Annotated in this window: 62 protein-coding genes (1 of these 62 running past the window's edge); 23 read left to right on the top strand and 39 right to left on the bottom strand. The window is 69.6% G+C overall.

Going from position 1 to position 54183, the window contains the following annotated elements:
• Positions 1-20: 20 nt before the first annotated feature.
• The 10 genes from ASE35_RS01395 to ASE35_RS20910 all read left to right on the top strand — a co-directional run bounded on the left by ASE35_RS01395 (position 21) and on the right by ASE35_RS20910 (position 8939).
• Complete coding sequence (locus tag ASE35_RS01395) at positions 21-1529, top strand: XVIPCD domain-containing protein (RefSeq protein WP_057162739.1); 1509 nt, start codon at positions 21-23, stop codon at positions 1527-1529.
• Between the two features lie 215 nt (positions 1530-1744).
• Positions 1745-3250 carry an XVIPCD domain-containing protein gene (locus tag ASE35_RS01390; protein WP_056173002.1) on the top strand — a complete coding sequence of 502 codons (1506 nt, stop codon included), beginning with the start codon at positions 1745-1747 and terminating at the stop codon, positions 3248-3250.
• Positions 3251-3268: 18 nt separating this feature from the next.
• The gene (locus ASE35_RS01385) at positions 3269-4138 is read left to right on the top strand and encodes a hypothetical protein (RefSeq protein WP_057162738.1); all 870 of its coding nucleotides are present in this window, start codon (positions 3269-3271) and stop codon (positions 4136-4138) included.
• A 163-nt stretch (positions 4139-4301) separates the two neighbouring features.
• On the top strand, positions 4302-5570 hold the full coding sequence (locus ASE35_RS01380; protein ID WP_057162737.1) for a histidine kinase: 1269 nt from the start codon (positions 4302-4304) through the stop codon (positions 5568-5570).
• Complete coding sequence (locus ASE35_RS01375) at positions 5563-6330, top strand: LytTR family DNA-binding domain-containing protein (protein ID WP_056172995.1); 768 nt, start codon at positions 5563-5565, stop codon at positions 6328-6330. Before ASE35_RS01380 ends, ASE35_RS01375 begins: the two co-directional genes overlap by 8 nt.
• A gap of 87 nt (positions 6331-6417) precedes the next feature.
• Positions 6418-6822 (top strand): hypothetical protein, encoded by a 405-nt coding sequence (locus tag ASE35_RS01370; protein ID WP_057162736.1) that lies wholly within the window; start codon positions 6418-6420, stop codon positions 6820-6822.
• Positions 6819-7454, top strand: a complete 636-nt coding sequence (locus ASE35_RS01365) for a DUF998 domain-containing protein (RefSeq protein ID WP_057162735.1) — start codon at positions 6819-6821, stop codon at positions 7452-7454. The genes ASE35_RS01370 and ASE35_RS01365 overlap by 4 nt, the downstream gene beginning before the upstream one ends.
• 118 nt (positions 7455-7572) lie before the next feature.
• Positions 7573-7932 (top strand): metalloregulator ArsR/SmtB family transcription factor, encoded by a 360-nt coding sequence (locus ASE35_RS01360; protein WP_056172984.1) that lies wholly within the window; start codon positions 7573-7575, stop codon positions 7930-7932.
• Between the two features lie 12 nt (positions 7933-7944).
• Entirely contained in the window at positions 7945-8442 is a 498-nt protein-coding gene (locus ASE35_RS01355; RefSeq protein ID WP_056172981.1) for an SRPBCC family protein, read from the top strand.
• A gap of 71 nt (positions 8443-8513) precedes the next feature.
• Entirely contained in the window at positions 8514-8939 is a 426-nt protein-coding gene (locus tag ASE35_RS20910; RefSeq protein ID WP_057162734.1) for a hypothetical protein, read from the top strand.
• Positions 8940-9108: 169 nt separating this feature from the next.
• On the opposite strand, the gene ASE35_RS01345 is transcribed toward ASE35_RS20910, so the two are convergent.
• The 5 genes from ASE35_RS01345 to ASE35_RS01325 all read right to left on the bottom strand — a co-directional run bounded on the left by ASE35_RS01345 (position 9109) and on the right by ASE35_RS01325 (position 14617).
• The gene (locus ASE35_RS01345) at positions 9109-10206 is read right to left on the bottom strand and encodes a serine hydrolase domain-containing protein (RefSeq protein WP_057162733.1); all 1098 of its coding nucleotides are present in this window, start codon (positions 10204-10206) and stop codon (positions 9109-9111) included.
• A 126-nt stretch (positions 10207-10332) separates the two neighbouring features.
• On the bottom strand, positions 10333-11115 hold the full coding sequence (locus tag ASE35_RS01340) for a LytTR family DNA-binding domain-containing protein (protein ID WP_056172972.1): 783 nt from the start codon (positions 11113-11115) through the stop codon (positions 10333-10335).
• The gene (locus ASE35_RS01335; protein ID WP_057162732.1) at positions 11112-12263 is read right to left on the bottom strand and encodes a histidine kinase; all 1152 of its coding nucleotides are present in this window, start codon (positions 12261-12263) and stop codon (positions 11112-11114) included. Before ASE35_RS01335 ends, ASE35_RS01340 begins: the two co-directional genes overlap by 4 nt.
• A 360-nt stretch (positions 12264-12623) precedes the next feature.
• Complete coding sequence (locus ASE35_RS01330; protein ID WP_057162731.1) at positions 12624-13769, bottom strand: histidine kinase; 1146 nt, start codon at positions 13767-13769, stop codon at positions 12624-12626.
• A gap of 11 nt (positions 13770-13780) precedes the next feature.
• Positions 13781-14617 carry a helix-turn-helix transcriptional regulator gene (locus ASE35_RS01325; protein ID WP_200943923.1) on the bottom strand — a complete coding sequence of 279 codons (837 nt, stop codon included), beginning with the start codon at positions 14615-14617 and terminating at the stop codon, positions 13781-13783.
• Positions 14618-14758: 141 nt separating this feature from the next.
• Here ASE35_RS01325 and ASE35_RS01320 point away from each other — a divergent pair, with 141 nt between their 5' ends.
• Positions 14759-15733 (top strand): alpha/beta hydrolase, encoded by a 975-nt coding sequence (locus ASE35_RS01320; RefSeq protein ID WP_057162730.1) that lies wholly within the window; start codon positions 14759-14761, stop codon positions 15731-15733.
• 40 nt (positions 15734-15773) lie between these two features.
• Here the strand turns inward: ASE35_RS01320 and ASE35_RS01315 are convergent, their stop codons facing one another.
• Both ASE35_RS01315 and ASE35_RS01310 read right to left on the bottom strand, forming a co-directional pair.
• On the bottom strand, positions 15774-16367 hold the full coding sequence (locus tag ASE35_RS01315) for an HAD family hydrolase (protein WP_056172955.1): 594 nt from the start codon (positions 16365-16367) through the stop codon (positions 15774-15776).
• Positions 16368-16444: 77 nt separating this feature from the next.
• Positions 16445-16708, bottom strand: coding sequence for a hypothetical protein (locus tag ASE35_RS01310; RefSeq protein WP_056172952.1), 264 nt, complete (start codon positions 16706-16708; stop codon positions 16445-16447).
• 261 nt (positions 16709-16969) lie between these two features.
• Between ASE35_RS01310 and ASE35_RS01305 the strand changes: the two genes are divergently transcribed.
• Together ASE35_RS01305 and ASE35_RS01300 are read left to right on the top strand one after the other, a co-directional pair.
• Positions 16970-17374: a YciI family protein gene (locus ASE35_RS01305; protein ID WP_057161379.1), complete on the top strand. Its 405-nt coding sequence runs from the start codon at positions 16970-16972 to the stop codon at positions 17372-17374.
• Between the two features lie 5 nt (positions 17375-17379).
• Positions 17380-18624 carry a sigma-70 family RNA polymerase sigma factor gene (locus ASE35_RS01300; RefSeq protein WP_057162729.1) on the top strand — a complete coding sequence of 415 codons (1245 nt, stop codon included), beginning with the start codon at positions 17380-17382 and terminating at the stop codon, positions 18622-18624.
• Between the two features lie 8 nt (positions 18625-18632).
• Here ASE35_RS01300 and ASE35_RS01295 read toward each other — a convergent pair whose 3' ends face one another.
• Positions 18633-19253, bottom strand: a complete 621-nt coding sequence (locus ASE35_RS01295; protein WP_057162728.1) for a GIY-YIG nuclease family protein — start codon at positions 19251-19253, stop codon at positions 18633-18635.
• Positions 19254-19382: 129 nt separating this feature from the next.
• Here ASE35_RS01295 and ASE35_RS01290 point away from each other — a divergent pair, with 129 nt between their 5' ends.
• Positions 19383-19721 (top strand): hypothetical protein, encoded by a 339-nt coding sequence (locus ASE35_RS01290; RefSeq protein WP_057162727.1) that lies wholly within the window; start codon positions 19383-19385, stop codon positions 19719-19721.
• A gap of 8 nt (positions 19722-19729) precedes the next feature.
• Here ASE35_RS01290 and ASE35_RS01285 read toward each other — a convergent pair whose 3' ends face one another.
• Positions 19730-20302, bottom strand: coding sequence for a TetR family transcriptional regulator (locus tag ASE35_RS01285; RefSeq protein WP_057162726.1), 573 nt, complete (start codon positions 20300-20302; stop codon positions 19730-19732).
• 72 nt (positions 20303-20374) lie between these two features.
• On the opposite strand from ASE35_RS01285, the gene ASE35_RS01280 reads away from it, so the two are divergent.
• Entirely contained in the window at positions 20375-20800 is a 426-nt protein-coding gene (locus tag ASE35_RS01280; RefSeq protein WP_057162725.1) for a VOC family protein, read from the top strand.
• A 10-nt stretch (positions 20801-20810) separates the two neighbouring features.
• Here the strand turns inward: ASE35_RS01280 and ASE35_RS01275 are convergent, their stop codons facing one another.
• From ASE35_RS01275 to ASE35_RS01260, 4 genes are all read right to left on the bottom strand, one after another.
• Complete coding sequence (locus tag ASE35_RS01275) at positions 20811-22625, bottom strand: SLC13 family permease (protein ID WP_056172930.1); 1815 nt, start codon at positions 22623-22625, stop codon at positions 20811-20813.
• Positions 22626-22754: 129 nt separating this feature from the next.
• Complete coding sequence (locus ASE35_RS01270) at positions 22755-23129, bottom strand: hypothetical protein (protein WP_157489210.1); 375 nt, start codon at positions 23127-23129, stop codon at positions 22755-22757.
• A 28-nt stretch (positions 23130-23157) separates the two neighbouring features.
• Positions 23158-23631, bottom strand: a complete 474-nt coding sequence (locus tag ASE35_RS01265; RefSeq protein ID WP_157489209.1) for a hypothetical protein — start codon at positions 23629-23631, stop codon at positions 23158-23160.
• A gap of 155 nt (positions 23632-23786) precedes the next feature.
• The gene (locus tag ASE35_RS01260; RefSeq protein ID WP_057161389.1) at positions 23787-25079 is read right to left on the bottom strand and encodes an adenylosuccinate synthase; all 1293 of its coding nucleotides are present in this window, start codon (positions 25077-25079) and stop codon (positions 23787-23789) included.
• Positions 25080-25458: 379 nt separating this feature from the next.
• Between ASE35_RS01260 and ASE35_RS01255 the strand changes: the two genes are divergently transcribed.
• The 4 genes from ASE35_RS01255 to ASE35_RS01240 are packed head-to-tail and all read left to right on the top strand — an operon-like array spanning position 25459 to position 28546.
• Positions 25459-25770, top strand: a complete 312-nt coding sequence (locus ASE35_RS01255) for a hypothetical protein (protein WP_056172916.1) — start codon at positions 25459-25461, stop codon at positions 25768-25770.
• Entirely contained in the window at positions 25767-26642 is an 876-nt protein-coding gene (locus tag ASE35_RS01250) for a DUF2306 domain-containing protein (RefSeq protein ID WP_057162721.1), read from the top strand. The genes ASE35_RS01255 and ASE35_RS01250 overlap by 4 nt, the downstream gene beginning before the upstream one ends.
• 39 nt (positions 26643-26681) lie before the next feature.
• On the top strand, positions 26682-27764 hold the full coding sequence (locus ASE35_RS01245; protein ID WP_057162720.1) for a histidine kinase: 1083 nt from the start codon (positions 26682-26684) through the stop codon (positions 27762-27764).
• Positions 27761-28546 carry a LytTR family DNA-binding domain-containing protein gene (locus ASE35_RS01240; RefSeq protein ID WP_057162719.1) on the top strand — a complete coding sequence of 262 codons (786 nt, stop codon included), beginning with the start codon at positions 27761-27763 and terminating at the stop codon, positions 28544-28546. The genes ASE35_RS01245 and ASE35_RS01240 overlap by 4 nt, the downstream gene beginning before the upstream one ends.
• A 28-nt stretch (positions 28547-28574) precedes the next feature.
• Here the strand turns inward: ASE35_RS01240 and ASE35_RS01235 are convergent, their stop codons facing one another.
• From ASE35_RS01235 to rlmE, 9 genes are all read right to left on the bottom strand, one after another.
• Positions 28575-28763, bottom strand: a complete 189-nt coding sequence (locus ASE35_RS01235; protein WP_056172904.1) for a DUF2065 family protein — start codon at positions 28761-28763, stop codon at positions 28575-28577.
• Complete coding sequence (hflC, locus tag ASE35_RS01230; RefSeq protein WP_056172901.1) at positions 28764-29627, bottom strand: protease modulator HflC; 864 nt, start codon at positions 29625-29627, stop codon at positions 28764-28766. It abuts the gene before it with no gap.
• The gene (gene hflK / locus ASE35_RS01225; protein WP_056172899.1) at positions 29624-30757 is read right to left on the bottom strand and encodes an FtsH protease activity modulator HflK; all 1134 of its coding nucleotides are present in this window, start codon (positions 30755-30757) and stop codon (positions 29624-29626) included. The genes hflC and hflK overlap by 4 nt, the downstream gene beginning before the upstream one ends.
• A gap of 75 nt (positions 30758-30832) precedes the next feature.
• Positions 30833-32140 (bottom strand): ribosome rescue GTPase HflX, encoded by a 1308-nt coding sequence (gene hflX, locus ASE35_RS01220; protein ID WP_056172896.1) that lies wholly within the window; start codon positions 32138-32140, stop codon positions 30833-30835.
• A gap of 96 nt (positions 32141-32236) precedes the next feature.
• Positions 32237-32515: an RNA chaperone Hfq gene (gene hfq, locus ASE35_RS01215; RefSeq protein ID WP_056172892.1), complete on the bottom strand. Its 279-nt coding sequence runs from the start codon at positions 32513-32515 to the stop codon at positions 32237-32239.
• 144 nt (positions 32516-32659) lie between these two features.
• Positions 32660-33649, bottom strand: coding sequence for a tRNA (adenosine(37)-N6)-dimethylallyltransferase MiaA (gene miaA / locus ASE35_RS01210; protein ID WP_057162718.1), 990 nt, complete (start codon positions 33647-33649; stop codon positions 32660-32662).
• A 1154-nt stretch (positions 33650-34803) separates the two neighbouring features.
• Positions 34804-35703: a dihydropteroate synthase gene (folP, locus tag ASE35_RS01205; protein ID WP_056172882.1), complete on the bottom strand. Its 900-nt coding sequence runs from the start codon at positions 35701-35703 to the stop codon at positions 34804-34806.
• Between the two features lie 482 nt (positions 35704-36185).
• On the bottom strand, positions 36186-38081 hold the full coding sequence (gene ftsH / locus ASE35_RS01200; RefSeq protein WP_056172880.1) for an ATP-dependent zinc metalloprotease FtsH: 1896 nt from the start codon (positions 38079-38081) through the stop codon (positions 36186-36188).
• 97 nt (positions 38082-38178) lie between these two features.
• Positions 38179-38811 (bottom strand): 23S rRNA (uridine(2552)-2'-O)-methyltransferase RlmE, encoded by a 633-nt coding sequence (gene rlmE, locus ASE35_RS01195; RefSeq protein ID WP_056172877.1) that lies wholly within the window; start codon positions 38809-38811, stop codon positions 38179-38181.
• A gap of 69 nt (positions 38812-38880) precedes the next feature.
• Between rlmE and yhbY the strand changes: the two genes are divergently transcribed.
• From yhbY to ASE35_RS01180, 3 genes are all read left to right on the top strand, one after another.
• On the top strand, positions 38881-39186 hold the full coding sequence (gene yhbY, locus ASE35_RS01190) for a ribosome assembly RNA-binding protein YhbY (RefSeq protein ID WP_056172873.1): 306 nt from the start codon (positions 38881-38883) through the stop codon (positions 39184-39186).
• Positions 39187-39337: 151 nt separating this feature from the next.
• Positions 39338-39712: an MTH938/NDUFAF3 family protein gene (locus ASE35_RS01185; protein WP_057162717.1), complete on the top strand. Its 375-nt coding sequence runs from the start codon at positions 39338-39340 to the stop codon at positions 39710-39712.
• Positions 39709-40347 carry a D-Ala-D-Ala carboxypeptidase family metallohydrolase gene (locus tag ASE35_RS01180; RefSeq protein ID WP_057162716.1) on the top strand — a complete coding sequence of 213 codons (639 nt, stop codon included), beginning with the start codon at positions 39709-39711 and terminating at the stop codon, positions 40345-40347. The genes ASE35_RS01185 and ASE35_RS01180 overlap by 4 nt, the downstream gene beginning before the upstream one ends.
• 239 nt (positions 40348-40586) lie before the next feature.
• Here the strand turns inward: ASE35_RS01180 and ASE35_RS01175 are convergent, their stop codons facing one another.
• Genes ASE35_RS01175 through surE form a run of 4 tightly spaced genes read right to left on the bottom strand, consistent with a single transcriptional unit; the run spans position 40587 to position 43552 of the window.
• Entirely contained in the window at positions 40587-41444 is an 858-nt protein-coding gene (locus tag ASE35_RS01175) for a peptidoglycan DD-metalloendopeptidase family protein (RefSeq protein ID WP_057163385.1), read from the bottom strand.
• An 8-nt stretch (positions 41445-41452) separates the two neighbouring features.
• Entirely contained in the window at positions 41453-42070 is a 618-nt protein-coding gene (locus tag ASE35_RS01170) for a YqaA family protein (RefSeq protein ID WP_056172864.1), read from the bottom strand.
• A gap of 25 nt (positions 42071-42095) precedes the next feature.
• Positions 42096-42776 carry a protein-L-isoaspartate(D-aspartate) O-methyltransferase gene (locus ASE35_RS01165; protein WP_056172861.1) on the bottom strand — a complete coding sequence of 227 codons (681 nt, stop codon included), beginning with the start codon at positions 42774-42776 and terminating at the stop codon, positions 42096-42098.
• Positions 42773-43552: a 5'/3'-nucleotidase SurE gene (gene surE / locus ASE35_RS01160; RefSeq protein WP_056172858.1), complete on the bottom strand. Its 780-nt coding sequence runs from the start codon at positions 43550-43552 to the stop codon at positions 42773-42775. The genes ASE35_RS01165 and surE overlap by 4 nt, the downstream gene beginning before the upstream one ends.
• A 341-nt stretch (positions 43553-43893) precedes the next feature.
• On the opposite strand from surE, the gene ASE35_RS01155 reads away from it, so the two are divergent.
• Entirely contained in the window at positions 43894-44478 is a 585-nt protein-coding gene (locus ASE35_RS01155; RefSeq protein ID WP_057162715.1) for a Smr/MutS family protein, read from the top strand.
• 6 nt (positions 44479-44484) lie between these two features.
• Here ASE35_RS01155 and ASE35_RS01150 read toward each other — a convergent pair whose 3' ends face one another.
• From ASE35_RS01150 to ASE35_RS01095, 13 genes are all read right to left on the bottom strand, one after another.
• Positions 44485-44712, bottom strand: coding sequence for a hypothetical protein (locus ASE35_RS01150; RefSeq protein ID WP_056172853.1), 228 nt, complete (start codon positions 44710-44712; stop codon positions 44485-44487).
• Positions 44713-44827: 115 nt separating this feature from the next.
• A complete protein-coding gene (gene truD / locus ASE35_RS01145) occupies positions 44828-45892 on the bottom strand; it encodes a tRNA pseudouridine(13) synthase TruD (RefSeq protein ID WP_057162713.1) in 1065 nt (354 codons plus the stop codon).
• On the bottom strand, positions 45889-46362 hold the full coding sequence (ispF, locus tag ASE35_RS01140; RefSeq protein WP_056172848.1) for a 2-C-methyl-D-erythritol 2,4-cyclodiphosphate synthase: 474 nt from the start codon (positions 46360-46362) through the stop codon (positions 45889-45891). The genes truD and ispF overlap by 4 nt, the downstream gene beginning before the upstream one ends.
• A 246-nt stretch (positions 46363-46608) precedes the next feature.
• Positions 46609-46770, bottom strand: a complete 162-nt coding sequence (locus ASE35_RS20905) for a hypothetical protein (RefSeq protein WP_157489208.1) — start codon at positions 46768-46770, stop codon at positions 46609-46611.
• An 80-nt stretch (positions 46771-46850) separates the two neighbouring features.
• Complete coding sequence (gene ispD / locus ASE35_RS01135; protein WP_057161399.1) at positions 46851-47540, bottom strand: 2-C-methyl-D-erythritol 4-phosphate cytidylyltransferase; 690 nt, start codon at positions 47538-47540, stop codon at positions 46851-46853.
• A gap of 43 nt (positions 47541-47583) precedes the next feature.
• Positions 47584-47919, bottom strand: a complete 336-nt coding sequence (gene ftsB / locus ASE35_RS01130) for a cell division protein FtsB (RefSeq protein WP_056172842.1) — start codon at positions 47917-47919, stop codon at positions 47584-47586.
• Positions 47920-47938: 19 nt separating this feature from the next.
• On the bottom strand, positions 47939-49225 hold the full coding sequence (gene eno, locus ASE35_RS01125; RefSeq protein WP_057161400.1) for a phosphopyruvate hydratase: 1287 nt from the start codon (positions 49223-49225) through the stop codon (positions 47939-47941).
• A 67-nt stretch (positions 49226-49292) separates the two neighbouring features.
• Positions 49293-49826, bottom strand: coding sequence for a hypothetical protein (locus ASE35_RS01120; RefSeq protein ID WP_057162712.1), 534 nt, complete (start codon positions 49824-49826; stop codon positions 49293-49295).
• Positions 49826-50659, bottom strand: a complete 834-nt coding sequence (gene kdsA, locus ASE35_RS01115) for a 3-deoxy-8-phosphooctulonate synthase (RefSeq protein WP_056172832.1) — start codon at positions 50657-50659, stop codon at positions 49826-49828. Before kdsA ends, ASE35_RS01120 begins: the two co-directional genes overlap by 1 nt.
• 40 nt (positions 50660-50699) lie before the next feature.
• Complete coding sequence (locus ASE35_RS01110; protein WP_056172829.1) at positions 50700-52358, bottom strand: CTP synthase; 1659 nt, start codon at positions 52356-52358, stop codon at positions 50700-50702.
• Between the two features lie 184 nt (positions 52359-52542).
• Positions 52543-52929 (bottom strand): DUF488 family protein, encoded by a 387-nt coding sequence (locus tag ASE35_RS01105; protein ID WP_057162711.1) that lies wholly within the window; start codon positions 52927-52929, stop codon positions 52543-52545.
• A 9-nt stretch (positions 52930-52938) separates the two neighbouring features.
• Positions 52939-53364 carry a hypothetical protein gene (locus ASE35_RS01100; protein ID WP_056172825.1) on the bottom strand — a complete coding sequence of 142 codons (426 nt, stop codon included), beginning with the start codon at positions 53362-53364 and terminating at the stop codon, positions 52939-52941.
• 192 nt (positions 53365-53556) lie between these two features.
• Positions 53557-54183 carry the 3' portion of a phosphodiester glycosidase family protein gene (locus tag ASE35_RS01095; RefSeq protein ID WP_057162710.1) on the bottom strand. The gene runs 69 nt beyond the window's last position, so the window shows 627 of its 696 coding nt (coding positions 70-696); the start codon falls outside the window, past its right edge; its stop codon occupies positions 53557-53559.

Raw genomic sequence — 54183 nt, 5'->3', positions numbered from 1 at the left:
GTAGGACAAGGAGTTCCGCCATGCCCGAGTTCGATATCAACGCCTCGGCCGAGCAGGTCGCCATTTTGTTCAATCAGGGTCGCGGGGTGGACGCCGTCGCCCGTCTCGACGCCCTGCGCCGCGATCAGCCGCCGGTGGTGCAGGAAGCCCTGGACCGCTACGTCGCCACCCGCGCGGCCGGTCCGATCACCGCCCTCTACGGCATGACCCTGCTGCCGATGCCGGGCATGAGCGCGGTCACGCCACCGCGCGAGGATCTGGGGCGTTTGCTGGCGGCCGGCCACACCGCGCCGCGCTTCCCCGAAGATCGCGAGACCGCGCGCCTGTCGCAGGCGCAGCAGTACGACGTCTACGCCAGCGTGATCGGCGTGCGCGGCGATCAGGCCGCGCGCGACGCGCTGGGCACGCAGGACCGCGTGATCCTGGGCATGCGCAACGACACCCGCAGCACCGCCAACCGCGGCGCCGGCGAATACGACGACCGCATCGTGGTGGTGTGGAAGGACGCCAAGGGCGGCCGCCACGCGCGCGAGTTCAACCACTCCAACACCGAACCCAGCGCGCAATACGACCACCACGCCGGCAGCGACGGCACGCGCCTGATCGCCGAAAGCGGCGGCCAGGTGGCGCCGCGCCTGGCGCGCTCGCCCGGCTACGAGAACGTCGACCGCCGCAAGATCGAAGGCGAGGACGTCAACAACGACCGCGTGCGCGACCTCGGCCGGCTGGCCGAAGGCACCACCGAGATGAAGGCCGACACCCATCCGACCTACGGCGCCAACCCGGGCGAGGAATTCGCCCTACGCCCGACCGCCGCCGCGGTCGCCGCCGGACAGAACCGGGTGCAGCGCGACACCAATGCCGACGGCTGGTTCAACGCCCGCGACGTCAACGGCCGGCAGGACTTGAACGACACCTTCAAGATCCACCGCGGCGGCAGCGCCAATACCGATTCGGCCGGCTGCCAGACCATCGGCGGCGGCGAGTACGACGCCTTCATCACCGCCGCTGGCGGCAACCCGCGCCAGACCCGCTGGCAGTACGTGCTGACCTCGGTGGCGCCGCCACCGCCACCGCCGCAACGCGCGCAGCCCCAGGGCGGGCGACGCGCCGACGCGCACGACGATGCGCCGTCGCTGCACCCGTCCGACCCGCGCCATGCCGACCATCGCCTGCACGGCCAGATCGACGGCCATCTGCGCGCGCTCGGCGGCGACTACGCGCGCAACGCCGAGGCGATCGGATTGAGCGTGCTCGCCGCGGCCAAGACCCACCACATCACCCAGGCCGACAGCCTGGTACCCAACCGGGCCAACGGCGAGGTGCCTGCCGACCAGACCCTGTTCCTGCTCCAGGGCCGCCCCGGCGACCCGGGCGCGCAGCGCGTGGCGATCTCGGTCGAGGCCGCGGCCAATACGCCCGTGCAGGCCAGCCTGGCGCGTCTGGACGAACTCAATCGGGCCGCGCCGCAGCCCCCCGGGCTGGAGCAGGCGCACAGCCAGGACGCCTCGCCGCGGCGTATGGGCTGACGCCGGCGGCGCCGGGTCTGGCCCCCTGCATCCGGCCTGGCCGGCGCGACGTACTTGGGTAGGCGATCGACGCGAGCAGGCGGGCCACGCCCGCACTGCCTCGCGACACGCACCAGTGCTAACCTCGCCCCGAAATGCCCCCGAACGGCACGGGGCGTCTTCACGCGAACCCGTCACGACCTGCTACGCCCGCTCAATCGGAAAAGGAATTCCCCATGCCCGAACTCGATATCAACGCCTCGGCCGACGAAGTTGTCGGCATGCTCAACCGCGGTCAGAACCGCGAAGCCGCCGCCCGTCTGGACGCGCTGCGTCTGAACCAGGACGCGGTGGTGCAGGAGGCATTGGACCGTTACGTCGCCGTGCGCGGCCAGGAGCACCTGACCGCGTTGCGTGCGCCGAACGCGCTCTCAGCCGAGGACGCGACCGCGCTCAATCCGACCCTGGACCGCCTGCGCGGCGCGACCGCGGCGCCGCGCTTCCCGACCGACGCCGAAACCCAGAACCTGTCGCAGGCGCAGCAGTACGACGTCTACGCCAGCGTGATCGGCGCGCGCGGCACCCAGGCCGCGCGCGACGCCCTGGGCACGCAGGACCGCGTGATCCTGGGCATGCGCAACGAAAACTCCACCCTCGACAATAACGGACGCGGCGAATTCAACGACCGTCTCGTCGTGGTCTGGAAAGACGCCGACGGCGGCCGCCACGCGCGCGAATTCAACCACGCCACCACCGAACCCACCGCGCAGTACGACCACCACGCCGGCAGCGACGGCAACCGCATCTACGCCGATACCCAGCGCCAGGCGCCGCGGCTGGCGGCCTCGCCCGGCTACGAGGATGTACGCACGCGCAAGATCGAGGGCGACGACGTCAACGGCGACCGCGTGCGCGACATCGGCCGTCTGGCCGAAGGCACGGTCGAGATGGTGCGCACCGAGCATGCCAGCAACGGCCACACCCGCAGCGGCCGCGAGTTCTCGCTGCGCCCCTCCGACGAGGCGGTGCGCAACGGCGCCAACATGGTCGAACGCGACACCAACGCCGACGGCTGGTTCGACTCGCGCGACGTGAACGGCGTCCAGGATCTCAACAACTCGTTCAAGATCCATCGCGGCAGCAACACCAACACCGACTCCGCCGGTTGCCAGACCATCGGCGGCGGCGAGCACACCGCCTTCATCGACACGGTGCGCGCCAATCCGGACCAGACCCGCTGGCAGTACGTGCTGACCTCGGTCGCGCCAGGCCAGCAGCAGGAGCGCGCGCAGGCGCCCGCCGAGCAAGCCCCGAACGGCCAGGGCCGCGCCGCGTCCGATCCGCGCGATCCCGGCCACGCCGACCACCGCCTGTACACCCAGATCGACGGGCACGTGCGCGCGCTGGGCCCGCCCTACGACCGCAACAACGAAGGCGTGAATCTGCATTTGCTGGCCGAGGCCAAGCAGGCCCATCTGTCCGACATCAGCGCCATCGCCACCAACAACGCCACCGCCACGCGCGCCGCCGGCGAGACTTTGTTCATGGTCCAGGGCCGGCCCGGCGATCCGGCGGCCGCGCGCGTGGCGGTGTCGGCGGACGTCGCCACCCATGCCACGCCGGAGGCCAGCCTCAACCGCCTGGACACGATCAATCGCAACCAGCCGGCGGCGCCCGCGCCGGCCCTGGAAGATCCACAGCGCACGCAGCAGCAGGAAGCGCCGCGGCGCGCGCACCAGTAACCGTAGAGGAGTTCGCCTGTGCCCCCCAGTTCCAAAATCCTGCTCGCCGCCGCGCTGTTGAGCGCGTGCGCCACCGTCGGCGCCGCCGCGCCGACGAGCAAGGCCGGCAGCACCGGCCTGGCGGGGTTCTCGCCGGTCAGCGGGCCGGTGATCCAGAACGGCCGCTACACCGCGGCCCCGGAGGCCATCGTCGCGTTCGTGGCCGCGCTGCCGACCCGCGATGTGCTGCTGCCCAAGCAGTTGCGCCACCGCCTGATGACCGCGCAGGTCTATCTGCGCAGCGTCCCGGGCACGGGCGACCGCACCGAGTACCTGCTCGCCGACAAGAACGGCGCCCGCTACAGCCTGTGGGTGCGCAGCTTCGAAGGCCGCCGCCGCGGCAGCACCGGCTATCTCGTGCAGATGCGCATGCCCTGCGCCAGCGTCGCCACGGTGCAGACCGAGTCGACCGAGGATCTGGCGGCGGCGCGACGCGCCTGCGCGCGGCCCCAGGCCGAGTTCGCCGATAGCGGATTGCGCGCTTATCTCGTCGCCGCGGGCAAGGCGCCGGTCGATGTCACCGCCAGCTTGCGCGCGCCGGAGCTGAGCCTGGGCCGCGAACGCCTGGACCGTTACCGCGCGCTGGGCGCCAATCCGATCGCGCTGGACGACAGCCGCGCCGCCGTCGCGCCGACCTTGCGCTGGGTGGTAGAAGCCGACCCCGAGCGGCCGCTGCCGGCCAAGGACACGCGCGGCTTCCAGGGCGGCATGAAGGCCCACGCCGGCTTCGTGATCTGGAACGGCGATCGTTTCGAGGTGCGCGACAGCCTGCCGCGCAAGCTGTGGCCCTGCCCGCCGCGCGACGAGAGCTGCCCGGACCCGCAGGACCGCTACGTGCTCGGCAAGTAACGAGCCGCCCAGTTCCATCGCAGGCGCGTCGAACGGCGCGCCTGCGGCGCCCGGCACCCGCGGCGCCCCGTTTCGTCGCCCCACGCCCGCTTTCGTCGCGCGCCGCTGGCCCTGGCGCGGGGCGTCGCTATGCTTGCCTGCAACGACGTAGCCGGGCCGCACCGTGATCAAGAGCTTGTTCTTCCTAGTCCGCATCATCGCCGCCTGGACGGTGCTGTTCTTCATCCTGGCGCTGGCGTGGTCGGCGCTGCCCAGCGTCGACGGCAGCTACGGCAACAACGATCCCTGGCCGGTGTTCCTGGTCGGACTGATCGTCGCTGCGTTCGTGATCACTGGCGCGTTCTCGCATCTGCGGCGGGTGCGCCTGATCGCCGGCCACATCGACGGCAGCGCCCTGGCCAACCGCCAGCGCCGCCAGATCGAGGTGCCGTTCGAGGCCGGCGAAACCTTCGACCTGCTCGACGCCGCGATCCGCGAACTGCCGCGCAGCGAGGAGATCGAAAGCGCACGCGACAGCTTGCAGGTGCGCGCCAAGGTGCGTCGCCCCGACACCTACGGCCGCCGACCGCTCGGCCGCTACAACCCACTCAACTGGTTCGGCGTGCCGCGCAATCAGATCCTCGCCCTGGTCGCCCCGCGCGACGGCAGCGGCAGCGTCACCCTGGTCTGCGAGCCCGAAAGCGGCGCCTGGAGCGACTGGTTCCGCGTCGACGACGGCACCAATCTGGAGAACGCCGAGGCGATCACCCGCGCCATCGCGCGCCGCGTCGCCGAGCGCCGCCGCAACGAGCAGGCCGCGGTCGCCCAGACCGTGACCGAGAAGGAACTCACCGTCGCCAAGCTCAGCCTGTTGCACGCGCAGGTCGAACCGCACTTCCTCTACAACACCCTGGCCAGCGCGCAGTACCTGACCCGCACCGATCCGGCGCGCGCCGACGAGATGCTCGGCCATCTGATTCAGTACCTGCGTCACTCGCTGCCGCGCACCGAAGACGCGCTGTCGACCTTGGGCCAGGAGCTCGAGCGCGCGCAGGCCTATCTGGAAATCCTGCGCATCCGCATGGGCCCGCGCCTGGCCGTGCAGATCGAGGTCCCCGACGCGCTGCGCCAGACGCCGCTGCCGCCGATGATGCTGCAGACCCTGGTCGAGAACGCGATCAAGCACGGTCTGGAACCGCGCAGCGGCGGCGGCATGGTCTGGATCCTCGCGCGCCGCGACGGCCACGCGGTCGCGGTGACCGTGGCCGACGACGGCGAAGGCTTCGGCGCCCAGCCCGGCGGCACCGGCATCGGCCTGAAGAACGTGCGCGAACGCCTGCGCCTGGTCTACGGCGCCGACGCGTCGCTGGCCGTGGTCGCCAACTTCCCCAACGGCGTGGCCGCGACCATCACGGTCCCCGCCGCTTTCGATCGAGACGCACGTCATGGCTAAGGCCGTCATCGCCGAAGACGAAGCGCTGCTGCGCCAGGCCCTGCTGGATCTGCTGGCCCAGGCCTGGCCGGAGCTGGACATCGCCGCCGCCTGCGAGGACGGCGCCGAAGCGCTGGAGGCCATCGCCGAGCACAAGCCCGACGTCGCCTTCCTCGACATCCGCATGCCCGGGCTCAGCGGCCTGGAAGTGGCGGCCGCCGCGGCCGAGGCCAGCCCGCAGACCCGGATCGTGTTCGTGACCGCCTACGACCAGTACGCGGTGGATGCTTTCGAACGCGGCGCGATCGATTACCTGCTCAAGCCGATCGCGCCGGAGCGCCTGGCCGCGACGGTGCAGCGCCTGCAGGCGCGCGTGGCCGGCAGCGGCGGCGACAGCGCCGCGCTCGCCGATCTGCTGCGCCAGCTGGGCGCCCAGATGCCGCGCCCCGAGGCGCCGCCGCTGACCTGGATCACCGCCAGCGCCGGCCGCGAAACCCGCCTGATCCTGGTCGACGACGTGGTCTACTTCCGCGCCGACCACAAGTACACCACCGTGGTCACCGCCGATGGCGAAGCGCTGCTGCGCACGCCGATCCGCGAACTGCTGGGCGTGCTGGACCCGAACGTGTTCAAGCAGATCCACCGCTCGACCATCGTCAACCTGAAGGCGATCGCCGCGATCGTGCGCGACGACAGCGGCCGCGGCACGGTACGACTCAAGCAACGCCCGGAAACGCTGAGCGTGAGCCAGCCGTTCATGGCGCTGTTCCGACACATGTAGTTCCAGGCCCCGCCGTTCCCAAACGCAGCAACGCCCATGCGACCCGGTCGCGTGTCGGCGGCGCTCGTCCACTCTTCGAGGTGTCGCATGCGAAATCTGATCGCTCTGGCTTATTTCCTGTTCGCCCTGCTCGGCTGCGACACCGGCGGCAGCACCCTGATCGCGCGCGCCACCAGCAACGGCCACGACACCCTGCATGCGCGCACCCGCGTGCAAGCCGGGATCGGACGTTTCGAATGCATCGCCAGCGACAGCGGCCGCTGCCACTACGCGCTGTTCGCGCGCGAGTGCGCGCCGCGGCAACCGGACTGCCGTGAGCTGGCGTTCGAGCGCTTCAGCATGAAGGTCGGCGACAGCCGCGAGATCGTCGGCCTGCCGATGGCGCTGGACCTGTGCGTCGGTCAGCACGAGCATCCGGCCACGAGCGGCCCCGATTGCAAATCCTCGCAGCCCGACACCGCGCTGGCCGCCAGCATCGAGGCGGCGCGATGAGCGCGCGATCGCGGCCCGGGCCAGGCCTGCGGGCCGCCCTCGCCTGCGCGATCGCGGTGCCCTTCGTCTACTACGCCACCCAACTGATCGCCGCGCCGTTCTTTCCCGATTACAGCTTCCTGCGCCAGGCCGCGAGCACGCTGGGTTCCGACAGCGCGCCGCTGCCGTGGATCTTCAACAGCGGCGCGGTGCTGACCGGCATCGCCACCCTGATCGGCGCGGCCGGTATCGCCGCGGCGCTGCGCCGGCTCGGTCGCCCGCCGCTGGCGATCGCGCTGGTGACCCTGGCCCTGCTCATCAATGCCGTGGTCTCGATCAAGGCCGCGTATTTCCCGCTGCCGCACCCGCGTCATGGCTCGGGGCCGCTGATGATCGGCATCCTGCTGTTTTCCTCCTTCATGATCCTGGCGCTGTGGTCGCTGGAGCGCAGCGGCGCGATCAAGCGCTATCTGCTGGCGACCAATCTGTGGATCCTCGCCCTGATCCCGTTCATGGCGCACTGGACCGGACTGGACACCCGCGCCTGTACCGGTCTGCTGCAGCGCCTGGCGACCCTGGCGATCTACCCGCCGATCGGCATCGCGGCCTGGTACCTGGCGCGGCGCCTGCGCGCGCCCGACCCGCGCGCCTGAGGCGATACGGCGCCCGCGCGCCGCGCCCCGCTCACGCGAATTCGCAAAATCGGCACTTGACGCCTGACCTGCGCGGATGTATATAACCTTCAAGTTACATAACTTCTAGGTTATATAAATGCAGACCCAGCGTCTCGACGCCACCTTCGCCGCCCTGGCCGACCCCACGCGACGGGCGATCCTGGCCCGCCTCGCCAGCGGCGAAGCCACGGTGACCGAACTGGCCGAGCCGTTCGCGATGAGCCAGCCGGCGATCTCCAAGCACCTCAAGGTGCTCGAACACGCCGGCCTCATCACCCGCGGCCGCGATGCGCAGCGCCGCCCCTGCCGGATCGAAGCGCAGCCCTTGGCCGAGGCCAACGTCTGGCTCGAGCACTACCGCCGGATCTGGGAACAGAACTATCAGCGCCTCGATGCGCTGCTCGTCCAATTGCAGGCCGAGCAGGCGCCCAAACCCACCAAGAAACGCTCACGCTAAGGAGTTACGCCCATGCACGCCCACAACGCCCTCTCCGTCACCGCCCCCGGCGAACGCGACATCGTGATCACGCGCGCGTTCGATGCGCCGCGCGAACTGGTGTTCGACGCCCTGACCAAACCCGAACTGCTCAAGCGCTGGTTCCACGGCCCGGACGGCTGGACCCTGACCGTTTGCGAGGTCGACCTGCGCGTGGGCGGCGCCTACCGCTACGTCTGGAGCGGGCCGGAAGGCGTGGAGATGGGCATGGGCGGCGTGCACCGCGAGATCGAGCGTCCGCAACGCATCGTGCGCAGCGAACGCTTCGACATGGACTGGACCGGCGGCGAAACCGTGGGCACCGCGGTGCTGAGCGAACGCGACGGCAAGACCACCCTGGTCACCACCGTGGTCTACGCCTCGCGCGAAGCGCGCGACGGCGCGCTCGCCAGCAACATGGAACAGGGCATCGCCGCCGGCTACGACCAGCTCGACGCCTTCCTGGCCGGCGCGGCCGCGACCGCACCGTGATCCCACGCGCGGGCGCGCGGCGCCCGCGTCCTCCCGCCGCAATCCAGCGCGCGCAGCGCGAAGGTCCTGCCATGAACGCTCAAACCATCCATCCCGCCGTTCCCCAACGACGCACCGGCCGCAGCATCGTCGCGGTGCTGCTGGGCCTGCTCTCGGTGATGCTGCTGTCCACCGTCACCGACGTGATCCTGCACGCCAGCGGCGTGTTCCCAGCCTGGTTCCAGCCGATGAGCACCGGCCTGTGGCTGCTCGCGCTGGGCTATCGCGCGGTCTACACCGTGCTCGGCGGCTACTTGTGCGCGCGCCTCGCGCCGTACCGGCCGATGGCGCACGTCTGGGCGCTGGGTCTGATCGGTACCGTGTTCGGCATCGCCGGCGTGGTCGCGACCTGGGGCCGCGGCCCCGAATTCGGGCCGGCCTGGTACGCGATCCTGGTCGCGCTGACCGGCCTGCCCAGCTGTTTGATCGGCGGCTGGCTGTACGCGCGCCGCCGCTGATCGCGGGTCGCCCTGCGTCCCCGCCCTTTCGCGCCGACGCACGCAGCAGGAGAGCCGCGCATGCTCGGGAAGGTCGCGTGCACTAGGCATCCGATCCGCGACGTGCCGCGCGCACGCAAGTTCCAAGAGGAAACCTTCGGGCGCGCGGCTGCGCGCGCGCCCGGCCGCTTCAATGCGACGGCGCCTGCGCGCCCGCGCGGCGGGCGATCTCGGCGACGAATTCGTCGAGATCGGCGCTGCCGGCGTTGCTCAGTAGCACCACGCTGATGCGCGGCTCGATCACGCGCAACAGCTGGCTGCGCGCGCCCATGATCTGGCCCGGGCGCTTGGCCACCCATAGTTTGCGGCCGCCGATCTTCATCTCATAGCTCCACAGGCCATAGCCGTAGTCGTCCAGGCCCGGACGCAGCATGCGCTGCAACGAATCGGCGCTGAGCAGGCGGCCACCGTACAGCGCGTCGGCGAACGTCGCCAGGTCCTGCGCGCTGGAGTACATGGCGCCGGCCGCGTACCAGTTCTCCGGATAGGCGGGCAGATCCGGCGTCATCGCGCCCGCCCCGTCGCGTCCGAAGTAGGTATCGGCCAGGCGCTCGACGATGCGGTCCTGGCGCAGCAGCCCGGTGTCGGCCAGGCCCAGCGGCTGCAGGATGCGTTCGCGCAGCGCCTGCTCGTAGCTTTGCCCGGTTACGCGCTCGACGATTTTGCCGAGCACGATGTAGTCGCAGTTGTTGTAGTCGAAGGCGGTGCCCGGCGCGGCCACCAACTTGCCCGCGCAGTACCGCGACAACAGCGCATCGCTGCTGTGCGGAAGTTGGTACACGGGCAGTCCGTCGCGGATCGCGGTCTGGGCGTCCTTGACCGCGTCCAGATTGGTCAGGCCCGACGTGTGGTTGAGCAGTTGCCGCAGGCGAACGCCATGCGCGCCCTCGCCCGCGTAATCGGGCAGATAGGCGGCGATGCTGCGCTCCAGATCGAGCCGCCCCTGATCGCGCAGCTGCAGGATCAGCACCGCGGTGAAGGTCTTGGTGATCGAGGCGATCTTGTAGCGCGTGCGCGGGGTGTTGGGCACGCGGAACGGCAGATTGGCCAGGCCGAAACTGGCCAGGTACTCGGCCTTGCCGTCGCGCGCGACCAGCACGGTGCCGCTGAAGTCGTGGGTACGGGCATAGTCGGCGACGAAGGCGTCGAGGGTGGGGGTGACGGCCTGCGCTTGCCCGGCGCTCGCCGCGGGCCATAGCAGGACCAAGCTCAGAATCCAGGATTTCATGCGCGGCTCCGGTGCGAACGGGCGCCGGGCCGCCGATGCGGCCCACCCCCAGGCTTGGCGCGAGCGCCAAGGTCGGAACCGGAGATACCGCCGCGGCGCGCGCGGTTGCAGTGCGCCGCGGGTCGCTTAGCCGACGAAGCCCGCGCGGCCGCGCAGGCGCGCCTGCAGCGGCTCGATGTAGGTGCGGCTGGCGCGCACCGGGGTGCCGTCGCGCAAGCGCAGCATCGCGTCGCGGTTGGACAGCGGCTGCAATTCGGCCACGCAGTCCACCCGCACGATGGTGGATCGGTGCACCCGCACGAACTGGGCCGGATCGAGCCGGCGCGACAGGCGCCCCATCGATTCGCGCAGCAGATAGCCGCGATCGCCCACGTGCAGGGTCGCGTAGTCGCCGTCGGCCTGGATCCATTCGACCTCGGAGGCTTCGACGAAGGCCACACGCCGGCCCACGCGCACCACGAAACGGGTCAGCCAGTTGCTCTCGTCGTCGTCGTGGTGCGCGCTGGGCGCGGCCAGCGTGCCCGGCGGCTGGGTGCCGGCGCGCCGATAGGGATGGGCCTGGCGCGCGCGTTCCAACGCTTCGGCGAAACGCTCGTCGTCGATCGGCTTGAGCAGGTAGTCGATCGCGTGCAGCTCGAACGCGCGCACGGCGAAGTTCTCGTAGGCGGTCAACAACACCGCCAACGGCCGCTGCTCCGGCGACAGCGCCGCCAGGGCTTCCAGGCCGGTCATGCCCGGCATCTGCACGTCGATGAACACCAGGTCCGGCGCCAGCGCCACGATGCCGGCCAGGGCCGAGGTGCCGTCGGCGAACTCGCCCACCACCTGCATGTCCGGCTGCGTCGCCAGGCGGGCGATCACACCGCTGCGGGCCAGGGGTTCGTCGTCGATTACCGCTACTCGCATCATGCTTCAGTCTCCTTGACCACCAGCGCCGCCGGCGCCTCGTTGAACGGCAGCCACATGCGCACCTCGTAACCGCCGTCGGCGCGCGCACCGGCGGCGAAGCTATGGGCATCCGGGTACAGCGCCTGCAGGCGTTCGGCGATGTTGCGCAGACCGATCGCGCCGGCGCGGCGCGATTCCTCTCCAGAGGCCGCGGGCGCGGGCGCGCCGTCGTTGCCCACGTGCAGGTGCAGGCGGTCGCCCTCGCGTTCGATCCGGATGTCCAGGCGGCCCGGCTCGCTGCGCTGGGCGATGCCGTGACGGATCGCGTTCTCGACCAGCGGCTGCAGCAGCAGCACCGGCACCCGCGCGCGCAGGGTGTCCGGGCCGATGTTCCATTTCAGACGCAGGCGCTGGCCCAGGCGCGCGCGCTCGATTTCCAGATAGGTATCGGTCAGCGCCAACTCGTCGGCCAGCGCGACCTCGTGGCCCTCGGCGCCGTCCAGGGTCACCCGCAGGAAGCCGGCCAGGCGCGTGATCATCTGTTGCGCTTCGCGATTGCGGTCCTCGGCGACCAGGGCCGAAATCGCGTTGAGGGTGTTGAACAGGAAGTGCGGGTTGATCTGGTAGCGCAGCGCGCGCAGTTCGGCGTCCTGCGCCAGCACCAGGGCCTGGCGGTTGCGCTCGCGCGCGTCCTGCAGATCGGCGTAATAGGTGATCACCGACTGGATCGCGCAGTACGCGATCAGCACCAGCCAGCAGCCGCCGACGCCGCCGAAGATCAAGGTCCAGTTGGTCGGATCGCGGAATTCCGAGCCCTGGGTATTGGCGATCCAGTGCGCGGCCAGGTTGCTCAGCACCGACATCACGTAGGTGATCGCCAGCAACGCGATCACCATCGTCCACTTGGAGATGCCGCGCCGCCAGAACAGGTGCTGGATCGCGGTCAGCGGCGACATCCAGATCAGATTGGCGAGCAGGAAGGTGGCCCAGTAGGCGGTCTCGTGCGGGTCGTCCAGCGACGGCAGCGCGATCAGCAGGGTGCACACGCCCAACAGCAGGCGCGCCAACAGAGACAGCCACAGCCGTCCCGAACCGGGCGACTCCTGCGCCGGCGTATCGGCCGAGGCCGGCTCGGCGCTTGAATCCGGTATCGCGGCGGGGGTGGTCATGTCGGGTTCGGCAGGTCGTTACGTAGCGGCAAGCCGATTCTCCAGCGTATGTCGCCCGCGACCAAGCCCGATGTGCCGTTCGTGTGCCGGCGCGCAGGCCGGCGGAGCGGCAGTAAAGAGTCGCCGTCCTTGGCAACGCAATAGGCGCTCGAAACGGCGCCGACGCGCCGTGGACGCGTGACGGAACGGCGATGCCGGTTCGAGCGAGGCTCTATTGGGCCTCAGCGCGCGGCACGCGGCCAGCGTGCGCACGCGCTCTTGCGACGAAGCGGTAGGCGCGTGCGGCGGGACGAAACGCGGGTGCGCCGGCCGCCGGTGCCGTCCCGTCTCGGCCCTGGGCGCGACTGCGGCGGGCCGCGTTCAGCCGGCTACGGTGGCCGCCCCGGCTTCCCGGAACGGCAGCGACAGCCGCACTTCGTAGCCGCCGTCGGCGCGTCCGCCGGCGGCGAAGGAATGCGCCTGCGGGTACAGCGCGCGCAGGCGTTCGATGATGTTGCGCAGCCCCAGCGGGGCGACGCCACGGCCGGACTGGAACGGCCGGGTCTCGCCGGCGCCGTCGTTGCCCACGTGCAGGTGCAGGCGGTCGCCGTCGCGCTCGATCCGGATCTCGAGCTGGCCCGGCACGGTGCGCGGGGCGATGCCGTGGCGGATCGCGTTCTCCACCAGCGGCTGCAGCAGCAGCGCCGGCACGCGCGCGCGCAGGGTGTCCGGGCCGACGCTCCAACGCAGGCGCAGGCGCGCGCCCAGGCGCGCGCGCTCGATCTCCAGATAGGTCTCGGTGAGCGCCAGCTCCTCGGCCAACGCGACCTCATGGCGGTCGCCGCTTTCCAGGGTGGCGCGCAGGAACTCGGCCAGGCGCGCGATCATCTGACGCGCGTCGCCGCTGCGGTCCTCGGCCACCAGGCTGGAGATCGCGTTGAGGGTGTTGAACAGGAAATGCGGGTGCAGCTGATAGCGCAGCGCGCGCAACTCGGCCTCGCGGGTCAAGGCCAGCGCCTGGCGGTTGCGCGCCTTGGTCTCCTGCAACTCGCTGTAATAGGCCGTGCCCGCATGCACCATGCAGTAGGCGATCATCACCAGCCAGCAGATGTCGCAGCCGGTGAGCAGCACGCTCCAGTCCAGTGGATAGTCCGGCGGCCAGCCGCGCGCGCGCGAGATCGCAGCGCAGACCAGGTTGTTGCCCACCGACATCAGGTACGTGACCACCAGCAGCACCAGCGCCATCGCCCACTTGGCCGAGCCGCTGCGGCGCATCGTGTCCTGAATCGTGGTCAGCGGCCACATCCAGAACAGATTGCAGAGCAGGAAAGCGCCCCAGAAATACATCGCCTGCTCGCTTCCGAATACCGGCAAGGCCATCAGCACGGTGCATGCCATCAAGGGCAGGCCGACCAGCACCGGCAGCCAGTACGGCGACATCGGCGTGGCCTGCAAAGCACTGCCGATCGAACTCGGCGGCGCCATCGGATCGCGCAGTTCGCCGCCCAGGGACGCCGTACGATCCACGCGCCGCTCCGTTAGCCGCCCGCGTCGCGCGCGAGCGCCCGGCACAGCTCGGCGGTGGCGTCGTCGACCGGGAAGCAGCACTCGATGTGCAACTCGTCGATGGTGACGTCGCGCGGCGTGCCGAAAGTGGTGATGGTGGAGAAGAACCGCAGCAGGTGTTCGTCGCGGCGCAGCACCGTGGTCAGCAGCGGCGTCGGCGTCGCACCGAGGTCGCGATGGCGCCAGCGCGCGGGTACGCCCGGATAGGCCAGCACTTCGTCCAACAGGGCGCGCGCGGCGGCATCGCCGGGCGCGGCCGCGACCTCGTCGTGCAGATGGCGGATCAGGTCGCCGGCCACCTCCTCCCAATTCGCCACCGCCGGGCGCAGGTCTTCGGGATCGAAAAACTGCCGGATCATGTTGGCGTGCGCGCTGGGCTTGCCGCGCATCACGTAGGCGTTCACGCGCATCGCGGCGGCGTTGGCCATCAGCACGTCCCAGCGCCGGTTGAGCACGAAGGCCGGGTAAGGCTCCTGCTGGGCCAGGATGAACTCGATCGCACGCCGTACCTGCGACAGCTCGGGCGTGTTGAGCGCGGTCTCCGGGTACTTGGGCGCGTAGCCGGCCGCGACCAGCAGCGCATTGCGCTCGCGCAGCGGCATCTCCAGCGCATCGGCCAGCCGTGCGATCACCTCGCGGCTGGCCTGGGCCTTGCCGGTCTCGACGCAACTGAGGTGGCGCGCCGACAGGCCCGCGTCCAAGGCCAGGTCCAACTGACTCAAGCGCCGCGCCGCGCGCCATTCGCGCAGCAGCGCGCCGACCTGGGTCGGCGCGGCGGACGGGGTGAGGCGTGCGACGGCTGTATCCATCGCCTGCATCTTACGACGCCCGGTAGCGAAAACCATGACCTGCCAGGTCATGGAAGCATGACCTGCGACGACATTGAGGGCATGACCTCCAGCACCAATCATTTGCGCCAACGAAGGACGGTCCTTCGACGGAGCTACCCCATGAACCGCAGGCGCTTTCTCGCTCTCTCCACCGGCGCACTCGCCGCCGGCGCCCTCGCCACCGGCGTCGGTCTGACCGCGGCCGCGCCGGCCGCGACCGGCCCCTTGAACGCCGCCGCGTTCAAGGCCGCGCGCCGCTATGCGCGCACCCGCCACGGCCGCATCGCCTATGTCGAACGCGGCCGCGGCGCGGCCGCGCTGTTCCTGCACGGCTTTCCGCTCAACAGCTTCCAATGGCGCGGTGCGATCGAACGCCTGGCGCCCTACCGCCGCTGCGTGGCGCCGGACTTCATGGGCCTGGGCCATACCGAAGTCGCCGACGGCCAGAGCGTGGCCCCGGACGCCCAGGTCGAGATGCTGCTGGCGTTGATGGATCGCCTGTCGATCGAACGCGCCGACGTGATCGCCAGCGACAGCGGCGGCGCGGTCGCGCAGTTGCTGCTGGCGCGCCATCCCGAACGCGTGCGTTCGCTGCTGCTGACCAACTGCGACACCGAGATCGAATGCCCGCCCGCGGCCATGCTGCCGGTGATCGCGCTGTCGCGCGAAGGCAAGTTCGTCGACCAGTGGCTGGCGCCCTGGCATGCCGACCACCGTCTGGCGCGCTCGTCCGAGGGCATCGGCGGCATGTGCTACCTGGATCCGTCCAACCCTAGCGACGAAGCCATCGACACCTACTTCTCGCCGTTGCTGGCCTCGGCGCAGAGCAAGGCGCGCGTGCACGCCTACGCGGTCGCGCTGGACCATAACGTGCTCGAAGGCGTGGGCGCATCGCTCAAGCGCAGCACCGCGCCGGTGCGCGTGGTCTGGGGTATGGGCGACACGATCTTCTCGCCGGCCGGCGCCGAGCACCTGGAACGCAGCTTCGGCCGCTACCAGGGCACCCGCCGCCTGGAGGGCAGCAAGCTGTTCTGGCCGGAAGAACGCCCGGACGTGGTCGCCGAGGAAGCCCTGCGCTTGTGGGATGCGGTGTGAGCGCCCGCGCGGCGTCCCGGCAAGACCGGGGCGCCGCCGCTCAGGCCATTTCCTGCCAGCGGTACCAGCGCCGATGCGCAAGCGCCAGCATGTCCAGGTCTTCGCGCGTATCGCCGTAAGCGTAGATCTGCGCGTAAGACGACAGGTCGTAGCGCTCGCCGACGCAGCGCGGCTTTTCCGGACCCACGCATTGCGCGCCGCGGTAGCGGCCGGTCAGTACGCCGTGTTCGACTTCCAGACTGGAGCAGAGCAGGTCCAGGCCGTGACGTTCGCACCAAGGGCGCAGATACAGGTCGAAGGCGCCGGAGACCACCACCACGGTATCGCCCTGCTCGCGATGCCAGGCGATGCGTTGCAGGGCACCGGGCCGGATCGCGCCGGGCAGCACTTCGTCGGCGAAGCGGCGCCCAGCCTGTTCGGCCTGCGCGGCGTCCAAGCCCTGGAAGCCGAACCGCGCCACTCGCGCGCGGATCGTGCTGCCCGACACCAGGCCGAGCTTGTAGCCCAACACCATCGGCGCGAACAGCCAGCGCCCCAGGCGCAAGCGTTGCGGCGGCACCGCGCGCGCGACGAAATCGGCGAACAGTTCGCGATCGGTGATGGTGCCGTCGAAATCGAAGAGCGCCAGATTCATGCGGCTGCGGTTCGCCTGCGATGAGGGAACCGCAGCATAGCGGGCGGCGCCCGCGCCGGCGCGCGAATCGAACCGGCTCAGGCCAGGTTGGTGAAGCGGTCCACCGCCCACTGGCCGTTGTTGAAGTAAGTCCAACTGGTCCAGGTGGTGGCGCCGCCGACGCCGGGCTTGAACGTGAGCGAGGCCACGGTCTTGAACTTGTTGAAATCCAGCGGCGTCGGATAGTCCTTGCCGCCCTTGGTCACGTCGACGTAGTTGTCGGCGACTTCGCGGGTCGCGTTGTACGGGCCGCAGACTTTGCCGGACTTCAGGGTGAACGTTACTGCGCCGAGTACGGGCATGTGGCACCTCTCGCGTTGAGCTCCGCCTGTGGGAGCGGGAACGGCCGCCTGCGCAAGGCGCCGGCGCCGGTGGGGCCGGCCGTGGTCCGGCCTGAGTCCCCATCCCTAGTAACGCCCCCGAACGGTCCACGTGAACGCAACCCGGCCGCCCCCTAAGATGGCCGAAATTATTTTTCGCCGGCATGTAGAGCAGCCGCCCCCTGCTCCGACTACTTCATGCCAGCGCCCATTCCGGGCGCCGCCAACGACAGGAACCTAGCCATGAAGTACATGCTGATGATGACCTTCCCGAACGCAGACTGGAAAGTGTCGCGGATGGAGCTGTGGCCCGAGCAGGACGTGAACACGCATATGGAGTACCTGCGGCGCATGAACCACGATCTGGTCGAAGCCGGCGAATTCGTCCAGGTCCAGGGCCTGACCGGCCCGGAGGCGGCGACGATGGTGCACGCGCGCGCCGACGGCAGCCCGGCGGTCACCGACGGCCCGTTCCCGGAGTCCAAGGAATTCCTGGCCGGCTATCTGATCGTCGACGTCGACAGCGCCCAGCGCGCCTACGAGATCGCCGCGCGCTGGTCGGCCGGCCCCGGTCCCGGCGGCGCGGCGCTGAACCTGCCGGTCGAGGTGCGCCAGGTCATGGACCATTCGGCGTGCGAGGCCTCGTAAACCCCGTGTCCAACGCCCCCGCCGAACACCTGCTGCGCAGCCTCGCGCCGCAGGTGCTAGGCGCGGTGGTGCGCCGCTACGGCGACTTCGCCGCGGCCGAGGACGCGGTGCAGGAGGCGCTGCTGGCCGCGGCCACGCAATGGCCGCAGCAGGGCGTGCCCGAGCATCCGCGCGCCTGGTTGATCCAGGTCGCGGCGCGGCGCATGACCGACCATATCCGCAGCGAACTCGCGCGCCGACGGCGCGAGGCCGAGGCGCTGCGGCAAACGCCGGACGACGAATGGCTGGCGCCCGCGCCCGACGCCGCCGACGTCGGCCACGACGATGCGCTGATCCTGTTGTTCATGTGCTGCCATCCCGCGCTGACGCCACCATCGGCGATCGCCTTGACCCTGCGCGCGGTCGGCGGCCTGAGCACGGCCGAGATCGCCAACGCCTTCCTGGTACCGGAGGCGACCATGGCCCAGCGCATCAGCCGCGCCAAGCAGCGCATCCGCGACTCCGGCGTGCCGTTCGAGATTCCCGATCCGCGCGAACGCGGCGAACGCCTGGCCAGCGTGCTGCACGTGCTGTACCTGATCTTCAACGAAGGCTACGTCAGCAGCGCCGGCGAGCGCCTGCAGCGCGAGGATCTGGCCCAGGAAGCGATCCGGCTCGCGCGCGAGGTCCAACGCGGCCTGCCGCAGGACGGCGAAGCGGCGGGCCTGCTCGCGCTGATGCTGCTCACCGACGCGCGCCGCGAAGCCCGCAGCGGGCCCGACGGCGAACTGATACCGCTGGAGGCGCAGGACCGCACGCGCTGGAACCGGCGCGCGATCGCCGAGGGCGTGGCGCTGATCAGCCGCACCCTGTCGCGCGGCGCGGTCGGCCCTTATCAACTGCAGGCGGCGATCGCGGCCGTGCACGACGAAGCGCAACGCTACGAGGACACCGACTGGGCGCAGATCCTGGCCTTGTACGGCTTGTTGCAGCGGATGTCGGACAACCCCATGGTCGCGCTCAACCACGCCATCGCCGCCGCCATGGTCCACGGCCCCGCATACGGCCTGGCGCGGCTGCGCGAGCTCGACGCCGACCCGCGCCTGGCCGGTCACTACCGCCTGGATGCGGTGCGCGCGCACCTGCACGAACGCGCCGGCGAGCGCGAGGCCGCGATCGCCTGCTACCGCGGCGCGGCCGTGCGCACGGCCAGCATTCCGGAACGCGACTATCTGCGCCGGCAGGCCGCACGGTTGTCCGAGCAAGCCTAGACGCGCGCTCAGCCGCGGCGCGCGCGGTGCCAGTCGTACAAGGATTCGGGCAGGCGTCCATCCAGGGCGAGATCCAAGGCCGGATAGGCGTCCAGAGTGTCCAGCACCTTGGCGCGCAAGCCCGCGAGGGCCGGCGCATCCAGTTGCCCGGGATCGCCGCCCAGGGCGTCCAACACGCTCGCGGCCCAGGCGTAGAGCGCATCGGAATGCGCCAACAGGTCCTGCGCCAACCATGTGCGCAAAGGCGCATGCACGCGATAGCCGCGCCCGCCCAGCGCATCGGCCTGCGCGCGCAGCGATGCGTAGGCGCCGCGGTGCCACTCGGTGTGGCCGGCGGCCTCGCGCCGGATCAGCAGCGGCGCCGGCGCCTGGTGTTCGCGCAGGGCATGCCGCAGGCTGAGTTCGAGGTCGCGCGCGTCGCGCACGGTTTCGGTTTCGACCAGGAACGCGCGCTCCAGATCGAAGGTTTCGTAGTAGCGCGTCTGCAGCTCGCCCAAGCGGCGCAACGGGCTGCGCGAGAAGCCCAGCTTGAGCAGGTCCTCGTACGCGCAAGGCAGCACGTACAGATAGCAACGCCCCGCGCTGGCGCTGTGGGTGACATCGGGATCGCCGGTGGACAGGAACGCCATCGCCACAGCCTAGATCCTCAAGCGCGCATCCGCTGCGACGCACCGCCTGTTGACCTCAACTTCGCTTGAGGTCGCAGACTGCGCGCCTGCCCGGCCGTCGCGGCCGACACCCCACTTCAAGGATCGCGCATGTCCCTGCCCGCCTCCCCGGTCTATCGCCTGGATCATTTCGTCGTGCCCGCCGCGGCGATGCCCGCCTTCATCGAACGCCTGCGCTACACACAGCAAGCCCTGGACGCCCTGCCGGGCTGCAAACAGAACCTGGTACTGAGCCGTATCGGCGCCAGCGGCGAGTACGACATCGCGACCCTGGTCGAATGGGAAAGCGCGGATGCGGTAGCCGCCGCCAAGGCCGCGATGCAGCAGCACTACGCAGAAACCGGCTTCGACCCCGCACAGTTCATGCGCGAGCTCGGCATCCGTGCCGACCTGGCCTCCTACGTGCCGACGCCGTTCGCCGTGGTTTGAACGGAGGCTCAGGCGATCGCGCGCGTCAGCAAGTCCTGCATCGCCGCGCGCATCGCCTGCGCATCCGCACCGGCGTCGATCTCCAAAGCCGCGCGATCGAACGCGGCCGATAGCAAGCGCGCAAGCGCGTCGATCTCCGACGGAGCGCGCCGCATCGCCGCGGCCAATCCCTCGCGCAGGCTGCGTGCGGCATGGGCGTCGTCGAGCGCGGTCAGTTCGGCCAGGCCCAGCACCGCCGGGCCGTCGATCAACAGCAAGCGGGTCCGGCCGGGTACCGCCATCGCGGCGAGGTAGGCCTGGCTGCCGGCCAGCAGGGCCGCGCGCGGATCGGCGAGCGTCGGCGCCGCGGCCTCGATGTCGGCCGCCACCGCCTCGGCCTCGCGCGCCAGCACGTGGCGGAACAGATCGCGCTTATCGGCGTAGTGATGATAGAGCGCGCCGCGGGTGATGCCGGCGGCCGCGCAGATGTCCGGGGTCGAGGTGTCCGCGTAGCCCCGCTCCACGAACAGGCCGCGCGCGGCCTCGAGCAGGGCCAGGCGGGTGGCATCGGTGCGTTCGCGATTGCTGCGGTGGGCACTCATTGAAATACATTCAGCCTGTATGTTAATTTGACAATTGCATACAGTCTGTATGTTATTCCCCAGGAGCCGACCGTGAAAGTGACCAGCTACTACCCCGTGCTCATGACCGACGACGTCGCCGCCACCGCCGCCTTCTACCGCCAGCACTTCGGCTTCGTCGCCCTGTTCAGCGCCGACTGGTACGTGCACCTGCAACTGGACGGCGACCCGACGGTCAATCTGGCCGTGCTCGACGGCAGCCACGAAACGATCCCGGCGGTCGCTCGCGGCCGCGCTGGCGGCCTGCTGCTGAACTTCGAGGTCGAGGACGTCGACGCCGTGCACGATCGTCTGCGGACCGCCGGCCTGCCCATCCTGCGCTCGCTGCGCGACGAGGATTTCGGCCAGCGCCACTTCATCACCGCCGACCCCAACGGCGTGCTGATCGATGTGATCAAGCCGATCCCGCCCAGCGCGGACTATGCCCAGCAGTACGAGGCCGGCGCGCTGCCGACCTGAGTTCGCGCGCTCAGGCGAAAGGCAGCAGCGGCCCGCCCAGCCACAGCCAGCGCGCCATCCAGGCCACGGTCAGGCCGATCAGGCTGGTCAGCGGCATGCCCACACGCAAGAAGTCGCCGAAGGTGTACTGGCCTGGATTGAGGATCAGCAGATTGCCATGGTGGCCGATCGGGGTCAGGAACGAGGCCACCGCGCCCATCGCGGTGCAGACCACGAACGGCAGCGGCGGCAGGCCCAGGCTCTGCGCCAGGGCCAAGGCGATCGGCGCCAGCAGCACCGTGGTCGCCGCGTCCGACAGGATCTGGGTCAACAGGGCCGCCGCGGCGAACATCAGCAACAGCAGGCCCAGCACCGGCAGGCCCTGCGCATGCGCGGCCAGCAGTTGCGCGATCAGATCGGCGGTGCCGGTCTTGTCCATCGCGATGCCCAGCGGAATCACACCGGCGATCATCACGTAGATGCGTACGTCGATTTCCTCGTAGGCGCGCTCGATGCTCACGCAGCGCGTGAGCACCATCGCCACCGCGCCCAGCAGAAACGCGATCTGCGGCGCCAGCGATTCGGTGGCCGCCAGCGCGATCGAGGCGGCCATGATGCCCAGCGCCAGCGGCGCGCGCCGGCGCGTGCTGCCGCGCGCGTCGAAGGGCATCAGCATCAGGAAGGCGCGATGCGTGGCCAGTTGCTCCAGGCGCGCCTGCGCGCCCCACAACACCAGCAGATCGCCCTCCTCCAGGCGCAGCTCGGACAGCTCGCCGCCCAGCCAGCCCTCCTTGCGCCACAGTCCGACCACGACCACGCCCAGCGTGCTGAGAAAATCGATCTCCGACACGCTGCGGCCGAGGAACTCCGAGCGCGGCGCGACCACCGCCTGCACCAGCCGCTCCTCGCCCAGCGCTTCGGCCTTGCCGTCCTCGCGCGGCTTCTCGCCGTACTTGACCACCGCGTGCAGGGACAGGCCGGGCTCGTCGCGCACCGAGGCGATTTCGTCGGGCGAAGCGCGCACCAGCAGCACGTCGCCCGCCGCCAGCGGCGCCTGCGCGCGTTGATCGCGGCGGCGGATGCCGTGCCGTAGCCAATCCACCACCTGCAGCCGGCCCTGGAAGGCCTTGTCGAACGCGGCCAGGGTCTTGCCGCTCCAGGGCGACCCCTCGTCCACCAGCAACTCGGTGTAGTAGCGGTCCAGCTTCAGGTATTCGACGTTGCCGCTCTCGCCCTGGCGCTTGGGCAGCAGCCAGCGCCCGGCCAGCATGTAGATCGCGCCGATCGCGACCAGCATCGCGCCGATCGGGGTGATCGCGAACAGGTCCATGCGCCCGGCGCCGTTGCGCGCGAGCAGATCGTTGGCGAGCAGGAACGCCGGCGCGCTGATCAGGGTCAGCGTGGTGCCCAAGGACGCGGCCAGCGACATCGGCATCAGCAGGCGCGAGGCGGCCAGTTTGCGCTCCTGGGCCAGGCGCATCAGGATCGGCAACATCATCGCGGTGACCATCAGATGGTGCGAGAACGCCGCCATCGCCGCGGTCGCGGGCATGATCACCGCGATCGCGCGCGCCTCGCTGCCGCCGGCCGCGCGCCCGATCGCCGCGCCGATGCGGTCGGTGATGCCGGTCGCGGACAGGCCCGCCGACAGCACGAACACCGCCGCGACGATGATCGCCGGTTCGCTGGCGAAACCCGACAGCGCTTCCTTGGGCGACAACACGCCGGTCAGCGTCAAGGCCAGCATCGCCAGCATCGCCACCAGGTCCACGCGCAGCTTCTCGCTGATGAACAACGCCAGCGCCGCGGCCAGGATCAGTAGAAATACGATCTGCTGCGGATCCATCCCCGCCCCTGTTGCAAAAACTGCGTACTAACTTAGCCGATGCGCATGAAGGCGGTATTCATGCGGGCCGCGAAGCTGCGCCGATACGCACAGCATGGATGGCGGGACGGATCGATCCGCCAGCGCCGATCAGATCGTTTGCGCCAGCATGAAGATCGGCGCGTACAAGGCCGCGATGCACGCGGGAAGACCCACCACAAGGATCGCCAGCCCCGTCCAGAACGCGGCCAACCTGCGCCTGTCCGGCCTGGGCCAGAACCGCCAGACCGCCAGCACGATCACGGGCAATAGCCACAACGCCGGATAGGCCCGCAACAACCAGAGCGTAGGCCACGGCAGGTCGGCGCCGAAGGCGCTGAACGTCAGACCGAAACTGGGCACGACCAAGGTGGGAATCAGCGCCGTCAGAATCGCGCAGATCACACCGACCACGACCAACGCCGGCCGTTGCGCACCCGGCGCCGCCGGCACGCGAGTTGAAGGCGCTTGATAAGGATTGTTCATGAGCGTCGGCTTGCGAGCGTGAGGTGGCCTACTTCGTCGACAGCAGGGCACGGACCCGATCGAGGTCGACGCCGTCCCGCCGCTTGGCGGGCCCGCACAGCGATACCTGCACCGCGTCCTCGCCCGCGCTTATCACCAGCACGCTCTCGCCCGGAAACAAATGGATCTGCTCCGCCATATGCACGGCGGTGTTCCTGACAGGGTCGTTATACAAGCTGGTCGTATAGACACGCTTGACGGATGCGGGATCGCCTTTGAACGACTTGCGCACCACGAACGCATGATCGATGCGATACCCGTCCTCGTCCTTGAGCCCGCTGACCGGGCCCGCCAGTTTGGACTCGGTGATCGTCGCCAGAAACACGGTCTTGGCCGCTTTCAATTCGTCTTCCAGCGGCACCGCCAGGCAGATCGCGAACGCGGGCAAGGAAAAACAGGTCGCCGCAATGGCCAGCAGCAGGCGATTCGCCGCCCGCATGCGCTTCGCACTCTGTGTACGCATGGCTGTCCCTCTCCATCGACTGGCGCCAGCCTAGCAAAGATGCGAGCCGGCCCAAGGCATGATGCGACGAACCGAATCTGGATACGAAAAAGCCCCGCATCGCGGGGCCTTTTCGCAACACCGCTCCGCTTGCGCGAGAGCGTCCTGAGCGGGCCTCAGGCCCAGGGATCGCGCAACACGATGTTGGCGTCGCGGTCCGGACCGGTGGAGACCATCGCCAGCGGGCAGCCGGACAGTTCCTCCAGCGCGCGCAGGTAGGCGCGCGCGGCGGCCGGCAGCTTGTCCCACTCGGTGACGTTGTGGGTGCTTTCCTGCCAGCCCGGGAACTCCAGGTACACCGGCTCGCACTCGTCCCAGCCCTGCGCGTCGAGCGGGGCGTACTCGGTTTCCTTGCCGCGGTAGCGGTAGGCGATGCACAGCTTGAGCTTCTCCATGCCGTCGAGGATGTCGAGCTTGGTGATGCACAGGCCGGAGATGCCGTTGATCGCGACCGCGCGCTTGAGCGCGACCAGATCGATCCAGCCGCAGCGGCGCGGGCGGCCGGTGGTGGCGCCGAATTCCTGACCGCGCTTGCGGATGCCCTCGCCGATCTCGTCGTCCAGCTCGGTCGGGAACGGGCCGCCGCCGACGCGGGTGGCGTAGGCCTTGGCGATGCCCAGCACGTAGTCGATCGAGTCCGCGCCCACGCCGGTGCCGGCCAGCGCGCCGCCGACGGTGGTGTTGGACGAGGTCACGTAGGGATAGGTGCCGTGGTCGATGTCCAGCAGCGAACCCTGCGCGCCTTCGTACAGCACGCGCTTACCCTGCTTGCGCAGGTCGTGCAGGATGCCGGCGACGTCGGACTTCATCGGCTCGACGTATTCGCCGAAGGCCAGCGCCTCGTCCAGGGTCTGCTGGTAGTCGACCGCGTCCACGCCCAGGTACTGGGTGAGCACGAAGTTGTGGTAGTCCAGCGCGCTGCGCAGCTTCTCGGCGAGCTGGTCGGGATAGTGCAGATCGGCCACGCGGATGCCGCGGCGCGCGACCTTGTCTTCGTAGGCCGGGCCGATGCCGCGGCCGGTGGTGCCGATGGCCTTGCCGCCGGCGGCCTTCTCGCGGGCCTGATCCAGGGCGATGTGGTACGGCATGATCAGCGGCGTGGCCGGGCTGATCTTCAGGCGCGAGCGCACTTCCACGCCGGTGGCTTCGAGTTCATCGATTTCCTTGCGCAGCGCGGCCGGGCTCAGCACCACGCCGTTGCCGATCAGGCACAGCGCGCCGTCGCGCAGGATGCCGGACGGGATCAGGTGCAGCACGGTCTTCTTGCCGCCGATCACCAGGGTGTGGCCGGCGTTGTGGCCGCCCTGGAAGCGCACGACCGCGCCGATCTGCTCGGTCAGCAGGTCGACGATCTTGCCCTTGCCTTCATCGCCCCATTGGGCACCGAGAACGACGACTGACTGACCCATTACACGCACTCCGAATTGGTTTGGCACGGCCCGGCGGGACCGGCATCGCGGAAGGCCCCGCATCGTGCGGAAGCCGAAAACGACAAAAGCCGGCGGGAATCCCCGTCCGGCTTTTGTGCATTATCCGGGTTTCGGGTGGCCGCGGCCACCCCGGCCGCCACAACGGACAGATTCGGCTCAGCCTGAGGCCGGAACGCCCGTGGGGCGGCCCTGGCGGGCACCGGCCGCGCGCAGGGGCCCTCGGCCGCGCCGCCCCCTGCACCGTCCGTCATCGACTGGCGTGGTCCATCGCCCGCATCCCGTCGCCCATCGCGCCCCCGCTGGCGCGCCCCGCGGCCGCCTGCGAACACTGCCGCAGTCCGCACCCGGAGCCACCGCGATGATCCCGACCTCACCGGCGACGCCTCAGCCCGCCCCCGACCCGACCGTCGCCGCGACCGCGCCCCGCCGCCGCAGAGCCGGCGTGGCGCCGGAGCGCCGCGCGTGCCGCTGGTTCGCGACCGCGGCCCTGAGCCAGCTGCTGTGCGTGGCGTATGCGATCGGCCACGACAACGTCGCCCTGCAGGGCGTTTGGCAGGCGTCGCCGATCGCGCTTCCATTGCCGCCGCCACGCCACGACCGCGAATCCGGCCGACCACCCGTGGCCGCCGTCGACGTCCTTGCGCACTCCGCTTCGGAGCTGCCGCGATGATCCCGACCGCACCGGCGCCCACCTATCCCGACGCCGACGCCGACATCGTTGTCGCCGCGAGCAGGTCGCCTGCCGACACGCTCAGCCGCAAGGCCGGCACGGCCCTGAAGCTCAGCGCGAGCGCCTGGTTCGTTGTCGCGGCCCTGGGCCAGTTGCTGTTCGTGGCCTATGTGCTCGGCTACTACGGCCGCGCCGCTCTGCAGGGCCGCTGGCAGGCCTGGAACGGCGTGTTCCCGCGCGGTTACGTGGCCGGCGACACCGCGGGCAATCTGGTGGTGGCCGCGCACCTGGGCTTCGCCTGCCTGATCGTGGTCGCCGGGCTGCTGCAGCTGACCCCGGCGGTGCGGCGGCGCTGGCCCGCGTTCCACCGCTGGACCGGTCGCGCCTATCTGGCGATGGTGGCGGTGATGAGCCTGGGCGGGCTGAGCATGATCCTCACCCGCGGCTCGGTCGGCGACCTCTCGCAGAAGCTCGCGATCGGCCTCAACGCGCTGCTGATGCTGGCCTTCGCTTATCAGGCTTATCGGCATGCGCGCGCGCGCCGCATCGACCTGCACCGGCGCTGGGCGCTGCGCCTGTTCCTGGCCGTGAGCGGGGTCTGGTTCTTCCGCATCGGCCTGATGTTCTGGATCGTCGCCAACCAGGGCCCGGCCGGTTTCGATCCCGCCAGTTTCCGCGGCCCCTTCCTGACGTTCCTCGCGTTCGCCCAGTACCTGCTACCTCTGGCGGTGCTGGAGCTGTACCTGCGCGCGCAGGACCGCGGCGGCGCCGGCGCGCGCATCGCCGCGACCGCGCTGCTGTCGATGCTGACCCTGGTCACCGCGGCGGGCGTCGGCGCGGCCACGATGCTGATGTGGCTGCCGCGCCTGTGAGGCCGACGCCGCCGCCGTCTTAGTTGCTATCGTCGCGCCATGTCCGAACCGGCCCCGCCCCTGTTGCCCGCTCCGCCCGCGCGCATGCTCGGCTGGCGGCGCGTGCGCTTCGTGCTGATCGCCGCTTTCGTCAGCAGCCTGCTGATGAAACTGGGCTCGCAGGCGCCGTACCCCATCGTGCTGCTGCGCATGCTGATCGTCGGCTTCGCGACCGTGCTGGTGTTCGGCGTGTTCGAACGCTGGCCCGCGCGCCTGCCGCGCTGGAGCGCGCGCTGGGTGCTGCAGGTGGTGGGCGTGGCGGCGACGATTCCGTTCGCCGCGATCCTGGCCTACACCCTGACCACCGCCGACAACTCGCTGCCGTGGTGGCAGGACAAGCTGTATCTGGCCGGCGTGACCAAGGTCATCGTCTACGGCCTGCTGGTCGCGCCGTGGATGGCGATCGCCGCGTTGCTGCGCCAGATCCGCGGCGAAGCGCAGCGCCAGGCGCTGGCCTTCGAACTGGAACGCAGCCGTTACGAACGCAACGCGTTGGACGCGCGCCTGCGCCTGCTGCAGGCCCAGGTCGAGCCGCATTTCCTGTTCAACACCCTGGCTAATGTGCGCGAACTGGTCGACGCCGGCTCGCCGCAGGCCTCGACCGTGCTGGCCAGCCTGATCGCCTACCTGCGCGCCGCGGTGCCGCGCCTGCACGGCCCGGCCGCCACCCTGGGCCAGGAGCTGGAACTGGTGCGCGCCTATCTGGAAGTGATGCACATGCGCATGCCCGACCGCCTGCAATACGCCCTGCATGCCGACGAGGCCGCGCTGGCGCTGGACTGCCCGCCCATGACCCTGCTGACCCTGGTCGAGAACGCGGTCCGCCACGGCATCGACCCCAGCGAGGAAGGCGGCCGCATCGACGTGCGCGTGCGCCTGCGCGACGGCCGCTGCCTGGCCGAGGTCGCCGATACCGGCATCGGCCTCAGCCGCACCAGCGACGGCCTCGGCACCGGCCTGGCCAATCTGCGCGAACGCCTGCAGCTGGCCTACGGCGACGACACCCGACTGGTGCTGATCGAGTTGCAGCCGCACGGCGTGCGCGCCGAAATCGAATTCCCCGCACAGCGGAGCGCGCCATGAACGCGCAACGCCCGACCGCCCTGATCGCCGACGACGAACCGTTGCTGCGACGCGCGCTGACGCGCCAGCTGGCGCAGGCCTGGCCGGAGCTGGAGGTGGTCGCGCAAACCCGCAACGGCCGCGAAACGGTCGAGCGCTTCGAGGCGCTGCGCCCGGACATCTGTTTCCTCGACGTCCACATGCCGGGCCTGTCCGGCGTGGAAGCGGCGCGCCACATCGGCCGGCGCGCGCATCTGGTGTTCGTGACCGCCTACGACCAGTACGCGGTCCAGGCCTTCGCCCAGGGCGCGCTCGACTACCTGGTCAAGCCGGTGGAAGCCGAGCGTCTGGCCGACACCATCGCCCGCCTGCGCGAGCGCCTGCGCGCCGCGCAACCCGCGCCCGACACCGAGGCTCTGCTGGAACGGCTGGCCGCGCAGCTGCAGAAGAAGAGCGCGCCGGAGACCCTGCGCTGGATCCGCGCCTCGGTCGGCCAGGCGCTGCGCCTGATCGGCGTCGACGAGATCGACTTCCTGCGCTCGGACGAGAAGTACACCCGCATCGCCTGGCGCGGCGACGGCGGCAAGCCCGGCGAGGCGCTGATCCGCACGCCCTTGAAGGAACTGGCCGCGCAACTGGATCCGGCCCAGTTCGTGCAGGTGCATCGCGCGGTGGTGGTGAACCTGCGCGCGATCAGCCACGTCACCCGCGGCGCCAACGAGACCGCGCACATCCACCTCAAGGGCCGCGACGAAGTGCTGCCGGTCAGCCGCAGCTACCTGCACCACTTCCGCCAGATGTGAGACGCGCGGCGTCGCCGCGCGGAGGATCTCAGGCGCGCACCGCCCACAAGGCCAGCACGCCGACCGCGACCGCCACCGCGCCCACGATGCGCAACTGGCGGTCCGGCATCGCCTGCAGTTGTTCGGCGGCGCGCTTCCAACCGCGCGGCGCCACGAACAGGAACAGCCCTTCCAGCACCGCGACCAGGCACAGTGCCGAAATCAGCTCACCGCTCACTCAACGGTCCGACTTGAGGTATTGCAGGAACGGGTCGTCGCGGTCGAGCACGATCACGCTGTCGCCGTCCTTGAAGGACTGGCGATAGGCCTCGAGGCTGCGCTGGAAGGCGTAGAAACTCGGATCCTTGTTGGCCGCCGCCGCGTAGGTGCGCGCGGCCTCGGCATCGCCTTCGCCGCGCAGGCGCTGGGCGTCGCGTTCGGCCTCGGCCACGATCACGGTCTTGTCGCGGTCGGCGGTGGCGCGGATCGCCTGCGACAGCTCCACGCCCTCGGCGCGCTTCTGGCTGGCCACCTGCAGACGCTGCGAGCGCATGCGGTTGTAGACCGAGGCCAGCACGTTGCTGTCCTGCGGCAGATCGATGCGCTTGATGCGGATGTCGATGATGCGCACGCCCAGGGTGGAGGCGGCGCGGTTGATGCCGACCAGCTGCTTGCCGATCACGGTGGCGCGGTCGCCGGAGACCACCTGGGTCAGGGTGCGCGAGTTGATCTCGTTGCGCAGCGAGTCCTTGATGATCGGCGCCAGGCGCGCGGCGGCGGTGTTCTCGTCGCCGCCGGTGGCCTGATAGAAGCGGCTCAGGTTTTCGATCTGGCCGATCGCGAAGAAGTCGACGCTGACATCGAGCTTGTCGGCGGTCAGATAACGTTCTGGCGCGGCGGTCAGCACCTGCAGGCGGCGATCGAACACCGAGGCGTTCTCGATCAGCGGCCACTTGAAGTGCAGACCGGGGCCGATGTCGCGGCGCACGATGGTGCCGAGGCGGAACACGATCGCGCCGTGCCCTTCCCTGACCACGAACATCGATCCCAGCAGGGCCAGCAGCACGGCTACGACCACGGCGATCCAGGCGGAGAATTTCATTGTGCGGGCTCCTCGCGGCCATCCGGGCGCTTGCTGCGGGCCGGGCGCGACATGGTTTCGTTACCCGATTCGGACGAAGGCGTCGCGATGGTCGGCGCCAGCAGCTCCGGCGTCAGCAGCGGCGTCGAACCGCCGCCACGCCGCTCCGGCAGCGGCACGTACAGCATCTGGCGCGAGTCGCCGCCGACGATCTTGCGGTTGTCGCCCATCACCTGCTGCACGGTTTCCAGCCACAGGCGCTTGCGGGTGACTTCCGGCGCGGACTTGTACTGATCGACCAGCAGCGAGAAGCGGCTGGCGTCGCCTTGCGAGCGCGCGATCACCGCGGTCTTGTAGCCCTCGGCCTCGGTGCGTACCTGCGACGCCTGACCGCGCGCTTCGGGCACCACCTTCTTGGCGTAGGCCTCGGCCTGGTTGATCGAGGTGGCCTTGTCGGCGTCGGCGCGCTGGGCTTCGTCGAACGCGTCCTTGACCTCGTCCGGCGGCCGCGCGTTGGGCAGGTTGAGCTCGGTCAGGGTCAGACCGGTGCGGTAGGCCAGCAGCGATTCCTGCAGGCGCGCGCGCACCACCGTGGTCAGGGCGCCGCGGGCGCTCAGCACGGTGTCCAGGTCGGATCGGCCGATCTGCTCGCGCAACACGCTCTGCGCGGCCTGCTGCAGCACGTCGGCGGAATCGCGCGAACCGAACAGGTACTGCTGCGGATCGCCGATGCGGTACTGCACGTTGATTTCGACGTTGACCATGTTGCCGTCGCGGGTCAGCACCGGCACGGTCTCGGTATAGGCGTTGCTCTGGGTCGCGTTGACCTTGGTCACGCGCTCGATCGGCCACGGCGCCTTCAAATGCGGACCGGGCTGGAGGATGCGCGAGAAATGGCCGAAGCGCAGGACCACGCCGCGCTCCTGCTCGGTGACCAGCACGAAGCAGTTGAAGACCAGCCACAGGCCCAGGATCGCGGCGGCCCAGCGCAGGATGCTGCCTCCGCCCATGCCGCCACCGCCGCCGAACAGGCCGCGAATAGAGTCGAGCAAGGCATCCAGGCCGCGGCCGTCGGACTTGCGTTGCCGCGGCGATCGACCGTTGGGGTCGGATCCGCCGGAATTGTCACTGCCAGGGGTGTTCCAGGCCATGCCTGCTCCAAAGAGGGAACTGCACCCGTGTTCAGCTGACGGGTCGGTTGATTCTAGGTGGGGGCCCTGGCCGTCTCAAGCAAGGTCGTCCGGTACAGCCACCGATTCCAGCAAAGACCGCAGCGGTTCGCCGTGCGGCTGGGCGAACAGGCGCTGGGCGTCGGCGATGGCCAGATCGACCTCCAGCTCCCAGCCGTGCTCGTCGGCGCGTTCAGCGCGGACCGCGCCCAGCTCGTGCAGACGGGCGCGCAGGCGCGCGCCCTGCGACGGCACCCGCAGCGCGCCGGCGACATGGCGCAGCTCCAGGGCCTCGGCCAGCGCGGTGCGCAGCAGGTCCAGGCCCCGGCCATCGCGCGCCGACAGCCAGACCCGGGTATGGCCCTCGCCCGGACGGTCGATGCGCGGCTGAGCGCCGTCCAGGCGGTCGATCTTGTTGAACACCAGCAGCTGCGGCAAGTCGCCGGCGCCGATCTCCTGCAGCACCGCGTCGACCTGGGCGATACGCTCGTCGCGCAGCGGGTCGGCGGCGTCGATCACGTGGATCAGCAGGTCGGCCTCGCGTGCCTCCGACAGGGTCGAGCGGAACGCGGCCACCAGATCGTGCGGCAGATCGCGCACGAAGCCGACCGTGTCGGCCAGCACCGCCGCGCCGCCGGACAGGTCGATCCGGCGCACGGTCGGGTCCAAGGTCGCGAACAGCTGGTCGGCGGCGTAGGCCTCGGCGCCGGTCATGGCGTTGAACAGGGTCGATTTGCCGGCATTGGTGTAGCCCACCAGGGCCACGCGCGGCAGCTCGCTGCGCATGCGCGCACGGCGCATCTGAGTGCGCTGCACCTCGACCTTGTCCAGGCGCTTCTGCAACTGCTCCAGACGCTTCTGCAGCAGGCGGCGGTCGGTTTCCAGCTGGGTTTCGCCGGGGCCGCGCAGGCCGATCGAGCCGCCGCGCTGGCGCTCCAGGTGGGTCCAGCCGCGCACCAGGCGCGTGGCCATGTGCTTGAGCTGGGCCAGCTCGACCTGCAGCTTGCCCTCGGCGCTCTGCGCGCGCTGCGAGAAGATGTCCAGGATCAGGCCGGTGCGGTCGACCACGCGCCGCTCGAGCGCGCGTTCCAGGTTGCGTTCCTGGCCGGGCGACAGCGGGTGGTTGACCAGGATCAGGTCGGCGCCGGTGGCATCGGCCGCGGCCTTGACCTCGGCCAGCTTGCCGCTGCCGATCAGCATCGCCGCGTTGGGGCGGTCGATGCGCGCGGTCAGCACGGCGGCCACGGTGGCGCCGGCCGACTTGGCCAGATCGGCGAATTCTTCCAGCAAGCCCTCGTCCGGCGGACCGCCGGCGTGGGGCTGGATCAGTAAGGCGTGTTCGCCTTTGCGTGAGCGTTCGAACATCGAGTCAGCAAGATGGGGAGGAAAACCGGGAATGCAAGCGCGGCGGGACGCTGCGGCCCCGCCATCGTCTCATCCCTGCCGGCCCCTAGCCCGCACTCACTCGTTCTCGTCGTCGCCCTCGGCGCCGCCGCCTTCGCTGGACTGCACGTAGCCGCCGCCGGGACCGACGCGGACGTTGCGCGCGGGCACCACGGTCGAAATCGCGTGCTTATAGACCATCTGGCTCACGGTATTGCGCAGCAGGACCACGAACTGGTCGAAGGATTCGATCGTGCCCTGCAGCTTGATGCCGTTGACCAGGTAGACCGAGACCGGTACGCGTTCGCGCCGCAGCGCATTCAGGAAAGGATCCTGTAAGGATTGCCCCTTGGACATCAGTAGTTCCCCAGCTTTCTAGTTATAAGGTTCGGTGCCAAAGACGGCCCTGGACATCCTGTCGGACCGCGTCGCCGGTAGCTGTCCCCACAGCGGTGACCGGCCGATGGTAACGCAAGTGGCCGTTGCGGATACGGCCCGAACTCAGGCTTTGCGATGCGCGTGCCGGGATCCGCCGATGAACAGCGCGGCGGCCCGTTCCAGGGCCTGGGCGTCGGCGGCCGGGTCGAACCAGCGGGCATCCAACTGCCCGCGCAGCCAGGTCAATTGGCGCTTGGCGAGCTGGCGGGTGGCGTAGATGCCGCGGTCGCGGAACTCGGCCAAGGCCTGCGCGCCGCCCTCGCCGTCCAGGAATTCCCAGGCCTGGCGGTAACCGACCGCGCGCAAGGCCGGCAAGTCCAACGGCCGCGGATGCGCCTGCAATTCCGGCAAGCCGCGCAAAGCCCGGACCTCGTCGAGGAAGCCGCCGGCCAGCATGGCGTCGAAGCGCTGCGCGATGCGCGCGTGCAGGACGGCGCGATCGGTCGGCGCCAGCACCAGCTTCAGCACCCGGTACGGCAGGCGCGGCGCGCCGGCGGCCTCGCGCCGCCAGTCGCTGATGCGGCGGCCGGACAAGCGGTAGACCTCGAGCGCGCGCTGGATGCGCTGGGCGTCGGTGGCGTGGATGCGCGCGGCCGCCTCCGGGTCCAGCGCGGTCAACTCTGCGTGCAGGGCCGCCCAGCCGCGTTGACCGGCCTCGGCGGCGAGCTGGGCGCGCACGCCGGGGTCGGCCTCCGGCATCGGCGCCAGCCCCTGCAACAGGGCGTGGAAGTACAAGCCGGTGCCGCCGGCCAGGATCGGCAGGCGCCCGCGCGCGGCGATCTGGTCCAGCGCGCGCCGGGCGTCGACGGCGAACTCGGCCGCCGAGTACGGCTGCCAGGGCTGGCGCAGGTCGATCAGATGGTGCGGCACCCGCGCCTGCTCCTCGGCGCTGGGCTTGGCCGAGCCGATGTCCAACCCGCGGTAGACCAGGGCCGAGTCGACGCTGACGATCTCGCCGCCGTAGCGCTGCGCCCAGTCCAGCGCGAGCGCGGTCTTGCCCGAGGCGGTCGGGCCCATCAGGGCGATCGCGAGCGGGCGCGGGTCGGCGGACATGCGGAGGCGGCGGTTCCGGTACGGAGGCGAGCGCGCAGACTCGCACAGCCGCGCACCTCGCGGAAGCGCGCGCCACCCAGCGGTTTCCACAAAGCTTGTGGGCAAGCGCTGGGGCAAGCCTGTTGATAAGCCGCTGCGGCGCAGGCGCAGCAAGGCCCGCGCGCAGTTCGATCAAATTTTAGCCAGGCCCCGCGCGCTATCCACAAAGCCTGTGGACAAACCTGCGGACAGTATTGGGACGACATGGCTGAGAGCCAGGCGCAGCAAGGAGCGCAAGAGGTCTGTCGAAAAAATGACCAGCGAAATCGCTTGACTTGCCTGCGCGAAGACGCATGCGCGACGGTCGCCGCGCGAACCGCGGATGCGGAACGAATGCGATCGGATTCGTCAATACGCAATCGCCGCCATTGCGTGCTGCAACGCAATACGAAGCGGGCGTCGCGACTAATCCACACGGCCTGTGGACAAGCCTGCGGACAGTCTCGCGCGAAGCCCGCGCAGAGCCTGGCGCAGCAAGGCCCGCAAGGAATTTGGCTAAAAATTAGCCAGCGAAATTGTTTGACAGATTCCGGCTTTTCGGCATCCCGAACGAACGCGTGCGCATGCCCAGATTGGCGATCGCGTCAAGCTTGAATTTCCCATTCCGATGCGCTTGCACGCGCATCGCGCGCGACTATCCACATCGCCTGTGGACAAGCCTGCGGACAGTTGCGTGATGAACCGCGCGCAAGCCAGACGGCGCAAGGGGCGCAGCAAGTTTGGCGACAAATTCGCCATCGCTGCGAACGGCCGACGCCGAAGCGCGGCGTTCGCGCACCAAGGCGCAATGCGACGCGAAACGAGCGCCTCGCGGAGCCCCTCTCCCGCGTGCGGGAGAGGGATTGGGGTGAGGGGCTACAACAGAGACGTCGTTCGCGCTTGGTTGCGCGCCCTCATCCGCCCTGCGGGCACCTTCTCCCGCCTGCGGGAGAAGGGAATGTGCAGCCCGCTCGGATGCGCGCATAAAAAAATCGCGCGTCTTGCCCACGTTGCGCCATGAAGCACAAGGCCATCGCATCGCCGCGCGCAGACGCCAGATGCGGCATGCCCACGCAACCGTGCGCGCCATGCCACGATCGAATGCGTGCGCCGGCCAACGCCGGCACGTCTGCGACCTATTCGTCGTCCGGCCACTTCGGCATCGACGGCGCCGCGGCGCGGCGCGGCATCGCCTGTGCCGCCACCGCCTCCCACACCTTGAGCGCGTCCACCGTCGCGGCGACATCGTGCACGCGCAGCAGGCGCGCGCCGCGCTGGGCCGCGATCAGGTGCGCTGCGACCGAGCCGTGCACGCGCTCGCGCGCCGATTCGCGACCGGTGAGCTCGCCTATGCTCTTCTTGCGCGACAGGCCGGCCAGCACCGGCACGCCGAGTTCGGCGTAGCGTTCCAGTTGCGCCAGCAGGGTCAGGTTGTGTGCCAGGGTCTTGCCGAAACCGAAGCCTGGATCGACCACGATCTTTTTCTTGGCGATGCCCGCCATCTCGGCGGCGAAGATGCGCTCGGCCAGGAAGCGATGCACTTCCGCGACGACGTCGTCGTACTCCGGCGCGGCCTGCATGCTGCGCGGCTCGCCCTGCATATGCATCAGTATCACCGGCACGCCCAGCGCGGCCGCGGTATCGAGCGCGCCCTCGCGGCGCAGCGCGTACACGTCGTTGATCAGGCCGGCGCCGGCCGCGACCGCGGCGCGCATGACCTCGGGCTTGGAGGTGTCGATGCTGATCGGCAGCGGCGTGTCCCGCGCCAAGCGCTCGATCACCGGAATCACCCGGCGCAGCTCTTCCTCCACCGGCACCTCGTCGGCGCCCGGTCGGGTGGACTCTCCGCCGATGTCGAGCACGTCGGCGCCCTCCTCCGCCAGGCGCAGCCCATGCGCGACCGCGGCCTCCGCGCTGTCGTGCGCGCCGCCGTCGGAGAACGAATCGGGGGTGACATTGACGATGCCCATCACGCGCGGCCGGTCCAGCTTGAGGGCGCGGCCGTTGCAATCCAGGATCGGGGCGAGGTCGAACATGGGCGGTCTCGTGCGGCGTCGGGGCGAGCCGGCATGCTACCGCGCACGGGTGGAGGATGCGTTCGAGATGAGCGCGGGGGTTACCCGGCGCACGAGCGGTCGTCGGCAAGCGCGTGTCGCGATCGCGGCTCACGCCGCTCCCACAGGAAACCCGCGGCCGTACTCCCGCGCGCGGCAGAGCCTGCACGCCCGACGGACCCGCTGCTTCCTGTGGGAGCGGCGTAAGCCGCGATGAACCCTCCCACCCGACGCCTCCCGCCCCAAAAGAAAAACCCCAGGGCTAGCCCGGCGCTCTCGTAAGCGAATCCAGCGAAGCCCGTGGCCGTACTCCCGCGCGCGGCAGGGCCTGCACGCCCGACGGACCCGCTCGCTTTCTGTGGGAGCGGCGTAAGCCGCGACGAACCTTCCCACCCGACGCCTCCCACCCCAAACGAAAAACGCCGGGGCTAGCCCGGCGTTCTCGTAAGCGAATCCAGCCTGATTCAGGTCTGCGCGGCGGGACCGCCGATCGCGCCCGGACGGCCCTTGTCGTCCTTGCTGGTCTTGCCCGACTTGACCCAGTCCGCCGGCGGACCCGGTTCGCGTCCGGCCATGATCTCGTCGATCTGGCCCGCGTCGATGGTCTCGTACTGCAGCAGGGCGCCGGCCATCATTTCCAGCTTGTCCAGGTTGCCCTTCAGGATCTGGGTGGTGCGGGCGTAGGCGTTGTCGAGGATGCCGCGCACGACCTCGTCGATCTTGCGCGCTGTCTCGTCGGACACGTTCTTGTGCTGGGTGACTGAACGGCCCAGGAAGACTTCGTCCTCTTCCTCGCCGTAAGTGATCGGGCCAAGCTCGGACAGGCCCCACTTGGTGACCATGTTGCGGGCCATCTTGGTGGCGCGCTCGATATCGTTGGACGCGCCGGTGGTGACCATGTCGGCGCCGAAGATCAGCTCCTCGGCCACGCGCCCGCCGTACAGCGAGCACAGGCGGCTTTCGATGTTGATCTTGTTGTAGCTGTAACGGTCGCCTTCCGGCAGGTACATGGTCACGCCCAGCGCGCGGCCGCGCGGGATGATGGTGACCTTGTAGACCGGGTCGTGATCGGGAACCAGGCGGCCGACGATCGCGTGGCCGGCCTCGTGGTAGGCAGTGAGCTTCTTCTCTTCCTCGCTCATGGCCATCGAGCGGTTCTCGGTGCCCATCATGATCTTGTCGCGCGCGCGGTCGAAGTGCTCCATGCGCACTTCCTTGCCGTTCTCGCGCGCGGCGAACAGCGCCGCCTCGTTGCACAGGTTGGCCAGGTCGGCGCCGCTGAAGCCCGGCGTGCCGCGCGCGATCGTCATCGGCACCACATCGTCGGACAGCGGCAGCTTGCGCATGTGCACGCGCAGGATCTGCTCGCGGCCCTTGACGTCGGGCAGGCCGACCACGACCTGGCGGTCGAAACGGCCCGGACGCAGCAGCGCCGGGTCGAGCACGTCGGGGCGGTTGGTCGCGGCGATCACGATCACGCCTTCGCCGCCTTCGAAACCGTCCATCTCGACCAGCAACTGGTTGAGGGTCTGCTCGCGCTCGTCGTGACCGCCGCCCAGGCCGGCGCCGCGATGGCGGCCGACCGCGTCGATCTCGTCGATGAAGATGATGCAGGGGGCGTGCTTCTTGGCCTGCTCGAACATGTCGCGCACGCGGCTGGCGCCGACGCCGACGAACATCTCGACGAAGTCGGAACCGGAGATCGAGAAGAACGGCACCTTGGCCTCGCCGGCGATCGCGCGCGCCAGCAGGGTCTTGCCGGTACCCGGCGGGCCGACCATCAGCACGCCGCGCGGAATCTTGCCGCCCAGCTTCTGGAACTTGGACGGATCGCGCAGGAACTCGACCAGCTCGCCGACTTCCTCCTTGGCCTCGTCGCAGCCGGCGACGTCGGCCAGGGTCACCTTGACCTGGTCCTCGCCCTGCAGCTTGGCGCGCGAACGGCCGAAGCTCATCGCGCCCTTGCTGCCGCCTTGCTGCATCTGGCGCATGAAATAGACCCAGATGCCGATGAACAGCAGCCAGGGCAGCACGTTGATCAGGATCAGGAAGATCGACGGACCGCTCTGCGGCGGCGCCTGCTCGATGGCGACCTTGTGGTTGATCAGATCGTTGACCAGTTCCTTGTCGTCGGGCGAGTAGGTCGTGAACGTGGTCCCGTCCTTGCGCTCGCCGTTGATCGTGGTCTTGTCGTCGGAGATGTTGACCTTCTTGATCCGGTCGCCCTGCACCTGCTGCACGAATTGGTCGTACGCGACCACATCGCTGGCACCGGCCGGCGGACCGAACGCGCGGAACACCAACATCAATACGACGGCGACGATCACCCAGAGCAACAGATTCTTGGCCAAGTCGTTCATTCAGTTCCTGCCTGCTGCCCGTGGGGGGCCTGGTTGCCGCTGGCGCGTCTGTGCGCCGTGAGATCGGAATACCGGGCCTGGGCCCGAATCCCGCACCTTACTTAATTTGTGCCCGCTTGCCCTGTGCCAGGGCGTAAACCTCGGGCGAACGCTTGCGCGAGGCCGCGGGTTTGCGGATCGAGACCTTGGCGTAACGACGGCGCAGCTCGCGCACGTAGTCGTCGAAGCCCACGCCCTGGAACAGCTTGATCAGGAACGCGCCGTCCACGCGCAGATGGCGGTCGGCGAAATCCATCGCCAGCTCCGACAGGTGCATCGCTCGCGGCAGGTCCACCGCATCCACACCGCTCATATTGGGGGCCATGTCCGACAGCACAAGGTCCACCGTATGTCCGCCCAGGCTGGCCTCCAGCTGGGATAGGACCGCATCCTCCCTGAAATCGCCATGAAGGAACTCGACCCCGGCCAGGCTGGGCATCTCCAGAATGTCCAGGGCGATGACCCGGCCCTTGGGGCCCAAGGCCTGCCTGACCCACTGCGACCAGCCGCCCGGGGCCGCGCCCAGGTCCACCACGACCATGCCCGGCTTGAGCAGACGGTCGCGCTCGACCAGCTCCTCCAGCTTGTAGGCCGCGCGCGAGCGCAAACCTTCGGCCTTGGCCTTCTTCACGAAGGGGTCGGAGAAGTGTTCCTTGAGCCAGCGTTGGCTGCTTTTACTGCGGGTTGCCATGGCGGCCGGCGGGGCTAGTGGGCCGCCATGATACCCTGACGCCCCCTCCGTACCCCGTTGCGTGCCCGAATGCCCACCCTCCTGACCTCCTCCCAGACTCGATTCCTGCGGGGCCAGGCGCATGACCTGAAGGCGATGCTGCAGGTCGGCGGCAAGGGCATCACCGACGCCCTGGTGGCCGAGATCGACCTGGCCCTGGAGCACCACGAGCTCATTAAGGTCAAGGTCGGCGCCGACGACCGCGAGGTCCGCGACGCCATGATCGCCGAGCTCGCCGAGCGCACCGGCGCGGCCCTGGTCCAGCGCATCGGCCATACCGCCGTGTACTACCGCCAGAGCAAGGACAAGCGCCAGATCGTGTTGCCGCGGGCCTGAACGGCTTAACGGCCGGGATTAGGGAGTCGGGATTGGGGATTCGGCAAAGCTGAACGGCCCAACCTCCCGCCTAGCCGGCCCGCCCCTCGTTCAAGCCCCCAAGCCCCTCGTTCAAACGAATCCCGAATCTCCAATCCCGAATCCCAGCCCTATGCAACTGACGCTGGAAAACCCGGACCACACCTACTTCCTGCGCGGCGCCGACGGCCAGGTCGCCCTGGTCAACGAGCGCCGGCTAGAAGCCAGCTTCGTGCTCTCCCCCGACACCCTGATCGAGGGCTGGGCGGTCCAGGACGTGCGTCGGCTCAGCCTGGACGACCTTGCGCCCCTGCTGGCGCTGGACCCCGAACTGATCGTGCTGGGCGCGGGCGCCACCCAGGCCTTCCCGCCGCCGGCCACCCTGGCCGCCTGCCTCAGCCGCGGCGTCGGCCTGGAAACCATGACCAACGCCGCCGCCGCGCGCACCTTCAACGTGCTCGCCGGCGAAGGCCGGCGCGTGGTGGCGGGGTTCGTGCTGGGCGCATGAGGCCCTGGGCCGCACGGCTCGCGACCCTGCTGGCGACGGCCGCCCTGGCCGCTTGCGCGCCGCCCGCCCCGGTCGAACGCTACGCACGCTGGCGCGAGACGAACGCCGCCGCCAGCGACGCCTATTTCGCCTATTTGCGCCAACACGGCGTCGACCGGGCGCTCCCACCGCAGCAATTGCTGCGCAGCGGTCGGCGCTGGCGATGGTGTGGCGCCGAGGAGTTCGCAGTCCCGCCGCGGGCCCAGTGGCCGGCCATGGTGCCGACCCTGCGGCTGGTGCGCGAGTTGCGCGACGCGGGCCTGCTGGGCCCGGCGATCGTCGCCTCGGCCTACCGCGAGCCGTCCTTCAACCGCTGCGAAGGCGGCGCCGAGCGCAGCAAGCACACCACGAACGCAGCCTTGGACTTCGATCTGACCCAGGCCGATGCCGCGCAGCGACGGCGCCTATGCGACTACTGGCGACAGCAAGGCGCTGCGCGCCGCTTCGGCCTGGGCTTCTACGCCGACGACGCCATCCACATCGACACCGCCGGTCATCGGACCTGGGGTTACGACTACACGCGGCGTAGTTCGTTGTGCGCGCCCCCGCCTAAGCCGCCCCGCATTGGCGAAAGCAAACCCCATCGCCGCGGCTAACACCGCCTCCTGTAGGAGCGGCGCACGCCGCGACCGCGCAACTTCGGCCACSACGMRGTCGCGGCTCACGCCGCTCCTACCCCAAAGCAAGATCCACCCGTCGCGGCGTAACCGCCGGCTTTCTGTGGGAGCGGCGTAAGCCGCGATCGCGCAACTTCGGCCACCACGCAGTCGCGGCTCACGCCGCTCCTACCCCAAAGCAGAATTCGATATCGCGGTGTGGTGCCGTCGGCGCCCGATCACTTCTTCGGCAGATACAACAACGGATCCACCGGCTTGCCGTTGTAGCGGACCTCGAAGTGCAGCATGTCGCGCGCGGCGCCGCTGCGGCCCATCTCGGCGATCTGCTGGCCGGACTTCACCAACTGGCCTTCGTTGACCATGCGGTTGCGGTTGTGGCCGTAGGCCGACAACCAGGCATCGTTGTGCTTGATGATGATCAGTTCGCCGTAGCCGACCAGGCCCGAACCCGAATACACCACGACGCCGTCGCTGGCCGCGCGCACCGGCGCGCCGCTGCTGCCGGCGATGTCGATGCCCTGCTTGGTCGGTTCGCCGGCGACGTAGCGGCTCAGCAGCTGACCGTCGGCGGGCCAACGCCAGTCGATGCCGCTGCTGACCGGCGCGGTCGGCGCCGGCGGCGGACGCGAGGGCGCCGTCGCTACCGGCGGACGCACCGTCGGCGCGCTCGGCGTGCCGGTGACCGGCGTCGCGCCGCCCGGGCGCGCCGGCACCGGACGCGACACCGGCGGACGCGAGGCGGTGGCGTTGCCGCTGCCCGGATACAGCTTCAAACGCTGCCCCGGATAAATCGTGTACGGCGCGCTGATGCCGTTCCAGGCGGCCAGATCGCGCGCGTCGATGCCGTTGCGGAACGCGATGCCGTACATGGTGTCGCCGCGCTGGACCACCGCGCTGGCGCCGTATTTGGGCGTGGACACGCGCACCGGGGTACGGCCGCCGCGCGAGGGTTCGCGGACCACCGTGCTCGAACAAGCCGCCAGCACGAGCGCCGCGGCGACCACGACCAATGCGCGGCCGGTCTTGGCCGAGCCGGCGGGGATGGTGTCGATGAGCGACAGTCCGTTGTTAGTCATGCGCGCTTTCATGCTCCAGATTGGGCGTGCCACCACAGCCAGCCGATGCCGGCCACCACCACCGCGGTCGCGATCCAGCCCAAGGGCTCGATATAGCGACGCAGCGCGGCCTCGGCGCGCGGCCCGCCGATCCGGATCACCAGCGCCAGCAGGAACACCCGCTTGCCGCGACCGATCAGCATGCTCAGCACGTATTGCAGCATGGGAACGCCGACGATGCCCGACGCCCAGGTGAACACCTTCATCGGAATCGGCATGAAGCCGCCGATCACCAGGAAGGTGAACACCGCCCACGGCGATTCGACCATCTTGGCCTGGACCGTGGCGATGCCCGCCTCGATGTTGTCCAGCATGCCCAGGGCCGCGAACATCGGCTTCAGGGCCTCGAACGCGTAATGGCCCAGCGCGTAGCCGACCAGGGCGCCGGCCATCGAGCCGATCAGGCTCAAGGTCGCGAACCAGAACGCGCGCTTGGGCTGGGCCACGCACATCGGCGCCAGCATCACCTCGGGCATCACCGGGAAGATGATCGCTTCGACGAAGCTCAAACCGGTGAGATAGGCCGGTGCATGACGGTGAGCGGCCCAGGCCAGCGTGCGCTCGTAGAGCGGACCGAAAATCTTCACTCAGTATCCCTGTGGCGCGCGGCGTTCAATCGATCATGCCCGACAGCAGCGGCACGAACACCACCGGCGCGAGCGTGGTTTGGCTGACGTTGCCGTCGGCGTCCTTGCGCAGCTTGAGCAGCGACTGCGACGAGGAGCCGCCGACCGGCGCGATCAGGGTGCCGCCCGGCGCCAGCTGCGCGGTCAGCGCATCGACCAGGGCCGGCGCCGCGGCGGTGACGATGATGGCGTCGAAGGGGCCGTTCTCGGGCCAGCCGATGCGGCCGTCGTCGTGTTTGCTGCGCACGTTCAAGCCGAGCTGGCGGAAGCGCTTGCGCGCGGTGCGCAGCAGCTCGCCGATGCGCTCGACGGTGTGCACGTCCAGACCCAGCGCGGCCAGGATCGCGGCCTGGTAGCCCGAACCGGTGCCGATCTCCAGCACCTTGCCCGGCATGCCGTCGGCGAGCAGGGCCTCGGTCATCTTGGCCACCACCCACGGCTGCGAGATGGTCTGGCCGTGGCCGATCGGCAGCGCGGTGTCTTCGTAGGCGCGCGTGGCCAGGGCCTCGTCGACGAACAGGTGGCGCGGCACTGTGCGGATCGCGTTGAGCACGCGCTCGTCGCCGATGCCGTTGTCGCGCAGACGCTCGACCAGGCGGTCGCGCACGCGCTGCGAGGTCATGCCGGTGCCGATCGCCTCGGGTTGCAGACGCATGCGCACGTTCATGCGCCCTGCTCCAGCTCGGCGGCGAGCCCGCCGACCCAGCTGGCGACCTGATCCAACGCCTGGTAACGGGTCAGGTCGACGTGGATCGGGGTGATCGAAATGCAGCCGCGGCGCAGCGCATGGAAATCGGTGCCGGGGCCGGCGTCCTGTTCGGGGCCGGCAGCGCCGATCCACCACCACTGGCGCCCGCGCGGATCGCGTTGCGGGATGCAGGCCTCGGCGCGGTGACGGTTGCCCAGGCGGGTGACCTCGAAGCCGGCGATCTCGCCCCAGGGCAGGTCGGGCACGTTGACGTTGAGGATGGTGTCGGCGGGCAGCGGATCGGTGCGCAGGCGCGCGATGATCTCGACCGCGGCGCGCGCGGCGGTCTCGTAATGCTTGCCGTCGTGGTCCACCGTCTGCAGCGACATCGCCAGCGCCGGCAGGCCCAGGAAGCGGCCTTCCATCGCCGCGGCGACGGTACCCGAATAGATCACGTCGTCGCCGAGGTTGGCGGTGTTGTTGATGCCGGAGACCACCAGGTCGGGCTCGACCTCGAGCATGCCGGTGATCGCGACGTGGACGCAGTCGGTCGGAGTGCCGTGCACGCGCCAGGTCGAAGCGTCGAGCTGGTGCACGCGCACCGGCGCATCCAGGGTCAGCGAATTGCTCGCGCCGGAACGGTCGCGGTCGGGGGCGACCACCAGCACCTCATGGCCGGCCTCGCGCAGGGTCTGCGCCAGGACGCGGATGCCGGGGGCGTCGACGCCATCGTCGTTACTCACGAGAACTCGCATGGACTCCCTTGCGTTACCGCACAGCTTCGAAACGGGGTGGGCACCGAGGTCCGTGGAACGTAGGTTCTTCGCAACCTCGGGAGCGCGCGAACGGCGCACGGGCCCATGATAGCCGATGGGCGTTACCGGCTCCCGCACCGCTCGCGGCGCGGGACCACGATCCGGATCGCTGCGGCCAGGATCGGAAAGATCGCGCTGGGTTTGGCCCCTGCCTTGGGGTAGGAGCGGCGTGCTGGCCGTGATTTCGCGGCCGCGGCTCACGCCGCTCCTATCGCGAATCGGGAGCGTGCGAGGCATCCGTATCCGAGGGCAGGCCCCGACCGCCCTGCTAAAGTTTCCGCATGGCCGATCCGAACGACGACGACGAAGACGCCGCCGAACTGTTCCGCTCCGCGATCGGGCCGGTGCGGCGGCTGCCCGAGGCCGCGCTGCCGCCCAGCGCGCCCAAGCCCAAGCCGCGCGCGCGCATGGCCGAACGCGATGAGGCCCAGGCGCGCGAGGAATTCCGGCATGCGCTGGACGCCAGCCTGGCCGGGTCCGGCGAGCTCGAATCCGGCGATGCCCTGTCCTACCGCCGCGACGAACTGCCGCCGCGGGTGTTCCAGCGCCTGCGCCGCGGCGAGATCTCCGCCCAGGAGGAACTGGACCTGCACGGCAGCGACGTGCGCGAGGCCGAGGCGCTGCTGCGCGCGTTTCTGCACGACGCGCGCGAGCACGGGCTGGGATGCGTGCGAGTGATCCACGGCAAGGGCCACCGCCGCAGCACGGAGTACGTCGACAGCCGGGGCCTGCCGGTGCTGAAGAACCTGGTCGACCGGCTGCTGCGGCAGCGCGGCGACATACTGGCCTTCCACTCCGCACCGCCCTCGCAGGGCGGTACCGGAGCGGTGCTGGTGCTGCTCGCGCCGCCGCTCAGGCGGCGCTGAGCAAGGTCAATCTTCGTGCTTGGCGAGCGGCTTGCGCGGCAGGTTGACCCAGGTCACATCGATGCCGCGGCGACGCGCGATGCGTTCCACCTGCGCCATGTAAAGCTCGTCGTTGTCCATGATCGACGGCGCTTTCTGCGGCGGTACGTAGGCGCTCTTGGTGCTATGCCCAGCGCAGGCGGCCAGACCAAGTACGGACAGCGACAGCAAAACGACTTTCAAGGACGCGTTCATATTCCCGTCTCCTGAGGCTTGCAGCGCCCGGCACCATTGCCGGTCGCTCTTTTGGCTTATACGCCCGCCCTCAGGAGCAACCAGTGCCCCCCGTTGCTTTCCGACGAACGGTCGATCAGGGCCGAACGAGCGTCGAGATTTCGCCCAGTTCGGCGAGTACGACCGTGGCATAAGCGCCCGCCGGCAGCACGAAATCCAGTTCCAGTGCGACGCCCTCCGGGCCGTCCAGCCAACGCCAGTTCAGCGCGGTCGGACGCAGGCGCAGGGCGCGCCGTTCCTGGTTGAGGCCGGCCTGCTCCAGGCCCGCGCGCAACGCGGCGGCGTCCTCGCCGGCCAGCGCCGCCAGCTCGATGGCGGCCGCGGCCTCGCGGCTGCGCAGTTCGCCGCGGCCCCAGAGCGGGCCGCTGGGATGGATGTCGAACCCGGCCAGGCGCGCGGCCAGCGTGTCGTCGTAGGGCTCCGGCCCGAACACGCTGCGGCTGCCGTCCAGCATCCAGACCTCGCCGTCCAGGGGCCGATCCCAGCAGTCGGCGCCCAAGCGCGCGGCCAGGACCCGGTTGAACAGCTCCGAGCGCGCGGCCGACAGCAGCAGGCTGCGCTGTTCGCGCTTGACGCGACGGCCGCCGAACATCGCCAGCGCATTGGCGACGTTGTCGCCGTCGCGGCCGAAACGCTGCTCGCCGAAATAGTTGGGCACGCCGCGCGCGGCGATCGCCTGCAAACGGGTTTCGATCGCCGCCCGCTCGCCTTCCGGCTCGCGCAGGGTCAGCACGAAGCGATTGCCGGCCAGGGCGCCGCGCGGCAGCTTCTTGGCGTGCCAGGCGCTGTCGAGCACGCGCAAGCCCTCGCCCGACGCGGAGGCTTCCTGCAGCGTCGCCAGATCGGGCGCGACGCGCTTGGGCAGGTGCACACTGAAGCGTTGGCGGGTGAGCGCGTGACGGTCCTTGAGGCCGGCGTAGCCGATCGCCAGCTCGCCGACGCCGGCCCAGGCGGCGATCCGCTTGGCCGCGAACGCGGTGTTCATGCCGCGCTTTTCTATCGTCAGCAGCAGGTGCTCGCCGCTGCCGCTGGGCTCGAAGCCCGGCAGTTCCTCGACCAGGAAATCCTCGGGCACGCTGCGGATGCGCGCGCGCAGAGCCGGCGCGCCATGCGCGCGCGCCAGCGCGGGCTCGCCGCTCACGCCGGCACCAGCAGACAGATCGCGGTCGCGGCGATGCCTTCGCCGCGGCCGGTGAAGCCTAGCTTCTCGCTGGTGGTGGCCTTCACGCTGACCGCGTCCAGGGCGATGCCCAGGTCCTGCGCGATCGCCTCGCGCATGGCCAGCGCATGCGGACCGACCTTGGGCCGCTCGCAGACCACGGTGACGTCGGCGTTGCCGACCCGATAACCGCGCTGCGCGATCAGCTCGTTGCAGTGACGCAGAAAACGACGACTGTCGGCGCCGCGCCAGCGCTCGTCGCTGGGCGGAAAGTGCTGGCCGATATCGCCCAGCGCCAACGCCCCGAGCATGGCGTCGCACAGCGCATGCAGGACCACGTCGCCGTCCGAATGCGCAAGCACCCCGCGATCGTGCGGCACCCGCACCCCGCCGAGCATGACGTGGTCGCCATCGCCGAATGCGTGGACGTCGTAGCCTTGGCCGATGCGCATGAGTGGGTGCCGCCTGAGGGAATCTGGGGCAATTATGACGAAATTCCCGGGGGAGCCGTCGACTCAGCAGCCCGCGAAGCCTCGTTTTTTGCCGTCATTCCCGCGAAAGCGGGAATCCAGTGACTTTAGCGGCATGTCCAAACGGCAGGCGAAAGCCCCGCAGATTCGACAATGCAGGAACAGCCTTAGGGCTGAGGTCGCCGACAGAAGCGGACCTACCTCGGCTCTTTCCGCATCGCGCTGAAGTCACTGGATTCCCGCTTTCGCGGGAATGACGAGCGAGAAGCGGCTGCGATCGAGAACCAAGTGCGGCAGCGTTCGTACTTGCCGGCGTCCGTACTTGCTGTCATTCGCCCCTACGCCGTTTGTTCTTGCCGTCATTCCCGCGAAGGCGGGAATGACGATCAAGAGCGGCGACTCCAGGTGAGAGCGAGGCTGAATGACGATCAAAAGTGGCGACCCAAGCGGGAGCGACGCCGAAAGAACCGCTAAACCTTCCCCAGCAAATACTCCGCCAGCGCCAAATCCGCCGGCGTCGTCACCTTGAGATTGTCCTCGCGGCCTTCCACCAGACGCGGATGCAGGCCCGCGTATTCCATCGCCGCGGCCTCGTCGGTGACGACCAGGCCGGCCACCGCGGCGTCGCGCAGCGCGGTGCTCAGCGCGCCGCGGCGGAAGGCCTGCGGCGTGAACGCGCGCCACAAGCCCTGGCGCGGTTCGGTGGAGAGAATGCGTCGATCGTTGGCGCGCTTGAGGGTATCGCGCAGGGGCGCGCCGAGGATGGCGCCGTCGGAGTCGGCTTCGGCCGCGACGATCAAGGCATCCAGGTCGGCGCGGCGCAGGTTCGGGCGCGCCGCATCGTGCACCAGCACCAGGCTGTCGTCGCCGACGCCGTCGGGCAGCGCGCGCAGTGCCGCCAGTACCGAATCGGCGCGCTCGCCGCCGCCGACGCAGCGCAGCACCGGCTTGCCCTGGCGCTCGCTCCAACCCGGCCACAGCGCGTCGTCCGCGGCCAAGGCCACCATCGCGCCGGCCACGCGCGGATGCGCGAGCAAGGCGTCCAGCGCGTGCGCGATCAGCGGCTTACCGGCCGCGACCAGGTATTGCTTGGGGGTTTCGCCGCCGAAACGCGTGCCGCGACCGGCCGCGGGCATCACCGCCCAGATCGGCGCGCTCATCGGCCCGGCTCCGCGTCGATCCGGAACGGGCGGTACACCGCCGTCACGGCGCCGGCGCGTCCGTGCCGGCCGGCGCGGCCTGCGCGTTGGTCGGGGTTTCGGGTTCGACCACGCGGTAGAAGGTTTCGCCGGGCTTGATCATGCCCAGCTCGCTGCGCGCACGCTCCTCGACCGCCGCCTCGCCGGACTTGAGGTCCTCGACCTCGGCCGCGAGGGCGGCGTTGCGCTGACGCAGCCCGCCGTTGTCGCGGGTCTGCTGCTGCACCTGTTGCTCCAGCGCGGCCACCGAACGGGTACCGCCCTGGCCCATCCACAGACGGTACTGCAGGAAGGCGAGCAGGCCCGCCAGGACGATCACCAGCACTCGCAGCCAGCGCATGTCCGCCCTCCCCGGCCGCTCAGCGCTTCAAGGACACGAACGCGTCGCGGCCGGCGTAACGGGCCGCGGCGCCCAGCTGTTCTTCGATGCGCAGCAACTGGTTGTACTTGGCGACGCGGTCGCTGCGGCACAGCGAGCCGGTCTTGATCTGGGTCGCGGTGGTGGCCACGGCGATGTCGGCGATCGTGGTGTCCTCGGTTTCGCCCGAACGGTGCGAGACCACGGCCGCGTACTTGGCCGCGTCCGCCATGGCGATCGCTTCCAAGGTCTCGGTCAGGGTGCCGATCTGGTTGACCTTGATCAGGATCGCGTTGGCGACGTGCTTGTCGATGCCTTCCTGGAAGATCTTGGGATTGGTCACGAACAGGTCGTCGCCGACCAGCTGCACCTTGTGGCCGATCTTCTCGGTGAGCAGCTTCCAGCCGGTCCAATCGTCCTCGGACATGCCGTCCTCGATGGTCACGATCGGATACTGCGCGGCCCAGTTGGCCAGGAAGTCGACGAACTGCTCGCTGGTCAGGCGCTTGCCCTCGCCCACCAGGTGGTACTTGCCGTTGTCGTAGAACTCGGTGGAGGCCACGTCCAGACCCAGCAGGATGTCCTCGCCGGCCTTGTATCCGGCCTTGCCGATCGCTTCCAGAATGGTTTCCAGCGCTTCCTCGTTGCTGCGCAGGTCGGGCGCGAAACCGCCCTCGTCGCCGACCGCGGTGCTCAGGCCGCGGCCCTTGAGCACCGACTTGAGCGCGTGGAAGACCTCGGCGCCGGCGCGCAGCGCCTCGGCGAAGTTGGGCACGCCCACCGGCAGGATCATGAACTCCTGCAGATCGACGTTGTTATCGGCATGCGCGCCGCCGTTGATGATGTTCATCATCGGCACCGGCAGCACCGGCGCGCGGCCGTTGGCCAGGTACTGCCACAGCGGCAGCTTCTTCGACGCGGCGACCGCATGCGCATTGGCCATCGACACGCCCAGCAGCGCGTTGGCGCCCAGGCGGCCCTTGTTCTCGGTGCCGTCCAGGTCGATCAGGCGACGGTCCAGACCGGTCTGGTCGGCGGCGTCGAAGCCGGTCAGCGCCTGGGCGATCGCGGTGTTCACGTTCTCCACCGCCTTGCGCACGCCCTTGCCCAGGTAGCGGGTCTTGTCGCCGTCGCGCAGCTCCACGGCTTCCTTGCTGCCGGTGGAGGCGCCCGAGGGCACCATCGCGCGGCCGAAGCTGCCGTCGGCCAGGGTGACCTCGGCCTCCAGCGTGGGATTGCCGCGGCTGTCGAGGATTTCGCGGGCGTGGATCTTGGTGATCGTGGTCATGGGCGGGAATGGGACCGGAGATTGAGGGGTATGGAATGAAATTCGCGGCGGCGACGCAAGTTCGGGCTCAGGGCTCGGGCGGCACGCGCGCGATCGCGGCGGTCAGCTCGGGCGACACCTTGCAGCGGCCCTCGCTGACGCCCGCGATCTCGGTCGCGACGATGGCCACGGCCTTGGCACTGAGCAGGTTCTGGCGAATCGAGTTCGCATCGCTGCTGCCCAGCATGCCCATCGCGACGATCAACGACTGGGTCTGGCCGACGCTGCCGGCGGGGTTGTCGCGCGCCGACAGCACGGTCAGATGGCCGGAACCCAGCACGCTGGACGCGCTGACCACCAGGGCCGGATAGCGACCGGCGGCGTAGACCTTGGCCGCGACCTTGGGGCCGCCGACTTCCTGCATGTAGGGCCCGACGCACTTGTAGAGCTCGCCGGTCAGGTCGGCCAGCGACATATAGAGGGTCTCGTCGGCGGTCTCGGCCGGAACGGGCGCGGCGGGCGGCGGCGCGGCCGCGGCGCTCGCCGCGAAGGCGAACGCCAAGGGCGCGGCCGCGAACGCGGTGATCCGCCTGCCGCGTCGTCTGTCGCCGCCGGGGCCCATCAGAACGAACTCTCGAGGAAGCCGTTCTTCTTGGTGATGCGGTCCAGCTCCACCAGCGTTTCCAGCAGCGCGCGCATCTTCGGCAGCGGCACCGCGTTGGGACCGTCGGACAGGGCTTCCTCGGGGCGCGGATGGGTTTCCATGAAGATGCCGGAAATGCCCACCGCCATCGCCGCGCGCGCCAGCACCGGCACGAACTCGCGCTGGCCGCCGGACTTGCCGTCCATGCCGCCGGGCAGCTGCACCGAATGGGTGGCGTCGAACACCACCGGGCAACCGGTGTCGCGCATCACCGACAGCGAGCGCATGTCGCTGACCAGGTTGTTGTAACCGAAGCTGGCGCCGCGTTCGCAGGCCATGATCTGCTCGTTGCCGACGGCCTTGGCCTTGGCGGTGACGTGCTTCATCTCCCAGGGCGAGAGGAACTGGCCCTTCTTGATGTTGACCGGCTTGCCGGCGCGCGCCACGTTCTGGATGAAATCGGTCTGCCGGCACAGGAAGGCCGGGGTCTGCAGCACGTCCACGACCGAGGCGACCTCGTTCATGGGCGTGTACTCGTGCACATCGGTCAGCACCGGCAGATCGAGCTGGCGCTTGACCTCGGCCAGCACCTTCAGACCTTCCTCCATGCCCGGGCCGCGGAAACTCGTCGCCGAGGTGCGGTTGGCCTTGTCGAAGCTGGACTTGAAGATGAAGGGGATGCCGAGCTCGCCGGTCATCTCCTTGAGCTGGCCGGCGACATCGAGCTGCAACTGCATCGATTCGATCACGCAAGGGCCGGCGATCAGGAAGAACGGCCGGTCCAGGCCGACTTCGAATCCGCACAAATTCATCGGGCAGCTCCGTCAGGGATCGAACGATTGAGGACCGGCTTCATGCGCTGGCTTCCTTGAGCAGGCGGCCGCCGGCTTTGGCCTCGCGCGCGGCGCGCACGAAGCCGATGAACAGCGGGTGGCCGTCGCGCGGGGTCGACAGGAATTCCGGATGCGCCTGGCAGGCCAGGAACCACGGGTGCTGCGACCTTGGCAGTTCGACCATCTCCACCAGCAGATCGTCCATGGACTTGGCCGCGATCACCAGGCCGGCGTCCTCGAGCTGAGTGCGATAGCGGTTGTTGAACTCGTAGCGGTGGCGGTGACGCTCGCCGACCACGTCCTTGCCGTACAGCTCGCGCGCCAGGGTGCCGGGCTTGATGCGCTGATCCTGCAGGCCCAGGCGCATGGTGCCGCCCAGGTCGCTGTCCTCGCTGCGGCGCTCGACCTCGCCGGTGGCGGTGCGCCACTCGGTGATCAGGCCGATCACCGGATGCGCGCAGGCCTTGTCGTTCTCGGTGCTGTTGGCGCCGTCCAGGCCGGCGACATGGCGCGCGTAATCGACCACCGCCGCCTGCATGCCGTAACAGATGCCAAAGTAGGGGATGCCGTTTTCGCGCGCGAACTTCGCGGTCGCGACCTTGCCCTCGAAGCCGCGGTCGCCGAAACCACCCGGCACCAGGATGCCGTCCACGCCCTTCAGCGACTCGACGCCGTCGCGCTCGATTTCGCTGGATTCCAGCCACTTCAGCTTGACCTTGGTGCGCTGGCGCAGGCCGCCGTGCTTGAGCGCCTCGGCCAGCGACTTGTAGGCGTCCTGATGGTCGATGTACTTGCCGACCACCGCGATCGAAACTTCGTCCACCGGGTGTTCGGTGGCGTCGACCACTTCGTGCCACTCGCGCAGGTCGGCCGGACCGGCGTTGACGCGCAGGCGTTCGAGCACGATCGCGTCCAGGCCCTGCTCGTGGAACCACTCCGGCAGTTTGTAGATGTTGTCCAGATCGACCGCCGAGATCACCGCGCGCTCGGGCACGTTGGTGAACAGCGCGATCTTGCGGCGGTCGCTGTCGGGCAGCGGCTGTTCGCTGCGGCACAGCAGCACGTCGGGCTGGATACCGATCGAACGCAGTTCCTTGACCGAGTGCTGGGTCGGCTTGGTCTTGAGCTCGCCGGCGGCGGCGATGAACGGCACCAGGGTCAGGTGCATGAACAAGGCGTATTCGGGGCCGCGCTCGGTACGCAGCTGGCGGATCGCTTCCAGGAACGGCAGCGACTCGATGTCGCCGACCGTGCCGCCGACCTCGACCAGGGCCACGTCGTAGCCTTCGGTGGCCTCGACGATGCAGCGCTTGATCTCGTCGGTGATGTGCGGGATCACCTGCACGGTGCCGCCCAGGTAGTCGCCGCGGCGTTCCTTGCGGATCACGTTCTCGTAGATGCGGCCGGTGGTGATCGAGTTCTTGCGGCTGAGCCGGGTGCGCAGATAGCGCTCGTAGTGGCCCAGGTCCAGGTCGGTCTCGGCGCCGTCGTCGGTGACGTAGACCTCGCCGTGCTGGAACGGGCTCATCGTGCCCGGATCGACGTTGATATAGGGGTCGAGCTTCATCATCGTCACGCGCAGGCCGCGCGATTCGAGGATGGCCGCCAGCGAGGCTGCCGCAATGCCCTTGCCTAGCGAGGACACCACGCCGCCGGTGACGAAAATCAGGGGAGTCATGGTTTTACTGCCGCTGGAAAGCCGTAGTTTACCGGCAAGGCGGCCGGCCCGCGACTGCTTGACAGCGGCACCGACCGGCCGAATCGGGCGCAAAGCCCGTCCTGACTGGCTTTCCGCGCTCGGGGCCGAGCTGCCAGCCCCCGCCGCGAGCCCGCTCCTACCCCAAGGCGGCGGTCCCGGCGCCCTAGGCCAACTTCGCGCCGCGCTCCACCAACAGCGCCCGCAGCACCGATCGGTGGCAATGCGCCTCGTCCTCGCAGTAGCAGCCGACCGAGAAGTCGGTGTGTAGAGATAGCGTCGCCAGCAACTGCAGCGCATGGCTGGCGTCCGGCGCGGCCATTTCGGCCTTGTACTTGCGTACGAAGGCGGTCCATTGCGCCGGCGTCTGCGCGGCCTGGGCCTGCTTCATGGTGTCCAGGCTGGGCGCGAGATTCGGGAACCAGACGTCGTACCAGTCCTGACGGGCGAACTCGCTCTTGGGTACGCCGCGTGGCGGCCGCCGCACCGTGCCGATGCGCAGGCCCTCGCCGGGCGCGCGCGGGCTGCCGAGTCTGACGATGCGTACGGCCATGGCGGCCTCCTAGGCGGATCCAGTCCCAACGCGTCCCGGCGCTCGCGCGGACAGGCCGGGCCAGGTGCGTCGCGCATCACGATAGCCCAGGGCGATACCGCCAGCCAGGACCGCGCAGCACAAGGCCATAAAGATCATGTCGCCCAGATACGCATCGAGCGCTTCACTCGGCGTCATATAGACCAACTGGTCGTACTCGCACAGTTCCGTCCACACCAGCACGAACAGGATCAGCGCCGGGACCATCAGATAGCGCCCGGCGATCCAGCCAGCGACCATCCCGGCCAGGCCCAGGAAGCCCAGTCCGACCAGCCAGAGCCAATCCGGGCCGCTGCCGTCGAGGTCGAAGCTGATCAACACCGCCAGATACATGCCGCCCAGCTGGACGCACAAGCCGGCGACGACCCGCGCCAGCGCGATCAAGATCCGCTTCATACATCCTCCCGGCGTTCGCCGATGTCCCAGGTCGCGGACCAATCTATGCCCGCAGCCACGGCGCGCGGCGTACTTGCCGGCAGCGATCGACCAGGTAGCGCGTGCGTGTACCCGCGGCCCCCTCGGGCGCTACCCGAAACCGCGCGCGGCGCGGCGTCCACGGCGGGGCCGCGCGAAAACGCGCGGTCCGCCCTACTCCACCACGCCCACCATCGGCCCCAGCTTGGGACCGGAGTCGTAGCGGTGCAGCGCCGGCGCGTACAGGCCGGAGATCGCGCCATCCAGGTAGAGCGCGTCCGAACACTTCAAGGTGTCGCGGAAGTACTGCGCGAATTCGTAGAAGGTGACCGGATCGTCGCTGATCACGAAATAGGCGATCTCGCCGTCGACCCCGACGCCGTTGCGGATCTGACGCGACTTCGAGCCTGGGTCGAAACGCGGGTGGATCGCGCCTTGCTGCAGCAGCAGCGGCCCGGACTGCGTGGCCAGACGCACGCCCGACGCCAGCGCCGGATAGCGCGAGGATTCCACGACCTGGGGGCCGTCGGCGCCGAGCAGGAACACCCCGTTGGGCTTGAGGTAGAAGTTGCCTTCGCCCTCGGCCAGGTTCAGCGGCGCGAGCTGGCGGCCATCGGCCACGTACAGCCCGACCGGCGCGTAGTCGGGCTCGTACATGCCGGCGTTCATGGCGAAACGCAGGCGCTTGCCCTGCGACTTCAACCAAGTATCCAGACGCCTGAGCCGATGCAGCGGCGCGCCCTGCTCGTCGCGCAGGAACAGGCGCAGATCCTCGCTGCGAGTGTCCACGCGCATCACGGT

It is taken from the genome of Lysobacter sp. Root916, from assembly GCF_001429785.1.
Taxonomy (GTDB): domain Bacteria; phylum Pseudomonadota; class Gammaproteobacteria; order Xanthomonadales; family Xanthomonadaceae; genus Lysobacter.
This window is presented reverse-complemented; position numbering and strand designations above follow the sequence as displayed.

What these genes read in the sequence shown, in the direction of transcription:
- ASE35_RS01395 (WP_057162739.1), top strand. Translation starts at nt 21, where the DNA reads ATGCCCGAGTTCGATATCAACGCCTCGGCCGAGCAGGTCGCCATTTTG.
- ASE35_RS01390 (WP_056173002.1), top strand. Translation starts at nt 1,745, where the DNA reads ATGCCCGAACTCGATATCAACGCCTCGGCCGACGAAGTTGTCGGCATG.
- ASE35_RS01375 (WP_056172995.1), top strand. Translation starts at nt 5,563, where the DNA reads ATGGCTAAGGCCGTCATCGCCGAAGACGAAGCGCTGCTGCGCCAGGCC.
- ASE35_RS01370 (WP_057162736.1), top strand. Translation starts at nt 6,418, where the DNA reads ATGCGAAATCTGATCGCTCTGGCTTATTTCCTGTTCGCCCTGCTCGGC.
- ASE35_RS01365 (WP_057162735.1), top strand. Translation starts at nt 6,819, where the DNA reads ATGAGCGCGCGATCGCGGCCCGGGCCAGGCCTGCGGGCCGCCCTCGCC.
- ASE35_RS01360 (WP_056172984.1), top strand. Translation starts at nt 7,573, where the DNA reads ATGCAGACCCAGCGTCTCGACGCCACCTTCGCCGCCCTGGCCGACCCC.
- ASE35_RS01355 (WP_056172981.1), top strand. Translation starts at nt 7,945, where the DNA reads ATGCACGCCCACAACGCCCTCTCCGTCACCGCCCCCGGCGAACGCGAC.
- ASE35_RS20910 (WP_057162734.1), top strand. Translation starts at nt 8,514, where the DNA reads ATGAACGCTCAAACCATCCATCCCGCCGTTCCCCAACGACGCACCGGC.
- ASE35_RS01345 (WP_057162733.1), bottom strand. Translation starts at nt 10,206, where the DNA reads ATGAAATCCTGGATTCTGAGCTTGGTCCTGCTATGGCCCGCGGCGAGC.
- ASE35_RS01340 (WP_056172972.1), bottom strand. Translation starts at nt 11,115, where the DNA reads ATGATGCGAGTAGCGGTAATCGACGACGAACCCCTGGCCCGCAGCGGT.
- ASE35_RS01335 (WP_057162732.1), bottom strand. Translation starts at nt 12,263, where the DNA reads ATGACCACCCCCGCCGCGATACCGGATTCAAGCGCCGAGCCGGCCTCG.
- ASE35_RS01325 (WP_200943923.1), bottom strand. Translation starts at nt 14,617, where the DNA reads ATGGATACAGCCGTCGCACGCCTCACCCCGTCCGCCGCGCCGACCCAG.
- ASE35_RS01320 (WP_057162730.1), top strand. Translation starts at nt 14,759, where the DNA reads ATGAACCGCAGGCGCTTTCTCGCTCTCTCCACCGGCGCACTCGCCGCC.
- ASE35_RS01315 (WP_056172955.1), bottom strand. Translation starts at nt 16,367, where the DNA reads ATGAATCTGGCGCTCTTCGATTTCGACGGCACCATCACCGATCGCGAA.
- ASE35_RS01310 (WP_056172952.1), bottom strand. Translation starts at nt 16,708, where the DNA reads ATGCCCGTACTCGGCGCAGTAACGTTCACCCTGAAGTCCGGCAAAGTC.
- ASE35_RS01305 (WP_057161379.1), top strand. Translation starts at nt 16,970, where the DNA reads ATGAAGTACATGCTGATGATGACCTTCCCGAACGCAGACTGGAAAGTG.
- ASE35_RS01295 (WP_057162728.1), bottom strand. Translation starts at nt 19,253, where the DNA reads ATGGCGTTCCTGTCCACCGGCGATCCCGATGTCACCCACAGCGCCAGC.
- ASE35_RS01290 (WP_057162727.1), top strand. Translation starts at nt 19,383, where the DNA reads ATGTCCCTGCCCGCCTCCCCGGTCTATCGCCTGGATCATTTCGTCGTG.
- ASE35_RS01285 (WP_057162726.1), bottom strand. Translation starts at nt 20,302, where the DNA reads ATGAGTGCCCACCGCAGCAATCGCGAACGCACCGATGCCACCCGCCTG.
- ASE35_RS01275 (WP_056172930.1), bottom strand. Translation starts at nt 22,625, where the DNA reads ATGGATCCGCAGCAGATCGTATTTCTACTGATCCTGGCCGCGGCGCTG.
- ASE35_RS01270 (WP_157489210.1), bottom strand. Translation starts at nt 23,129, where the DNA reads ATGAACAATCCTTATCAAGCGCCTTCAACTCGCGTGCCGGCGGCGCCG.
- ASE35_RS01265 (WP_157489209.1), bottom strand. Translation starts at nt 23,631, where the DNA reads ATGCGTACACAGAGTGCGAAGCGCATGCGGGCGGCGAATCGCCTGCTG.
- ASE35_RS01260 (WP_057161389.1), bottom strand. Translation starts at nt 25,079, where the DNA reads ATGGGTCAGTCAGTCGTCGTTCTCGGTGCCCAATGGGGCGATGAAGGC.
- ASE35_RS01255 (WP_056172916.1), top strand. Translation starts at nt 25,459, where the DNA reads ATGATCCCGACCTCACCGGCGACGCCTCAGCCCGCCCCCGACCCGACC.
- ASE35_RS01250 (WP_057162721.1), top strand. Translation starts at nt 25,767, where the DNA reads ATGATCCCGACCGCACCGGCGCCCACCTATCCCGACGCCGACGCCGAC.
- ASE35_RS01245 (WP_057162720.1), top strand. Translation starts at nt 26,682, where the DNA reads ATGTCCGAACCGGCCCCGCCCCTGTTGCCCGCTCCGCCCGCGCGCATG.
- ASE35_RS01240 (WP_057162719.1), top strand. Translation starts at nt 27,761, where the DNA reads ATGAACGCGCAACGCCCGACCGCCCTGATCGCCGACGACGAACCGTTG.
- hflC (WP_056172901.1), bottom strand. Translation starts at nt 29,627, where the DNA reads ATGAAATTCTCCGCCTGGATCGCCGTGGTCGTAGCCGTGCTGCTGGCC.
- hflK (WP_056172899.1), bottom strand. Translation starts at nt 30,757, where the DNA reads ATGGCCTGGAACACCCCTGGCAGTGACAATTCCGGCGGATCCGACCCC.
- hflX (WP_056172896.1), bottom strand. Translation starts at nt 32,140, where the DNA reads ATGTTCGAACGCTCACGCAAAGGCGAACACGCCTTACTGATCCAGCCC.
- hfq (WP_056172892.1), bottom strand. Translation starts at nt 32,515, where the DNA reads ATGTCCAAGGGGCAATCCTTACAGGATCCTTTCCTGAATGCGCTGCGG.
- miaA (WP_057162718.1), bottom strand. Translation starts at nt 33,649, where the DNA reads ATGTCCGCCGACCCGCGCCCGCTCGCGATCGCCCTGATGGGCCCGACC.
- folP (WP_056172882.1), bottom strand. Translation starts at nt 35,703, where the DNA reads ATGTTCGACCTCGCCCCGATCCTGGATTGCAACGGCCGCGCCCTCAAG.
- ftsH (WP_056172880.1), bottom strand. Translation starts at nt 38,081, where the DNA reads ATGAACGACTTGGCCAAGAATCTGTTGCTCTGGGTGATCGTCGCCGTC.
- rlmE (WP_056172877.1), bottom strand. Translation starts at nt 38,811, where the DNA reads ATGGCAACCCGCAGTAAAAGCAGCCAACGCTGGCTCAAGGAACACTTC.
- yhbY (WP_056172873.1), top strand. Translation starts at nt 38,881, where the DNA reads ATGCCCACCCTCCTGACCTCCTCCCAGACTCGATTCCTGCGGGGCCAG.
- ASE35_RS01185 (WP_057162717.1), top strand. Translation starts at nt 39,338, where the DNA reads ATGCAACTGACGCTGGAAAACCCGGACCACACCTACTTCCTGCGCGGC.
- ASE35_RS01180 (WP_057162716.1), top strand. Translation starts at nt 39,709, where the DNA reads ATGAGGCCCTGGGCCGCACGGCTCGCGACCCTGCTGGCGACGGCCGCC.
- ASE35_RS01175 (WP_057163385.1), bottom strand. Translation starts at nt 41,444, where the DNA reads ATGACTAACAACGGACTGTCGCTCATCGACACCATCCCCGCCGGCTCG.
- ASE35_RS01165 (WP_056172861.1), bottom strand. Translation starts at nt 42,776, where the DNA reads ATGAACGTGCGCATGCGTCTGCAACCCGAGGCGATCGGCACCGGCATG.
- surE (WP_056172858.1), bottom strand. Translation starts at nt 43,552, where the DNA reads ATGCGAGTTCTCGTGAGTAACGACGATGGCGTCGACGCCCCCGGCATC.
- ASE35_RS01155 (WP_057162715.1), top strand. Translation starts at nt 43,894, where the DNA reads ATGGCCGATCCGAACGACGACGACGAAGACGCCGCCGAACTGTTCCGC.
- ASE35_RS01150 (WP_056172853.1), bottom strand. Translation starts at nt 44,712, where the DNA reads ATGAACGCGTCCTTGAAAGTCGTTTTGCTGTCGCTGTCCGTACTTGGT.
- ispF (WP_056172848.1), bottom strand. Translation starts at nt 46,362, where the DNA reads ATGCGCATCGGCCAAGGCTACGACGTCCACGCATTCGGCGATGGCGAC.
- ispD (WP_057161399.1), bottom strand. Translation starts at nt 47,540, where the DNA reads ATGAGCGCGCCGATCTGGGCGGTGATGCCCGCGGCCGGTCGCGGCACG.
- ftsB (WP_056172842.1), bottom strand. Translation starts at nt 47,919, where the DNA reads ATGCGCTGGCTGCGAGTGCTGGTGATCGTCCTGGCGGGCCTGCTCGCC.
- eno (WP_057161400.1), bottom strand. Translation starts at nt 49,225, where the DNA reads ATGACCACGATCACCAAGATCCACGCCCGCGAAATCCTCGACAGCCGC.
- ASE35_RS01120 (WP_057162712.1), bottom strand. Translation starts at nt 49,826, where the DNA reads ATGGGCCCCGGCGGCGACAGACGACGCGGCAGGCGGATCACCGCGTTC.
- kdsA (WP_056172832.1), bottom strand. Translation starts at nt 50,659, where the DNA reads ATGAATTTGTGCGGATTCGAAGTCGGCCTGGACCGGCCGTTCTTCCTG.
- ASE35_RS01110 (WP_056172829.1), bottom strand. Translation starts at nt 52,358, where the DNA reads ATGACTCCCCTGATTTTCGTCACCGGCGGCGTGGTGTCCTCGCTAGGC.
- ASE35_RS01105 (WP_057162711.1), bottom strand. Translation starts at nt 52,929, where the DNA reads ATGGCCGTACGCATCGTCAGACTCGGCAGCCCGCGCGCGCCCGGCGAG.
- ASE35_RS01100 (WP_056172825.1), bottom strand. Translation starts at nt 53,364, where the DNA reads ATGAAGCGGATCTTGATCGCGCTGGCGCGGGTCGTCGCCGGCTTGTGC.